The organism is Pedobacter frigoris (genome assembly GCF_005116445.1).
Taxonomy (GTDB): Bacteria; Bacteroidota; Bacteroidia; order Sphingobacteriales; family Sphingobacteriaceae; genus Pedobacter; species Pedobacter frigoris.
This window is the reverse complement of sequence record NZ_SWBQ01000003.1, coordinates 288,358-346,028: the sequence shown is the minus strand read 5'-3', so window position 1 is coordinate 346,028 and position 57,671 is coordinate 288,358. Positions and strand designations below refer to the sequence as shown.

Below are 57,671 nucleotides of genomic sequence, written 5' to 3'. Positions count from 1 at the left end.
ATATAGTCCATAAAATATAGGGGACGGATATGTTCAGCCTTCTGGAAGACTCGATGGAGGGGCCTCGCGCAAGATAGCAGCGTTGCTGGACAACTGCCTACCGGAACGGATTCCGGTTCTTCCGATTCGTAGAAAAATGATCTGCCGTGACTTTGATATTGGGGATTTTGTCTGAAAAGAAAGAGAGGAAAAATATATGATAGTGAATTGGATATCTATGGTAAAGTTCGTAAACTTATAGGAGAAAGGCTTGAATGCAATATCGGTAATAAAAAATGAATACAAAACTTCTTCAAATATTAAAACTGGTTAATAATGAACTAGATAAAGATACGAACAGTATTATTTTCGCCCAATTAAAGCCTGGGATTAAGATCGACGATATGGCGATTGAAAAAATAGGCGCTTATTCCGAATTTCTGGAATTTACAAATGGAGCACGATTTGGTATATGTTAAAAAACAGGAACAATGATGCATAAAGAAATTAAGATTGTTTGTGCTGCCTTGCTTTGTACAGCAGGCTTTTCATTTAAATCTCCGGTAAAGGATCGTCCGCCAAATATTATTTTTATTATGGCAGATGACCTAACCATGGGAGATATAGGTCCTTATGGGAGTACACAGGTTTATACACCCAATCTTACCCGGCTCGCGAAGGAAGGGGTTTGTCTCGACAATATGTTCAATATGGTACCAGTCTGTTCGCCGACCAGACAGTCCTTACTTACAGGACTTGGGCCGGTGAGAAACGGTGCGTATCCCAATCACACGATGATTTATGATGGGATTAAGACCCTACCTGTTTATTTGAAGGAGCTGGGTTATAGAGCGGCACTGATAGGTAAAAAACACTACGCGCCTGAGTCTGCCTTTCCGTTTGAATATCTGGGAGGGAGAGATGGCGATATGGGATACGGGAAAGATGTGGAATTGAGTAAAGCGGAGGACTATATCCGCAAATCTAAAGGTAAGCCTTATTTTCTGATGTTTACCAGCAACCAGCCACATGAACCCTGGAACAGGGGTAACCAAAAGGCTTATGATCCAGCAAAAATTAAACTAAACCCAAATATGGTGGATACGCGGACTACGCGCAGCCGAATGGCGAAGTATTTTGCTGAAATCACTTATTTAGATAGTTTGGTAGGGGTTTGCCTGGACATGGTAGACCGCTCTGGAGAAAAAGATAATACAGTGGTTATTTTTGCCACAGAACAGGGCAATTCCTTTCCATTTTCAAAATGGACGTTATATGACCAGGGATTGCGATCTGGCATCATTGCGCGGTGGCCTGGAAAGATCAAGCCTGGTACCCGGAATGCGGCCATGCTCCAATATTCAGATATCACGCCAACACTAATCGATATTGCAGGAGCTGACCCTTTGAAAGTAAACACTGGTTCGAAAGACGGCATGGAGAATATGGGTTTTGATGGGAGGAGTTTTAAAAATATCCTGACAGGATCAGGCAGCCATGTCAGGGATTATGTGTTTGCTGAAATGACTACCAGGGGACTCATCAGGGGCAGTGAAGCCTATGGAATCCGATCCGCGAGGAGCAATAAGTTCCTGTACATTCATAATTTGAATTATAAAAGCGAGTTTCAAAACACACTAACCAATTCCGTTTTATTCAGGGAATGGATGACGACTAATTACGAGCGGGCTAATTTTTATTTAAAACGACCGGAAGAGGAGTTTTATGATGTGATCAAGGATCCTTTCAATTTGTATAACCTTGCAGCCGATCCTGAATATGCTGTTGCTAAAAAAGAGCTGCAGGAAAAGCTATCCGACTTCATGAAACAACAAAATGATAAGGGCCTTGCAACTGAAATGGATGCCCTGAGCCGTCAACCTAAGAATCAAACTAAACACTGATATGAACATCATAAAATTTGTAATTCCGGTAATGTTCTTTACGACATACTTATTCCAGGGCTATGCGCAAAGCAGGAAACCCAATGTTATTATTATCCTTACAGATGATATGGGTTTTAGCGACATCAGTACTTTTGGAGGAAATTTTGTTCCGACACCCAATATCGACCGACTTGCCGAGAATGGATTGAAGTTAAATCAGTATTATAGTGGTGCGCCAATCTGTTCGCCATCTAGGGTAAGTATGTTAACTGGTATGTATCCTGGAAGATGGAATTTTAGTACCTATCTGGATAATAAAAAACATAATAAAGATGCGGAACAGGCAGACTTTTTGTCGCCTGAAGCCCCCTCCATGGCCAGGTTTTTCCAAACTGCAGGTTATGCAACAGGGCACTTCGGTAAATGGCATATGGGTGGCGGAAGAGATGTTAAGAATGCTCCCGGCTTTGAAAAGTATGGCTTCGACGAACATGCAAGCACTTATGAAAGTCCGGATCCGGATTCGCTGCTGACAGCCACTAACTGGATCTGGTCAGAAAAGGACAGCATTAAACGCTGGGACAGAACCAGGTATTTTGTTGACCGCAGTTTGGCATTTATAGAAAAGCATAAAGGTCAGCCTTGTTTTGTTAATCTTTGGCCAGACGATGTGCATACCCCTTGGGTGCCTTATTTGGGTGACGGTTATACCGGAAAATTCCCCTTAGGACATGAAGATGAAGAGGCATTTAAAAGGGTCTTGAAAGAATTGGATGTACAGATTGGGCGACTGGTTGAGGGATTACAGAAAATGGGAGAACTGGACAATACCATTATCTTATTTACAAGTGACAATGGCGCGCTTCCCAGTTTCAGAGGGAGCAGAAACGGAGGTTTGAGAGGCTCCAAGCTTTCCCTGTATGAAGGTGGGACACGAATGCCTTTTATTATCAGCTGGCCTGGCAAAATACCTAATGGTAAGTCAGATGATCGTTCAGAGGTAAACTCGGTAGATTTATTGCCCTCATTAGCTAAAATGGCCGGAGTGAATGTTACATCGGACTACGAAGGTGATGGAATAGATCGCAGTACTGTTTTCACAGGAAAACCTTCACTTCGTAAAAAGGCGATGTTCTGGGAATATGGACGTAACAAGATCGCCTACAAGTATCCAAAACCTGTTGATAAAAGTCCCAATCTTGCAGTACGCTCAGGTGAATGGAAACTGTTGATGAACAGTGATGGCACCGATGTTCAGCTTTACAATATTGTAAAAGACAAAAAAGAGACCACCAATTTAAGTAACGATAATCTCGCCATTACCAACAAGCTTAAACGAGAGCTGAATGACTGGTGGAAAAGCTTACCACGTTTAAAATAATCGGGTTCAAATAGCATTGATGATATGAAAACACTTCCATTAAAAACTTGCTGGCTTCTATTTTTTGTCGGATGTATTTTTAGCGCATTCGCTCAAGTTCGATTAGATAAGCCCAATATTATCATCATACTGGCAGATGACTTAGGCTGGGGAGATCTTGGCTTCCATGGCAGCGAAATAAAAACGCCTAATCTTGATCAGTTGGCTAAGGAAGGTGTAATCTTAAGTCGCTTTTATACGGCTCCGGTTTGCTCCCCTACGAGAGCCGGACTAATGACCGGAAGATATCCCAACCGGTTTGGTTTGCGCGAAACGGTAATACCTCCCTGGAGTGAATTCGGTGTAGATACCGCTGAGCGGTTTTTACCGGTTTTCTTAAAAGATGCAGGGTATCAAAATCGCGTAGCATTGGGTAAGTGGCATCTTGGTCATGCCCAGCGTGTTTATCTTCCTCTTCAGCGTGGGTTTACCAAATTTTACGGGCATTATAATGGGGCTATAGATTACTTTACCCATTTGCGCGAGGGGGAGTTAGATTGGCATGATAATGAAAAAACAAGCACCGACAAAGGTTACAGTACAGATTTGGTGAGCGATAAGGCAGTTGAAGTGATACAAAACGCCGGCGACAAACCTTTTTTTATGTATGTGGCTTATAATGCACCCCATACTCCTTTACAGGCAAAACCTGAAGATCTTAAGGCTTATGGATATTCTACTGAAAAGCCCACGGATCGACAAATTTATGCTACAATGGTAACTAGCATGGACCGTGGAATTGGTCGTATTTTGAGTTCATTGAAAGCGATGAAAAAAGATCAGAATACTATTGTTCTGTTTTTCAGTGATAATGGAGCAAATGTTTCCGGAGGAGGATCAAGTGGTGAGTTGAAGGGCCATAAGTTTCAGGAATGGGATGGAGGGGTTAGGGCAGCAGCTATTGTGAAATGGCCTGCCAAATTAAAAGGTGGTACAAAGACAGAACAGGTAATGGGTTATGTAGACATATTGCCCACGCTTATAGGCATTACCGGAGCCCCATCTAAAAACCATAAACCTTTTGACGGAGTCGATATGTCACCGGTGCTACTTGGGAAACAAAGCCAAATTAACAGAAGTCTGTATTTGGGCTATGGTAGTCTCATCAGTAGTCCCTGGAAAATTGTTTTGGCGAACAATGGTAATCCTGCGATGAAGTTGACCGAACCGGCCCTGTTTAACATCATTGAAGATCCTGCAGAAAAACATAATATCAAAAAAAGCAAGCCGGAGGTTTTTAAACAATTGTTAAACCTCACTAAAAGTTTTGATTCCATCAAGCCGGAGATGGCAGTAGCCCCTTACGATAAAGGGCGAAAAGGGTTCAAAGCACCGAAAGACTGGCTCATTAAAAATTAATACATCATTTAAAATTACTCTTTATGAAATTTCATATTCTTACATTTTTAATGTTAACACTAGGTTTAACAGATTCTTTTGCTCAGCAAATAGACTACAGTCAGCCGGTAAAAGGCAGGTGGCCTGCAGAAAAAGCCACAAAATGGTATGCCGCACAGCCTTGGTTGGTTGGTGCCAATTACCTGCCTGCAACTGCAATCAATCAAATAGAAATGTGGCAGGCTTTGCACTTCTGGTATGTTCCTGACATCCTGTAAAATCTGTTCTTCGGTGATGGGTGCTACAAATGGTTTTCCTTTGATAGGTCTGAATTGCGACATGCGGTTTGCGGCGAATTTGCTGTCGTTGTCACCAGCTTGGACGAGCGTGTCGGTAAACCATTTGACTTCGAATAACTTGTTTTTAAAACTGTCGGCGATCATACTGTCGGTTACCAGGGTAATGGTATCTTTTGAGGAATTGAGGAATATGCAGGACCAATAATCGAAATTTCCTTCAAAGTAGATGAACTGCAAGGTGTCGGTATGGATTTGAGCTTTAGGTTGAAGGTGCTGATTTTTCGTTACCGCGGTTGCTTGCCCTAACTGATCAGCAGCCTTTTTGTTTTTGCAGGCACCGATTAATAAAATGACGGTAATCAACAGGTGAATATTTTCATCGGCTTTGAGTTTGATGCATGCTCAATTTTCAGCAATAATAACGAATTGAGGTGCTGAAATCAATTTCTTCTGCTGAGATGATCAGTTGCATCTGTATCAATATAATTTTTGATTACCTGTTGTTGACTTCAAAGCCACCATAACTGAGCATTTCTGCATTGTGCTGAATGATGAGTTTAAGCCCTAATTTTTCTATCAGGTTCTTGGCCTGGGTGATGGTGTTGTGCATGTTGTTGATGCCTCTGACTTCTATGCCGCGGGCCATCAGTTTAAATTTGTTGGGTTGGAAGGTGTCTATAAACTGTTGTAAATCCGGGGTGATGCTTGTTGCTTGTTTTTCCATTGTAGTTATATTTTTCTGCTTGCAAAGCAATGTTCTGCATTTTAAGTTATCTGGCTAGGTAGGTTATGCTTGGGCTATTCTTAAGATCAATTCAATCGTTTTGGTTGTTGCCTGTTTGCTTTTGGGTAATATCTTTCCATAATGCCCTGTAACCACGCTACAATTTTTGGGCCGATGCGTTTTCCGATTTTCTTTGCTGTCAGCGCCATAATTATTTTGGTCAGGAAGCCCGAGCGTTTGAATAATGTTCTGTTTATAATTTGCGGAAGCAGGTAGGAAAACACTTTGGCGGGCAGATTGATCTTTCCGTTAACTTTGAGCATTTTAAAAGGATCAGCGGGCTTTAATAAACTTTTCATTGGCAGGCTAATTAGCGCGCTTTTTCCTTGGCTAACAATTTCCTTCTGCAGGATGACCTGTTCTGCTTTCAGGTTGGCTTGCATGGCTTTGAGTTCGTCCAGGTTTTTGAGCCTGAGGGTTGTTTTCATTTGTTCGCTATTTAGGCGTTTGGAGTATAGTTTTGGTTCTTCTGGAATTCTTCAGCCTGACCGGTGAATTTTCCGACTAGGTCTTCCTTCATGGAGGCGAGTTTTTCAATTTCTGCTGCTGCTTTGTCTTTAATGGATTCGCCCAAGTCGTTTAGTGACCGGCTTAATTTGTCCCTGGTCTCTGTTCCGCTTTCAGGCGCGATGAGTAGTCCAAGGGCTGCACCTGCGGCTAAGCCTGCCAGCAAACCAATGAGTATGTTTGATGAATTTTTCATATTGCTCTATTATTTGAATCTCCCATGAAAGGTGTAAGAAATGTTATCAGTTGATAACCAACAGCTGGGCGTTTTGTTTTAGGAATAGACATTTAAGCCCGTAATATGAATTTTTGACATTCGATCCTGAAATTTTTTCATTTTTTCTGCAAAATTTTCAGCTCATTCGGCTTGAAACAGCTTTGGCATTTCATTGGATATATCTGGTACGAACACGAAGTTCTGAGTTTAATTAATTTATAAGTTTTAATCATTAAAAAACAGATAAGGAGGACAGACCTATGACACTGGTTAAATTAATCCTAATGGCAATGTGAAGAAAAATGGCCTGATGACTGGCTTTGATGGCGTTTTGTTTTATAGTGTTTTATAATTTGTGTATTGTTAAACATAGTTAGTATAATCATCAATTCTTAAATTAGAACATTATTTTGCAAAATGAATTCAAACACCTATCTTTAGGTCAACAAGGAAGTGTTTCTTTATAATTTACTATGGGACAATAGTTAAACAATTAATGAAATAGATTGTGCTGACTTGATTTGAAATGATTTATACCCTAATCTATATCCTGATCTTTTAAGAGGTTGTAAATGGTTAGAAATAAGATGCTTATGTTGTAGGTTCGGCGTACTGCCACCCCGACAATTACGCTAACTATAAATTAGCTGAATCCCTTTAATTATAAAATTAAAGGGATTTTTTGTTTTTTAGTTTTCTCCCCACAGCTAATTTAGCGCTGTCTGAATAAGTCTCCAGTATTCTTCCTTCCAGGTAAAAAAGCTTCTAAAAAGAATTCATTCTATTGTATTTTCAAAAAACTAGTTTATATTAGTGATATGTTCGAACATATTAAAGATGTACAATTACTAGATCATGGTAGTAAAATACCCTTAAATAGACAGGTGGAGGATATATTAAGGATGTTGATCCGACGTTCTGATTTTAGCAATGGCGCGTTGTTTCCAAAAGAAACTGACCTGGCGCAGTATTGGAGCATCTCGAGAAATACTTTACGACAAGCGATTAACAACCTGGTTAAAGAAGGTTTGCTGGAACGAAAGAAAAGATCAGGAACGCGGGTTACAAGACAAAAAATATCAACTAACCTTAATAACTGGATGAGCTTTACGCATGAGATGGAGAGTATGGGGCTCTCTTTTAAGAATCTCTTGTTGAAGGTCGAGAACAAGCCGGTTAATGAAGAAGTGAGTCAAAATCTGCAAATCCAGGCTGAAACCGAAGTGATATGTTTAAAGCGGGTTCGTAGTATTGATGAAAATCCTATGGTCTATTTCGAATCCTATTTTCATCCACGGATAGGTGTTTCGGCAGATGAAACCTTTGAAAAGCCACTGTATGAGCTATTGGATGAAAAATATAACGTCATACCGGTATATTCTCAGGAAGAAATTAAGGCGACTGCTGCAACAAAGGCTTTGGCCGAAGTGCTAAAAATAAAAGAGGGGGAACCTGTTTTAGAAAGAAAAAGACGGGTACTTGATGCGGACAAGAGGCTGATAGAATACAATATATGCTATTACAGAAGCGATTGGTTCACTTACAGTATAGAAATTAAACGTGACGCTTAAACATCAATCATCTATGGAATCTATCGAATCTGTGCGAAGCAGTACACAAACATTATTACCGCTTACTAATGCTGACCTCAGCTGTCAGCGCTATAATATAATTCCTACGTTTAAGTCAGGACATGAGGTGCAAACGGGCCACGATAGGCTCGCGCAATCCATCCTGGATAAGTCGGCCGCGAACAAAACAGTAATGATTGATGGGTTTGGTGGAGTGTTATGGGAATCGTTTCGTGCCAACATGGAACAACATTTTGTCAGATCCGGTAAAAAAATACAATGGCTTGCTATAGATTCCTGCTTAAAGGGATCTGACGAAATCAAGGAAATGATTGCTGCCAGTGTAAATGGCGATGATCGGGTTTTTGGAAAAAAATATACAGGCAGCCTGGCTGATTTCTTTGATGAGGAGAAAATACAGCAATTGGTGCCCGATGATAGTGCTGATTTGTGCATTGTTTACGGAACAGGTGCAGCGCTGGTTAAATGGCAGGCTCCGCTTGTTTATTTAGATGTTCCGAAAAATGAAATCCAGTATCGGATGCGTGCGAAAAGCATTAAGAATCTTGGGTCGGACGAAGAGCTTGAGAATTACCAGTTATACAAGCGGTTTTATTTTGTGGACTGGCCGGTATTAAATAAGCACAAAGAAATGTTGCTGCCGGAGATTGACTATATCGTAGATGAACAGCGCGTTAATGAAATTACCTGGATGAAGGGTGATGAGTTCAGGAATACACTCGATGCCATGTACGAACAGCCATTTAGGGCCAGACCCTGGTTTGAAGCAGGTATATGGGGCGGTAACTGGATGAAGCAAAAATTGGAAGGATTGCCTCCAGAGGAAATAAATTATGCCTGGTCATTCGAATTAATAACGCCGGAAAATGGGGTAGTAGTGGAAGGAAACCATAATTTGTTAGAGGTCTCATTTGATTTTCTGTTATTCCGAAATAACGACAAGCTGTTGGGTAAAGCAGCCGATAGGTTTGGCCATGAATTTCCAATTCGTTTCGATTTTCTTGATACCTATGACGGAGGCAATCTTTCTATCCAATGCCATCCAAGACCTCAATATATCCAGGAACATTTCGGAGAAACGTTTACCCAGGATGAGACGTATTACATTTTAGATTGCGAACCGGACGCCGATGTGTACCTGGGTTTTCAGGATGATATTAACCCGGATGAGTTTAAACAAGCTTTGCTTGATGCACAAAATGAAGGGATAGAAATGCCGGCAGAAAAATATGTACGGAAGTTTAAGGCACGTAAACACGATTTATTCCTTATTCCTAATGGAACTGTTCATGCTTCCGGAAAAAACAACATGGTGCTGGAAATCAGCAGTACACCATACATTTTTACCTTTAAGATGTACGATTGGCTTCGCCTGGATCTCAACGGAAACCCGCGACCGATCAATATAGATCATGCATTTAATAATCTTTATTTCGACCGAAAAGGCGACTATGTTCCGGAAAAACTGATTTCGAAACAGGAAGTTGCAGACGAATGGGATGGCGGAAGAAGAATATCACTTTCTACACATGAGGAACATTTTTATGCTGTTGACCGGTATGAATTTGATAGAGAGGTGATTATTACTACAAAAGGGCAATGTCAGATCTGTATGCTGGTTGAGGGAGAGTCTGTTGAAGTAACAGCTGGAAACTTTCCCAGTGTATTTAACTATGCTGAAACATTTGTGATCCCTGCTGCGGTGGAACAGTATATAGTTCGCAATAGGGGTGCAGGAAAAGCCTTTTTGGTAGTTGCTTATGTAAAAGACGAGTACTGTTGAAGTTGATCTAAACCAAACTTAAAATCTAACCAAAAAAAGAACCAAATCTAAAACTAAAACTATGACGGAAAGAAAAGGAACCACCCATTTTATTTTTCTCATCACGCTCATTGCGGCGTTGGGAGGCTTTTTATTCGGTTTTGATATGGCCGTAGTGAGCGGCATTATCGAGCCTCTAAAATTGCAATACGGATTATCATCTGCGCAGGAGGGATTGTTTGTGTCCTGTGCTCTGTTGGGCTGTATTGTTGGAGTCGCCTTTTCGGGTTACTTGAGTGATAAAATTGGCCGGAGAAAGGTATTGTTTATTGCTGCTGTTTTGTTTTTAATCAGTGCTATTGGCTTTTCGGTTTCAACAGCCTATTCGATGTTGATTTTCTTCCGTGTCCTGGCGGGTGTCGCTGTGGGTGTCGCTTCTAATGTTTCTCCGCTTTATATTTCAGAGGTAGCACCTTCTAAAAAGCGGGGTCAATTGGTTGTCTTTTATCAACTTGCCATTACGATAGGGATTTTGGCAGCTTACATCAGCAATTTGTTTTTACAGCGCTACGCTACAGCGAATGCAGGGGCCGGCGATGGTTTGCTACATTGGTTGCTGGTTGAAAATGTTTGGCGGGGCATGTTTATCGTAGGAGTTATCCCAGCCGTTGCATTTTGTTTGTTGCTGCTCGTCGTGCCCGAAAGTCCACGCTGGCTGGTACAATATGGAAAGAATGAGGAAGCTTTAAGTATCCTGACGAAGATAAACGGAGCAGAAACAGGGCGATCGGAGCTGGATGCCATTAAAGAAATGGCCAGTCAAAAATCAGGTGGCTACAAAGAATTGATGCGCTTGCCATTAAGTAAACTGTTGACATTGGCGATGGTGCTCACGGCATTGTCTCAATTCAGCGGGATTAACGGGGTAATTTTTTACGGGCCTACCATTTTAAAATCGGCGGGTATTGTGACCAGTGATGCCTTATTTTATCAGGTAATACTGGGATCGGCCAATGTGCTTTTTACATTCATCGCCATTTCAAAAGTCGATACCTGGGGGCGCAGACCACTGTATATTATTGGTTCACTATGCGCAGCCTTTGCTTTGGCACTAACAGGATTTTGTTTCTTGATAGGCATAACCGGCTGGTTTATGCTGGCCAGTATCATATTGTTTCTTTTATTTTTTGCATTCTCTCTGGGCCCATTGAAGTTCGTGATTTCAACAGAAATATTTCCTACACACATCAGAGGGACAGCCTTGTCTATGTGTATCATGACCATGTGGGTCTCAGACTGGGTGGTGAACCTGTTATTTCCGATAATGAGGGATGGTCTGGGGATCGCAACTACATTCTTCATATTTGCCTTCTTCTGTGTGCTGTCCTTTATTTACGCAAAAAAGAAATTGTTTGAGACGAAGGGAAAAAGCCTGGAGGAGATTGAAAAGTCTTGGAATTCAGTAGCAAAATAGATCATGGATGTACAATGAATGAGAGTATGGTGATGTTATAAATAGAAGAACAAAGTAAAAAAATAACCAAATGAAAAAATATTACGCATCGTTGCTAGCTATGTTATTTGCTTTTGCAAGTACAGCACAGGTAAAGAACGGAGATGATACAATCCAGGCAGCGAAAGAAAAAAGTGAGGCTTATTTTCCTTTTGTGAAAAGCAGAGCCTTGGAAGTGATGAAAACAGGGGTCTACCATGGTGAAACGGGTGAAGGACAATAATGGTTTTTACGAGTGGTATTCCGTAGATAACAAACCAAAAGGATCGGGTACTTTTAGAGGAGAGGCCGGTGTGTTTATACGGCCATTACCATGTTTGAAAAATTGAAATAATCATTTAGCAATGGAGGTTAGATATATGAAACCGAATTTTTTTATCAAGATAAGAAGGATAGTAATTGCGCTGATGGTATTTCCATGTGTCTTATTTGCGCAATCAGCCAATTCGTTATTGCAATACGTTAACCCTAATATCGGCACAGCACATTGCCGTTGGTTTCATTATGCACCCGGCGCTTTTCCTTTTGGGATGGCTAAGCCTGGCCCTTCAACCAATGGCAGTTTGAGCAATGCCAATGGCTGGGAAGCTACGGGTTATGATTATCGGGATGAATCGATAGAAGGTTTCCCTAATTTTCATGAATTTCAGGTGGGAGGGATTGTGTTTGCACCGATTACCGGACAATTGCAAACCGTTCCAGGTAAAGCCGAAAACCCTAATGAAGGCTATCGCTCGAGGTTTGACAAGAAAGATGAAGTAGCCACTGCAGGTTATTACGGCGTTTTGTTGAAAGATTACGGTATAAAGGCTGAAGTAACAGCAACACCCCGGGTAGCTTTTCATCGTTATATATTTCCTGAAAATAAGCAATCGCATATACTTTTTGATATTGGAAATAAGCAGGGGGAAAGTGGTGAGGTAAAAGACGCAAAAGTGGTTCTTACAGCTGATGGCCGCATTGAAGGTTTTGTCGTTACGCTACCAGTATATGTGCAAAAATATCAGCCAGGTGCTGAAGTAACGATGTTCTTTTCGGCAGTTTTGGATAAAAATCCAAAATCATTTGGTGTGTTTAGAGGAAAAGAGATTACAGCAGGTAAAAATGAATTGTCAGGCAAGGGGGCAGGGCTATACCTCACATTTGATACCAAAGCAGGCGAAAGCATCACTATAAAGGCAGGTCTTTCTTATACCTCTATTGAAAATGCGAGGTTAAATCTAACTGCAGAAGCTGAGCAATTAAAGTTTGACGATGCAAAAGAACAATCGGCAAAGGCATGGAACAATTCCCTCAATAGAATACAAGTTGAAACACCTGTCTATAATGATAAAGTGAAATTTTATACCGGTCTCTATCATGCTTTACTGGGTCGTGGACTGGCCAGTGATGTAAATGGTGCTTACCCAAAAAATGATGGTTCAGTCGGACAAATACCACTGGATAAAAACGGCAAGCCGCTTCATCATCACTACAACACAGACGCAATATGGGGAGCCTTCTGGAATCTGACTCAATTATGGGCCCTGGCTTATCCGGAATATTATTCTGATTGGGTAAAAAGCCAACTATTGGTCTACAAGGATACCGGCTGGCTAGGGGATGGTATTGCCAACAGCAAATTTGTTTCTGGTGTGGGCACTAATTTTGTAAGCCTTGCCATTGCCAATGCTTACGTCTCCGGTATCCGTGATTTCGATATTAATTTAGGCTATGAAGCTGCAGTAAAAAATGAACTGGATGGAAAAAACCGCCCTTTTGGAGCTGGTAAATCAGATGTTGCCCAATTTGTAAAAAATGGATATGTTGGCCATTTAGATAAGGGAATTGGAGGGAGTGAAACATGGCAGTTCTCAGCTTCTCATACGCTAGAATATTCTTTTAGCAGTTATGCCGTGGCACAATGGGCAAAATTATTAGGCAAGAAAAGAGATTATCAGCAATTGATTCAACTATCGAAAGGGTGGCAACACTTGTTCAATCCGGAACTTAAATTGATACAGCCCAAGTTGGAAAACGGAGCGTTTATTGCCAACTTCAATCCCTCTAAACCCTGGAGAGGTTTTCAGGAAGGAAATTCATGGCAGTACACTTTTTATGTTCCGCATGATCCTTTGACGCTCATCGCTAAGATCGGGCGCAATACATTTAATTCACGCCTTGACAGTGTTTTTCGTACCGCACAAAAAAATGCTTTTGGTGGGGGTAAGGTAATCGACGCATTTTCGGGACTGGAAAGTTTATATAATCATGGCAATCAACCTAGCCTGCACACTTCATGGCTATTTAATTTTTCCCAAAAGCCTTCGTTGACCCAAAAATGGGTAAGGGCAATTTGCAATGAATTTTATGGTGTAGAAGGTATTCATGGATACGGCTATGGGCAAGACGAAGATCAAGGCCAGTTGGGTGCATGGTATGTGATATCAAGTATGGGATTGTTTGATGTGGCCGGGTTAACGGATAGTAAGCCACAACTAGGTTTAGGCAGTCCGCTGTTTACTAAAATTAAAATCAAAGGCAATAAAAAATATTACAGCGGAAAGGATTTTGAAATTGAAGTGAAAAATAATAATGCCGAAAATATGTATGTGCAATCTTTTACATTAAATGGAAACACATTACACAAACCTTTCATTCCATTAAGCGCTGTACAAAAGGGCGGCAAGTTGGTCATTGAAATGGGAAAAGAACCTAAGGACCAATATTAGAATGACTGTTTTAATAAAATAACAGTGATGGAGTGAACGGCCTATTTTAATGTTGAGTTTCGGATGATTAATTCCGGACGAATGGAGACAATCTGATTTTCAGAGATGGAGATACCGGAATCCGGCTCGTTGAAATAAAGCTGAGCGATGGTTTTGCCCATTAAAATACTGTGCTGATCTATGGTTGTAATTGAAGGATTGGCAATTGTTCCGAATGATTCATTAGAATAACCGCAAATCCCCAGTTGTTGTGGTACCTGAATATTCATTTCGGTCGCTACTTCCAATGCACCCAAAGCTGCAAAGTCAGAAGTGGAGGCAAAGATGGCATCCGGTGGTTCAGCCAGTTTTAAGAGCGTTCTGGTCGCGGTGGCCCCCAATTCTTTAGTCCAGGCATTTTCCATGATCAGCTCTGGAATGACCGGAAGGTTGTGCTTTTTCATTGCCTTCAGGTAACCTGCTTTGCGCTGCCTGAAAATATTCAGATTCTGAGGTCCTTCGAGCAATGCTATGCGTTTATAACCTTGTGCTATCATATGAGAAACGGCTTCCATGGCGGCACTTTCATTGTCATTGAGGACCTTCATCGTATCCAATTCATCAGCTACACGGTCAAACTGAATCAGTGGGATGCCCTGTTTCTGTATGTTTTCCAAATGACTGCTGTCTTTAAAATCTGCACTTACAGATATAATGATACAGCTTACGTGTTGATTGGTCAGGGTATCGACGCATTTTATCTCTCTTTCGGCTGATTCATTGGATTGACAAATTACAAGGCTATAGCCTTTTTGATAAGTCACTTCCTCAATACCAGCAATTACATTTGAGAAGAAATTTTGGTTGATATGAGGGACGATGACGCCGATGGTCTGGTTATTACCGGTACGAAGATTAGCAGCAACGCTGTTCACCTTATAGTTCATTTCCTCAGCAGTTTTCAGGATCAGCTGCTTTGTGGCGATGCTGACATTACCGCCATTGTTTAAAGCCCTTGATACCGAAGAGGGGTTTAAATTCAGCTTTTTTGCAATGTCGTAGATCGTAACCCTTTTTGGTTGTTTCATGGTATATATTTTACTAATGTCGAAGAGACACAACAAGATGTAAATATGCAAATATTATTTTAGGCAATCGATTGCTTTTATTGATTATTTCCTTAACTTCATTTTACCAAACAACCAAATAAATGTTATTACTAGGTATCGATTTAGGTACATCCTCAATTAAAATATCCGTGGTAGACGCCTCTTCAGGTGCTATTATTGGTACATCGAGTTATCCGCCCGTGGAGTCGGAGATCATCAGTATACAAAGTGGCTGGGCCGAGCAATCACCGGAAATATGGTGGAATCATGTACAGCAAGCCATTCTTATTTGTAATAGGCAATATTCTTACAATCCCACAGATATTGCAGCCATAGGAATTGCTTATCAGATGCATGGACTAGTCATTGTAGATAAAGACCGGCGTAGTTTAAGGAATAGCATCATATGGTGCGATAGCCGTGCAGTTGAAATAGGAGAGGAAGCAGTCGCTGTACTTGGTGAAAGCTGTTTGCAGGAGCAGTTACTCAATTCGCCCGGAAATTTTACAGCTTCCAAGCTGGCCTGGGTGAAAAAAAATGAACCTGAGTTGTACGCCAAAATTGATAAGGCTATGCTGCCAGGTGATTTTATTGCGATGAAACTTACCGGCGAAATTACGACAAGTAGTTCAGCTTTATCAGAAGGCATCTTCTGGGATTTTAAAAAGAATGGCCTTTCGGAAGATGTGATGGACTATTTTGGTTTTGATCATTCACTGATCCCTCAGGTCAGGCCTGTGTTTTCATCACATGGCGCACTGTTGAAATCTGCAGCAGATTTGCTGGGATTAAAAGCCGGGATCCCTGTATCTTATAAATCTGGAGATCAACCCAATAATGCTTTGTCACTAAACGTAACAAGACCAGGTGAAGTTGCAGCTACGGCCGGAACATCCGGGGTAATCTATGGCGTTACAGACCAGCTGGTTTGCGATAGAGGCTCCCGAGTTAATACTTTCGCGCATGTCAACCATAGCGCTGATGAACAGCGACTTGGAGTGCTGCTTTGTATAAATGGAGCCGGAAGTATGAACAGATGGGCCAAAGCCCGTTTTGGCGATTCGCTTAGTTATGAGCAGATGAATGGCGCTGCTGCGGGCGTTCCGGCAGGGAGCAATGGGCTGCGTATATTACCTTTTGGAAACGGAGCAGAAAGAATGCTTCACAATAGAATTGTCGGGGCTCAGTTGCATGGCATCGATTTAAATACCCATACCAATGCCCACGTTTTTCGTGCAGTACAAGAAGGGATTGCATTTTCTTTTCGGTACGGACTGGACATTTTAAGAGAAAACGACATGGAGCCATCGGTGATCAGGGCGGGAAAATCGAATCTCTTTTTAAGCGATGTTTTCACACAAACATTTGTAAACATCACAGGAATCCCGGTTGAACTTTATGAAAATGATGGCAGTTACGGTGCTGCGGTAGGGGCAGGAATAGGAGCGGGATTATTTAAATCAGCAGCAGAGGCATTTGTCAACAGTAAGCCGGTGAAACTGGTGGAGCCAGATGGTGTAAAGCTTGAAGGAGATTACCTGGATTGGAAAGACCTGCTTGAAAAACAACTATAACATACCTAAACCACAACAATACGAACTAAACTAAAAACCAAATATATGCCTAATATTCAAACCTCTAAGCTATTCTGGGCCAGTTGTCTGGCCTTATTGGTCACCTCACTTTCCTTTGGTATCCGTGCCGGAATTATGGGACAACTGGGTACCGACTTTCAATTGAGTGCTACCCAGTTGGGTACCATTACTGCCACAGCCTTTTGGGGCTTTCCGCTTGCTGTAATCATCGGCGGTTTTATTGTTGACGTTATAGGAATGAAGCGGTTGCTGGTCATGGCGTTCGTATTCCACCTGGCTGGTATTGCACTGACGATCTTCGCAACGGGATACTGGACTTTGTTTTTCTCTACTTTACTGATCGGTATCGCTAACGGTACAGTTGAAGCAGCGTGTAATCCACTTGTGGCTACTTTATATCCAGATGATAAAACCACCAGACTTAACTATTTTCACCTTTGGTTTCCGGGCGGTATTGTAATAGGAACTTTATTGGTCACCCTACTGATACACCTGGGGATTGGCTGGCAGGTGCAGGTGGCATTGATGCTTATCCCGACGCTGATCTATGGTTTTCTTTTTTCAAAACTGGAATTTCCGGTTACCGAAAGGGTTTCATCGGGTTTCTCCAGCGGGGACATGTATAAAGCAGTAGTATCCCCATTGTTCCTGTTTATGGTACTGTGTATGTTCATGACCGGGATCACAGAATTATTTACCGGTCAGTGGATCAGTTTGCTGTTGAAAAACGTGACTGAAAATGCCATTTTACTAGTTACACTTACAGCTGGTATGCAGGTTTTGGGCCGTGCTTTTGCAAAACCAATTGTAAAAAAGCTGGCACCGGCAGGAGTGCTGCTGTTTTCGGCTATATTCTCTGCCGCCGGTTTGTACATGCTCAGTACATTTACAGGCAATTCTATCTTCTTTGCCGCAGTCATTTTTGGTATTGGCGTTTGTTATTTCTGGCCTACGATGATTGGGTTTGTGGCTGAAAATATTCCGCAGTCGGGCGCACTGGGCTTAAACCTGATGGGTGGCGCGGGTATGTTTGCGGTATCTGTTTTTACCATGTTTATGGGAGGATATTATGACGGACTGATCGTTAAGCACCTGCCCGCAGGGGCTGATCTGGGAGCCTATACTGCTTCGGCAGGAGGATCTGCCGAAGCCACAGCTTTAGATGCAGCCAAAAATCTCGCCGGTCCGGAAGTCTTACAAGTGACATTAATTTTGCCATTGATATTAATCGCTGCTTTCGGCGGATTGGTGGTCTATATGCGCTCGAGAAAAGCCAAACAAGTTATTAACTAATCTATTGAACAAAAAATACCACATCAGATGACAAAAATTACTGCTGAAAAAGAATATTTTAAAGGGATCGGAGAGATTAAATTTGAAGGTCTGGGAACCGACAATCCATTGGCATTTAGATGGTATGATCCTGAAAGGGTAATCGGAGGAAAGACTTTAAAAGACCACCTGCGTTTTGCCGGTGCATACTGGCATTCCTTCTGTGGAAATGGGGGAGATCCATTTGGCGGTGCGACACATATTTTTCCATGGGATGTCAAAGATGATCCTATAGGACGCGCAAAGGACAAGATGGATGCAGCGTTTGAATTCCTGACTAAGATGGACATTCCTTATTACTGCTTTCATGATACCGATGTAGTAGACCATGGCAATGACATTAAGGAGAATGAGCGAAGGATGCAGGCTATGGTGGATTATGCTAAGGCAAAACAGCAGGAGACAGGTGTAAAGTTGTTGTGGGGCACAGCCAATTTGTTTTCGCACAGACGATATATGAATGGTGCCGCGACAAACCCTGATTTTCATGTACTGACACATGGTGCCGCACAGGTAAAGACAGCTCTGGATGCAACGATCCAACTTGGAGGAGAGAATTATGTTTTCTGGGGCGGGAGAGAAGGCTATATGTCGCTGCTAAATACCGACATGAAACGTGAACAAGAGCACTTGGCCAGATTTCTGCATACAGCGAAAGATTATGCCCGTAAGAATGGTTTCAAAGGAATGTTTTTTATCGAGCCTAAACCTTGTGAGCCTACAAAACATCAGTATGATTATGATTCGGCAACGGTACTTGGTTTTCTTCAGAAATACGACCTGCTGAATGATTTTAAACTGAATCTGGAAGTAAACCATGCTACACTTGCAGGGCATACTTTCCAGCATGAGCTTCAGGTGGCGGCAGATGCCGGAATGCTGGGCTCTATAGATGCAAACAGGGGCGATTATCAAAATGGATGGGATACCGATCAATTTCCAAACAACATCAATGAGATTGTAGAGTCTATGCTGATCATTCACGGAAGTGGTGGTTTGCAGGGAGGCGGGATTAATTTTGATGCGAAGATACGCAGAAATTCTACTGATCCGGCTGATCTGTTCTACGCCCACATAGGCGGGATGGATATGTTTGCACGTGCGCTGATCATAGCCCATCAAATTCTTGAGGATTCTGAATATAAAAAGGTAAGGACGGAAAGGTATGCATCTTATGACAGCGGCAAAGGAAAGGAATTTGAAGAAGGAAAGCTGAGTCTGGAAGACCTTCGTGAATATGCGGTACAGCATGGCGAACCTGAGACAAGAAGCGGAAGACAGGAATATTTAGAAAACCTGATCAACAGATATATTTAATTGGACACTCAATAGGGTTTTATGAAAACACTTGGAACACTTGATTACGCAGTATTTCTGATTTATTTCCTGATCGTTGCTTTTTATGGCTGGTGGGTATACCGCCAAAAAAGAGCACATAAGGAGAATTCTAAAGATTTCTTTCTGGCGAAAGATTCGCTTACCTGGTGGGCAATTGGCGCATCTTTAATTGCCTCCAATATTTCTGCTGAGCAATTTATCGGCATGAGTGGTTCGGGTTTTAAAATGGGACTGGCCATTGCTACCTATGAATGGATGGCTGCGGCCACATTGCTTATTGTGGCTATATTCTTTATTCCGGTATATCTGAAGAATAAGATCTATACGATGCCACAGTTTTTGCATCAGAGGTACAACAGTACCGTGGCCATGATCATGGCGGTATTCTGGTTGTTGCTGTATGTGGTAGTAAACCTGACCTCAATCCTTTACCTCGGTGCGTTGGCGATACACAGCATATCAGGAATTAATTTGACTGCATGTATGTATATACTGGCCATTTTTGCCATCATTATTACACTTGGGGGAATGAAGGTGATTGGGTATACAGATGTGATACAAGTGTTTTTCTTGATATTGGGTGGATTGGCGACCACTTACCTGGCATTAGACCTGGTTGCTACGCATTTTGGTTCGAGCGGGGTATTGAAAGGTTTTAAACTATTGACTACGCAAGCAGAAGAACATTTTCACATGATCTTAAAGAAAGACAATGAGAATTACCTGGATTTGCCCGGACTTACAGTATTGATAGGTGGAATGTGGATTGTGAACCTGAATTATTGGGGCTGTAATCAGTACATTACCCAAAGAGCACTGGGAGCAGATCTTAAAACTGCCCGTTCGGGAATTCTTTTTGCAGCCTTTCTTAAATTATTAATGCCAGTTATTGTTGTCTTGCCCGGTATTGCAGCTTATGTACTCTATAAGGAAGGTTATGGTGATTTCAAGACCAGCATGAGTCAGGGTGGTGAAGTAGTGCCGGATACAGCTTATCCCGTATTACTGAACCTTTTGCCAACCGGTTTAAAAGGATTGTCTTTTGCGGCACTTACGGCGGCAGTCGTGGCTTCACTTGCCGGTAAAGCAAATAGTATTGCAACGATATTTACGCTCGATATTTACAAGAAGGTCATCAACAAAGATGCACATGAAGACAAACAGGTGTTTATAGGGAGATGGGCTGTTGTGTTGTCTATGCTGATCGCCATTTTGATTGCTCCATTGCTGGGTATTGATAAAAAAGGAGGGTTTCAGTTTATACAGGAATATACCGGCTTTTTCTCACCGGGTATCTTCGCGATGTTTATACTAGGCTTCTTCTGGAAGAAAACGACCTCTAATGCAGCTTTATTTGCGACTGTAGGAGGCTTTGCACTCTCAGTTCTATTAAAGTTCATGCCTTTTGTTGTCGATCTCCAATTCCTGAGCGCCTCCGGATTTTCAAAGCTGGTTGAGCAAAAAGATGGCTCCATGCTATATGAAATTCCTTTTCTGGACCGTATGGGATTTGTTTTTCTGATATGTATGGTGGTTATGTACCTGATTAGTGTTTTTGAAACCAAAAGGGGGGTTGTTGCAAAAGGGCTGGATATTGATAGCGGAATGTTTAAAACGAACAGAAGCTTTACAGTAGGGGCACTCATTATATGTGGATTGCTGATCGCTTTATACACTATTTATTGGTAGGCAAGAGATTCGTTGAGATAAAAAGCCTTTAGATCATTTGATTTAAAGGCTTTTTACTTTTGCGCGGTGTTAAGTATCAAATCTTTCCTAATTTTGGGAGAAAGAGATATTATCTATTATGCTTGGATTGAAATTATTGACAGACCCGAGGTGGGCAAACATTGCTGAATCAAATTTGGAAGAGATACTGACTGATCATGCGTGGTGTGAACAAAAGGCAGCAACGAATGCGATCACCATTATTGCCAATAATTCAGAGCATATGGAATTGGTGGAATCACTAACGGTTATTGCACTTGAGGAAATGCAGCACTTTCAGATGGTGGTAGACATTATTAAGAAAAGAGGATATACACTCGGGCGGGAGCGAAAAGATGATTACGTTGGGCAGCTGGTAAAATTTAGTAAAAGAGACGGAAGCAGAAATTCTGCATTTATAGACCGTCTTTTATTTGCCGCAATGATTGAAGCAAGAAGTTGTGAGCGTTTTCGTGTGTTGTCGCAAAATATTAAAGACCAGGAGCTGGCTAAGTTTTATCACGACCTGATGATTTCTGAAGCTGGACATTATACGGTATTTCTAAATTTTGCCAGAAAATACACAATAGATATTGATGTTGATAAGAGGTGGAAAGAGTGGCTTGAATTTGAAGGAGAGCTGATTCAGAGTTTTGGGAATAAGGAAGCTATTCATGGATAATAAGGTAAATGAAATTTAATTTGTTGATTCTGTGAGGTTAACTGAATATGACGAAGATTTATTTATGAGGTAATGAAGATTTTTATATCTTTGCACCATCAAAAAAGAAGATACCAGTTCGGGGTGTAGCGTAGCCCGGTATCGCGCCTGCTTTGGGAGCAGGAGGTCGTAGGTTCGAATCCTGCCACCCCGACACCTCCCAGTTCATCTGGATGCAAAAGCCCCTAAATATCACTATTTAGGGGCTTTTTAGCTTTTAAGCAATCCTTTTCAGTACATACTATTCCTCCTGTCATGCGAACAATAAGGCGAACAGATTTAATATTTATATTTGTTCATCATAAAGAGTTTAACTAATTGATATTCAAAGATTTGAACTAATATTATTTGAATTCATTTGTGTCAAAATGAATTACTTTTTTAGTTATCTGGCAAACTGTTTTGATTAATTGATTTATATCAATTCATGTAAGTATTTAAATCATGAAAGATGAGATCAACAAACACTTTCGGGATTCATTTTGTGTAAGGATGAATCGGGGCAAAAATGGCAAGGCTGCAATCTATGTTCGTATTGTGGTTAACAAGAGCCGTTGCGAAGTAGCACTTAAAAGAATGTTAGACCTAAGCGATTGGAAGCAATCTAAAGGGTTAGCTAAACCCAGAAACGAAACGCTCAAATCACTTAACAGCTATCTAGAACAATGTAGATGCTTATTAGCTTCCCACTATCAAGATTTCATTATTAACAAACAGTTGGTAACCGCTAAAGCAATGCCGTTTAAAGCAACAGAGCCAGCGCTTGCGCCATCTAAACCCGCACATAAACCGAGCAATGTGGTTTTGCCGCTACCTGAGGGACCTGTAATGGCTACGGTTTCACCTTTGGTTATGGCTAAATTAATATCTTCTAATACGGTAAGGGTGTTGTTAGCGCTTCGGTAGGTTTTGCTAACTTGCTTTATCTCGAGTATGTTTTTCAATGGCTTTGCGTATTTAAGTTTTAGCTATATTTGAAATCAAAATAAATGTATTCTTGTTTCTGTTAAAGAAAATTTATTTTGAGTTTTAGAGTTTAAAAAAATGGAGATGTTACGAAAACATGTGTTTTATATGATGGTTTTGGCCGTAAATATGGGTAATCCGTATGCAAGCGATTTCAAAAATATGTTTCCGGCATTGGCCGAAAAGAATAACATGATGCTAATTCCTCTTCTATTGGATAAAGTGGGGGGAGTGCCAAGTTTAAATCAGCCAGATGGGATCTATCCGACAGCGGCAGGGGATAAGATTTTGGCTGAGACTGTTTGGGTTTACTTGCAGCCTCAACTTACAGAACGATAATAAAAGCAAATGAGTCTGGATGAACGCTCATATCGGGGATTTTCAGACACTGATCTTATTAAAATGATCGGTTCAGGAGATCATACGGCTTTTTCAGAATTATTTAGACGTTATAAGGAACCCCTATATTTTCACGCCAAACGGATGCTTGGCGATCAGGATGAGGCAAGGGACATTGTTCAGGATGTATTTACAGCTATCTGGTCTAAACGTGAAATACTGGTTATTCCTGCGGCGGTCGACAATTACCTGTACGGATCGATCCGCAATAAAATACTGGACTACATTGCCCATCAAAAGGTCATTATCAAATATGCGGATTCATTTGACAGGTTGCTAGAGACGGGCATTTCCTCTACCGATGATCTCGTTAGCGAAAAGGAATTGGCGCGTATTATCCAAACCGAAATTTCTCGCCTCCCTGAAAAGATGCGAGAAGTCTTTGAACTGAGCAGAAATGGTGAGCTTTCCTACAAGGAAATCGCCGAAAAACTCCATTTATCCGAACATACCGTAAAAAAACAGGCGCAGCGAGCTATTAAAATCCTTCGGTTAAAAATAAAATTAACTATATTTTTCTTTTTTTAAAGTACCCCTAAGGCTGAGTTGCCCGTCTGACGTTTTATAAGGGAAGATTATGAAAAAGTCAACGTTAAAAGAGCTATTAATTAAACGACGGGATGGCACCATTACTTCAGAGGAACGCCTACTGCTGGAAACGTGGTATAATCATTATGCAGACCAGGCGGTGCCATTCGAAAATACGAGCCGTTATTTAACCGATATGCAGGCATTAGATCAAGCATTTGCAACAAAAGAAAAATCTAAATCCGTAAAGCTTTGGCCTCGTTTGGTGGCAGCGGCGGTTATTATTTTAATAGCCGGTGCAGGATTGTTCTATTACGATCTAAAAACGAAGGAAATAAATAATCAGGTAGTAGTTACTAACGACATACCTCCCGGTGCACTTAGTGCTACCTTAACTTTAGCTAGCGGCAAAAAGATCAGGTTATCTGATGAGGCCAACGTTGAACTGGCAAATGAAGCCGGGATCAGCATCTCTAAAACCGCAGATGGCCAGCTAATTTACGAGCTAAAAGAAGGCGCAGGCAGTTCGGATAAAATCAATACTTTGTCTACCGAAAAAGGAGAAACCTACATTTTAACCTTGCCAGACAAAAGTAAAGTCTGGCTTAACGCGGCTTCTAAATTAACGTATTCGGCTTCATTATTAAAGAATGGAAAACGCAGTATAAAGCTTGAGGGAGAAGCTTATTTCGAGATCGCAAAAGACAGGGCGCACCCTTTTGTGGTAGAAAGCAAGGGACAGGAAGTTGAGGTACTGGGCACGCATTTTAACATCAATAGCTATTCGGATGAAGGAGCAACAAAGACCACCTTATTAGAAGGATCTGTTCGAGTTTCATCACCTGCAAAACGAGCTAGCCGGACTGGAGGAAACACTGATAAAGTAACTTTAAAACCCGGACAGCAGGCCTCAAATAACGGAACAGCCCTTCAAGTAGGTGAGGCAGATATAGAAAGTGTTACTGATTGGAAAAACGGCGACTTTTTCCTTAACCGCGTAGATTTCCGGACGGCCATGCGTAAGATTGCCAGGTGGTATGACGTAGAACTAATTTATGATAGCTCCATTCCCGACGATATCCAGTCCAGCGGTTACATTTCAAGAGGCAAAAAACTGTCTTCCGTACTCAAATTGATCGAAAGATCGGGTCAGGTTAAATTCAGAGTTCAAGGCAGAAAAGTTTACATCTATAAATAACAGAATTATTCACCTTTCAAAATCAGAACATGATCAAACATTTACAAACAGAGTAGTTCGAACAATAAAATAACGAACCAGATCCCGATGGCAATCGGAACCTGGTTGCAGTTCGGAACAATCAATTAATCAACTGTTAAACCGCAGTAGGCCACAAGTTTTTCGAGGACAAAGGCCGCTGCTTAACCGAAACTAAACAAATGTATAAAATTTTAATGCGAATTATGCGATTAACCACCGTTATATTGCTAGTCTCCCTCATGCAGGTCAGTGCGGCTACGTTTGGCCAGCGCATCACCATAAACCAGCGCAACGCGAACCTTGAAACCATACTCATAGAAATTAGAAAACAAAGTGGCTATGACTATTACTATGACAGCAAGATCGTGTCCAAAAATCAACGGGTAAACATTTTTGTAACCAATGCCAATATAGAGGACGCCCTAGAAAGCCTTTTTAAAGACCTTGCGCTAAGCTATGAGATCGAAGACAAGACGGTGGTGATCAGAAAGAAAACGATTTTTCCCAGCAACCAGCCATTGCGCCCTGCCAATATCGACGTCATTGGTCGCGTGGTTGATGAAAACAATATGCCTTTATCTGGAGCTACCATTGCGGTTGTACTAAATGAAGAAGGCAATACAACCGTAGTAAGAGTTAGTGGTGCAGTAATGAGCAATGCTGCCGGAGAGTTTTCATTAAAAAATGTTAATGAAAATGCCACGCTAATTGTAAACTATCTAGGCTACAAACCCCAACGTTTAAAGATTTTAAGAAACATGGGTACCATTAAAATGGTGCCCAATGCAAGTGAGTTGGACGAAGTAATGGTGACGATAAATACAGGTTATCAAAGCCTGTCGAAGGAAAGAAGTGCAGGTTCTTTTGGCAAGCCTGATATGGCCATTATCGAAAACCGTACAGGTAGCATGAATATATTGCAACGTTTGGATGGGTTAGTAGCAGGCCTCACCGTCAACAACTCACCCAGTGCCAGTCAGAACCCATTATTAGTACGCGGATTGGCTACGGTAGGCATTCCAGATCAGCTGGGCGTTTATTCGGGTACCAATAGAAATCCATTATTTGTGGTCGACGGTATTCCGATGGAAGATGTATCTACCCTTAATCCGCAAGATGTAGAAGATATTACCGTATTAAAAGATGCCTCAGCGGCTTCTATCTGGGGTGCTCGGGCGTCTAATGGGGTAATTGTGATAGTAACCAGAAAGGGCTCACGCGGCGAAAAATTAAACATCAATTACGATGCCTTTTACAATTTTCAGGGACGGCCTGATCTGGATTACTACAGAACGTTAAATAGTCAGCAGTTTATTCAGGCAGCTACCGAAGTTTTTGATCCCGTAATAAACCCTTGGGCTACTGTTTCAGGTTTTGTTAATACGGGTGGTTCTGGTGTAGCCCCACATGAAAGAATTCAATACAATTTATCAAGAGGTCTTGTTACACAAGCACAAGCGAAAGCAAGTCTGGACAGCCTTGCTAATCAAAACAACAGGCAACAAATTAGAGACCTTTGGTATCGAAATGCCTCCTTAATGAACCATACCCTGTCGTTTTCTACCGGCAGTAGCAAGTATGCAGTTTACGGTTCTGGTGCCTATACCAATACGATGAGCAACCGTCCGGGTGAAAAAAACAATGCGTATAAAATTAATTTAAGGCAGGATCTTTCTCTTGGAAAAGCCGTTCAGCTTAACCTCATTACAGATCTTACGAATAATATTTCGAGTAGTAAACGTACCGTACAAATCGATAACTTTTATTACCCTTATCAGTTGTTTAGAGATGGCGCAGGTGCTAACATTTCGATGCCTTATATGGGCTATTTGAGCGATGAAAATCGTATAGATTATGAGAACCGCAGTCGCGTTAGTTTAAATTATAATCCGCTAGATGAGTTTGATTATGGATACACTAACGATAATACTATACTTAGCCGTAACGTATTAGGCGTAAATGTAAAGTTAATAGATGGACTTAAATTTGAAGGAACCTATGGCTTTGTAAAAGGAAGCGGAAAGCGTGAAAATTACGAAGACACCAAAAGCTATAAAGTAAGAAGCGAACTGGTACAGTTTACCGTTGCGCCCACGCTCACACACCGGTTTATTCCCTCCCGAATAATGGCGGTAAGTATAGTATTAGTAATGTTAACCAGCAAAATTGGACCATTAGAAATCAACTTAGTTATAATCGCAACTGGAACACGGATTTGCATCAGTTAAGCCTTTTGGTAGGGCAGGAAGCTCAAGAACAACGAGAAACTACGAACGGCAGTTTGGTGAGGGGCTATAACGACCTGTTGCAAAGCTTTGGTGCGGTAGATTATGCAACATTAGGTGTTACCGGCGTAACCGGGCCTGTTATGCCAAACAACGCAGGCAGAAGTATTCTGACTAACGATATATTTAATCAGGCAGATCGCCAAACCCGTTTTACTTCCTATTACGCTAATACGGGTTACACTTTCGACAGGAAATATGTGCTGAATGGAAGTTTCCGTGTAGACCAGAGTAACTTATTCGGGCTTGATAAATCTGCGCAAAATAAACCCATATGGAGTGTGGGTGGAAAATGGATACTTAGTTCAGAACGTTTCATGAAAGATCTGATGTGGTTAAATCACCTAGCAACCAGAGCTACTTACGGTTTAACCGGTAATTCGCCGGCTCCAGGTACTGCGGCATCATACGATATCCTTGCTACCCAGCGAAGTAGCTTCTTGCCTGGCGGCGTAGGATTACGTGTAGCTACTCCATCTAATGCCAAACTGACCTGGGAAAGTACAAGTACCGTTAACTTGGGACTAGACTTTGCCTTGCTAAACAACCAGATTAGCGGTTCAGTTGATGTTTATCGGAAAAAGACCGATAATCTGTTGGGCTACCTGCCTACGAACACATTTACGGGCTATGCCAGCATTGTAGGTAATTTGGGCGACCTTGAAAATAAAGGGATTGAGTTGAGCTTAAATACCTTGAATATCCGCAAAGGCGACTTTAAATGGAATACTATTTTTAACGTAGCCTATAATAAAAATACCATCACCAAATTAAATCTGGGTGCTCCTGTAACTACCGGAAGGGATAGAGTAAACCAACAATATGTAGCTGGTTATCCTGCCTTTGCTGTATTTGCATACGAATATGCGGGACTAGACAACATGGGCGACCCGCAGATTAAATTAGCCGATGGTACCGTTACCAAAACACCTAATGTATCAAAGGTAAACGATGCCAAGTATATGGGTACCTACCAACCGGTGTGGAGCGGCGGTGTAGCCAATGTATTTAATTACAAAAGCTTTAGTTTAAGTGCAAATGCGGTCTTTAATCTGGGCCATGTGATGCGAAGAGATGTAAATGGTTTTTATTATGGCCGCATCTTGCATGGAAATATAGAGAATTTAAGTACGGGAGCTGGTTTTAAAGGCGGAAACCTACACGCGGATTTTGCAGCGCGCTGGAGACAGCCTGGAGACGAATCGCACACCAACATTCCGTCTTATGTGGCGAATCCCGCTATAAGTACGGCACGTAGAGATGTTACCCATTATACCAGAGGCGACATCAATGTGGTGAGCGCATCTTTTGTTAAGCTAAGAGATATTACGTTGGGGTACAGTCTGCCTGCTTTATTGCTAGATAATTTGAAGGCAGATCAAGTCACTTTCAGGCTTCAATTATCTAATGTAATGCTCTGGAAAGCCAATAAGGATGGCATTGATCCAGAATTTATCAGTGCCACCTTCGGTAACAGAAGTATGCTAGCCAATCAAAATGCAGTATCATTCGGACTGAATGTCAAATTTTAACTGAAACAGAAATGAAAACGATATATAAACTTACCCTTACTATCGCAATCGCTACGTTGTGCGCTTGCAAAAAATCTTTTCTGGAAGTAACTCCCAAAGGAAAGCTGATTGCCCAGAAAACGGCTGATTATGATCTGCTGCTCAGTAATCTGGATTTTGTAAATATAGGTGCGAGTGCCCAGGCGCCTATGGGCGATGAAGTTGCCGCTGTTGAACCTTATTTTAGCGGTTCAGCGCTGAAAACCCAACGGCTTTTCCGCTGGGAAGACGTAGTATATGAACCAACCGAGGATGCTGCGGAGATGAAAGTGCCGCTTCAGAACATCTATATGTACAATAAGGTGATTACGGAAGTACCCGAATCAACAGACGGTACCGAACAGCAAAAACTATCGATAGCTGCTGAGGCTATGGCCGGAAGGGCCTGGACCTATTTCCTATTAATTAATTATTTTGGCAAGCCCTATGATCCCACTTCTTCAGCCACAGATCCTGGCTTCCCTATTGTAAAAGAGGCCGACGTAACCCAAATTAAGTTTACCAGAGCAAGTGTAAAAGAAGTGTATGACTTTATCGTAAGTGATTTAACTACAGCAATTCCAAATTTACCTGCGAGAACAACGCATCGTTTACGGATGTCTAAAGCCGCAGGTGAAGGATTGTTGGCTAAGGTATATATGTTTATGGGTAAATATAACGAAGCCTTGCCGCTTTTAAATGCTGCCTTTATCAATATCGGCAATTCGGCAATTCCCGTGCGTTTGTACGATTATAACGTAACGTTTGCTACAGGTGGTGCCTTTTTACCCATTGGTCTATTCGGTCCCGCTTATCCAACCATACCCAACAATGAAGAAAATGTGTTTGGAAAGCAAGCCTCCAGTAATTGGACTTTAACGAACAATGAAATTGTAATCACCAAACAAACGGCAGATTTATATGCACCGACGGATTTACGTTTGAAATTTTACACGCCCAACGCCTATTCAGGCTCAGCCTATCCCAACGGTATGCTACGCAGGTTTGGACCAACCACTATTCAATTTGGTGTAACCGTGTCCGATTTATATCTGCTCAGGGCAGAATGCAAGGCGCGTCTAAACGACCTTTCAGGCGCTGTTGCCGATCTTGAAGCTTTTCGTAATAAAAGAATGCCAGCAGGCAGTGTGGCCATACTTACAGGTATTGCCAGCCAACAATTGCCCTTGCTAAAATTCATTATGGAAGAACGTATCCGTGAATTTGCGGTATTGGGTTATCGCTGGTTTGATATGAGAAGGCTTTCTGTCGATCCTCTTTTTAGCAACACTACGTACACACACACTTTGTTTTCATCAACGGGTACGGTTGTAAGCACCTATATGCTTAAACCTGAGCGTTTGGTATTGCGCCTTCCACAAAAAGCAATAGATGAAAACCCAAGCATGCAAAACAATCCATAACCAATCAGATATGTTAAAAATTCTTATAAGTGCGGTATTTAGTCTGTTGGCTATTGCTGCAAATGCGCAAAATGGTTTCCTGATTAAAGGGAAAATTACTGGTCAACACGAAGGACAAAAAGTGATGTTGAATTACAGTTTAGGTAGTCAGCGACTAAAAGATTCAGCCGTCATAAAGAATGGTAGTTTTTTACTGAAAGGCAAAGTAACCGAGGCTGTAAAAGCACAACTTACGCTAAAACCCCTTATGGAAGACAAAGGGCCTATGACGATGGAAAAAATGAATGCAGCAGATATGCAAGAATTTTTTCTGGAAAACAACACATTTAACGTGGAAGGCAGCAGTATTAAAACTGCTAAGATCACTGGGGGTGCCGCACAGGCAGACTATCTTTTATTGCAATCGCAGCTAAAGCCCCTGCAAGACAAAATGAGGCCGCTTAGTCAAAAAATGCAACAGTACCTCCAAGAAAAGAATGATAAGGCCGGAGATGAGCTATTCCCTCAGCTTCGGGCCATTCGCCTGGATATGAATAAAGTGGAGGAGACATTTATGCATAAGCATCCAGACTCATATGTTACGCTCGACTTGCTAGATAGCAGAAGCGGTGTAATTGATGTAGAAAAAATAAGTCCATTGTATCAGGCGTTGAGCGCTAGAATTAAAGCTTCGCTAAAAGGCAAGGCGTTAGGCGACAGGCTAAAGGTAGCTATGAAAACCGATGTCGGCAGACCAGCAATCAATTTCGTACAGAACGATACTGAAGGCAAACCCGTATCGCTAGACTCCCTAAAAGGAAAATATGTATTGCTTGATTTCTGGGCAAGCTGGTGCGGACCCTGCAGGGCTGAAAATCCAAATGTGGTAAAGGCCTATAACAAGTTTAAGGACAAAAACTTTGAGATCATAGCAGTTTCCCTCGACGATAAAAAAGAACCTTGGCTAAAGGCAATTGAAACAGATGGACTTCCGTGGATTCATGTTAGCGATTTAAAAGGTTGGAAAAATACAGTGGCCGATTTATATGATGTAAGGGCTGTGCCCCAAAACTTTCTTATCAGTCCGGATGGCATTATACTCGCCAAGAACCTGCGCGGGGAAGAGCTTGAAAAAAAGCTGGGCGAATTGATTGTGCAAGAGAGCTACACCCTAAAAGTTAAACTAAGTGATGTAAAAAGCAACTATACACCTTACATTGCCTACGCTAAAAAGGGAGGGGGGTATGTTGTAGACACCGCTTATACCAAAGTTGATGGCTGGATGGTGTTTAAAGGAAAGGTAGCTGAGCCTACATTGGCCAACTTTGGTTTGCGTAAAAACCCTGCATTAGCTATCGTTTCGGGGAGGGGTATTATTCCTGGTCCGTCATTACAGCTTTTTTTAACTAATGAAGAGATTAAGGTAGAAGGGAACGCCGATCAGGTATACATGGCTAAGGTAGATGGTGGAATGGCCAATGCAGAGTGGCAACGGATAAAGTCAAGGCTAAATGAACTAGAGCATCAAGGTTGGATAGCCATGAAAAGTGCACATGACACCTTTAAAGTCGGACAAGATTCTCTGGTTTTTAAAGAACTTTCCGTACTGCGAGAGAAAAACGCCGCCACCGATAAACAGTTAAAACTAGATTTTATAGCCCAATATCCAGGTTCGCTCGTCAGCATGTATTTTTTATTGGGAATGCAAAATACACTAAATTTTGAAGAGCTGAAAGCCGCATATAACAAATTAGGCGATGCACACAAAAAGAGCGGTTTTGCCCAAGGTATTACCACTAAAATTTCAAATATGGAAGCGACAGCGATAGGCAAGCAAGCCATTCCTATTCACAAAAAAGATATAAATGGTAAGCTTGTTAACCTAGAAACCCTAAAAGGAGAATACGTATTGGTCGATTTCTGGGGCAGCTGGTGCGGACCATGCCGATCTTCCCACCCACATCTAAAATCACTATACGCAAAATACAAATCAGCCGGGTTTGAAATACTCGGGATTGCTCAAGAGCAAGCACAATCACTGGAGGCTAGTCGTAAAGCCTGGCTTAAGGCCATTCAGGAAGATGGAATAAACTGGATGCAAGTATTAAATAATGAAGGCATTGATCAATTTGATGCAGTTAAAGCCTACGGCGTTACGGCATTTCCAACTAAAATATTGTTGGATAAAGAGGGGAGAATTATAGCCCGCTATGTAGGCGATGGGAATGAGCTAGATGTTAAATTGAAAGAAATTTTTGGTAAATAGAAATGAAAAGATATATTTTATTGGCCTTTATGGCTCTATTAACGGGCAATTTGTTAGCCCAAGGTATTGATTTTAGTCATGGTACATGGAAAGAAGTTTTGGCTAAAGCAAAAAAGGAAGACAAACTGGTATTTGTAGATGTATATACGAGCTGGTGTGGTCCATGTAAAAAAATGGTCGCCGAAGTTTTTCCTCTAAAAGAAGTGGGCGATGTATTTAATCCTGCCTTTGTAAACTACAAAATTGATGCAGAAAAAGGAGAAGGAATTGAGATAGCCAAACAATTTAGTGTAAAGTCATATCCCACCTATTTATTTGTAAATGGCGATGGAGAGCTGATTTACCGGTCAGGGGGTTATAATATTCCAAAGATATTCTTAAATGAAGCTACGATTGCCATCAAAGAAAAACACGATCCTAAACCCATGGCCAAATGGGAAGATGAATATCTGGCGGGGAAAAGGGATAAAGATTTTCTAATGGGATATATTAAAAAGAGAGCAGTAGTTAAAGCACCAAATGGCACCCTGCTCGAAGAAGTGTTTCCGTTACTAAATGCCGCCGATTTATCGGACAAGGAATTTATGAGCGACATCTTTGCCTTTGATCCCAACATGACCTTTGTGCCTGCTGGAAAATTTTACCAATATGTAATCGCTCATCACAAAGCGATAGACCAACTGATTGGAAAGAGAGAAGGCTATTCGTTAAGTGCAATGGAAGCAGGTACAGACCAGCACTTTAATGCCGAGATCATTAAAAACAAAAACGAGCAAATGCTTGCCGTAGTGGTGTCTGTAAAAAGGCAGCTGATGGAGCTACTTAAAAAAGAGGATATAGATGTGGCATTGAAAGGAGCGGTAATGCGGTATTATAAAGGAACAAAGCAAGCAAAGAAACTGATACCCGCTGCTCAAGATTATGTAAACAATGGTTTGTTAAAGCTAGATCTTGCGGCGAAGACTGCAGCTGATAAAACCAGTTATCTTAAACAGCGTGAACCTTACGTAAGCGGAAAACAAGATTCAACAAAAGTAGAAACCTGGGCCACGATGCAACGAATAATGGCCAACCAGAAAATGCTTGATATCTCTTATAAACTACGAGAGGCTGCGGAAGCCATTTGCATAAATGTTGATGATCCAAGAGTGCTTGCACAGGCTATAGAATGGATTAAAAAGGCAGAGGGTTATTTCCCCCACTTTTCCATTGAAGCAGTGTATGCAGGACTATTGTTAAAGTCTGGAAAAAAAGCCGAGGCCTTCGAAATGATGATGAAAGCCAGTAGGGATAGTTTTATTCAAGGAAACGACAAGCAGAAACTTTTACTGGAAAATGCCGCCAAGATAAAAAATGGCGAACTGCCAGAAATGCTCTGGTAACCTAAAATAAGAATCCCACTGGTTACACTGCAGTGGGATTCTTTCGTGTGTGGGCCCGGCATGAACGACAAGTAAATTCAGGACTGGACACAAATGGTATCCATCTGAATAGTTTAGTATGTTTGCCATTCTATTTTAACTACAGAACTTAAGAATATGTTACATAGAATTTTTGAACCGCACGTGCCAAAAAGGGGTAAGAAAATTATGAAAACGCAGCACACCTTTAGTCTTTACCAAAACAACAGTGGAATTCTTTAAATTTCGAAGAAAAAAAGAAACGGAAGGTTTAACGAAGTAAAAGAAAATATAGGACCCTGCCCGAAAGTAAAGTTCTATACTGCTCAGTTTGATACTTTCATTGTTTTATGTTTCACTTTCGAATAGCTTTGAAAATCTTCGTTTCTTTTGGTTCTAATTAATTATATCCTATTTTTATTAATAAATAATTTATCATGATAGATTAAGTGTAGTTTAACTTAATATTAATGTTATTTTAACTCAAGGGTAATTAGGCTTGATTAAAATTGGAGTGAGAAAAATCGAAGTCATATTATGAATAACCAGTTTAATTCGCAAGTACTGTTACAAAGGATAAGAGAAGGAGATCAAACTGCATTTGCCCAGATTGTTTATCATCTCTCACCCGATTTAACCATAAAAGCCTTCAAGTTTACAAAAAGCAAAGTCGACGCTGAAGATTTGGTGCAGGATATTTTTACTGATCTATGGGAAAAGAGGCATCAGTTAATAAATATCGAATCCTTCTCTTCTTATATGTATGTTTGTTTAAAGCATAAATTTTTACGCAAGGTAATGCGTTCGAACTTAGAAACTAAAGCGCTCGATTATTTAGGTAAGCGGCTAAGTCAAATACAGTCAACAGTTTTAGAACTAATGGAAGCTTCCGAAGTTCAAGCAACCATCTCGCAAGTTGTAAACTCACTTCCCCCACACATGCAACAAATTTTCTATTTGAGGGGCGAGGATCATTCTATCAGAGAGATAGCGCAGGCACTTGGCCTTGCGGAACAGACGGTTAAAACTTATAATATGCAATTAAAACGACGAGTTAAAGAAGCTATTTTAACAAGGCATCCCGAACTTAGCCATTCCCTAAACCTAGCTATCTTAGCGGCTTTATCGCTATCCTAATTTTATTTTTAAAAAGTAATATACTTTTCAGTAGTTCATGTCTCTTAGTAGTATAAAAGAGAAAAATTGAACGATAACAAATTAAAAATTCTAATCGAAAAGTATCTAGCTGATACTGCTACCAAAGCCGAGCGCTTTATAGTAGAGAGTTGGCTTGAATCTTTTCAGCTTGATAGCGACGATATTTCGCAGCTTGAAGCCAGGGATAATAGCCAAAAACTAGCACAGCGAATTATCGATCGGGTGAATAATCCTAAAACTGAACCCTACCATATTCCGCTATGGAAAAAGCTAGGAGGAATTGCCGCAGGAATAACTGCATTTTCGATCCTAGCGTTGTTTCTTTTAAAGCCTTTTCCACCTAAAAATGAAGCTATATCTACGCTCTATAGCGAATACCGCACCGGTGTGAATGAATTTAAAGAATTGCGGCTTCCTGATAGCACCCTCGTTTACTTAAATGCAAATTCGACATTATCAGTTCAAAAAAGTTTCATCAAACACAACGAAAGAAGGGTAAAATTAGATGGAGAGGCTTTTTTCGAAGTAAGAAAAGATAAAAAGCATCCGTTTAAAATCCAAGTTGGCGAATTGCAGGTAAAAGTATTAGGTACATCATTTAACATCCAAGGCCATAAAAGTATAAATGAAATAAGAGTGGCGGTTAAAAGTGGTAAAGTTCAAGTGAATAATGGGGTGCCTTTGATAGCGAACCAGCTGCTGGTTTATAATAAAAGAGGTAAAACCTTTCAAACTTTAATACGAGAGGCCATCCCAGAGGCGCTTTGGCGTAAAGGGATTTCTGTTTTAGATAGAGCATCTTTTGATGAACTAGTTACAGTGATGTTTAATGTGTATGGAGTTAATTTAACAACTACAAGTAAGAGAGTGATCAACGAACGCTATAACTTTACTATTCGTTCGTCTCGAACGCTCAAGCAATCCCTAAATCAATTTTGTGAACTCACAAAGAAAAAGTATAGAAAGGAGGGGAATACAATCGTTATTTACTAAAAACTAGGGCTTGTATTTTACCTGCCATTAATATGCTCCATACACGAAATGAAATCATGTAGTCCAAGCACTTTAACAAACAAACTATTATTAAACACCACTTCAAAGATAGCTAAAATAGCTGTTTAAAAAGTTAATCTATTAAATTATGAACGTTTTACCGCAATTAAAGTGGTATAAGAATATTACCTGTGTACTCTATGTCTTGTTAGTTATGACGGTTCCAATGCTTTATGCAACTGATAGTAAAGCACAGATATTAGAGAAAAAAGTTACAACTGTGTATAAAAACCGAAGCTTACACGAGGTAGTGCTCGACTTACAAGCAAAGACTAAAGTCGACTTTGGCTTTACTAGAGATTTAGGCTTGGATAGAGTTAATATTGAGAATGAGAAGTTTGAAAATCAATCGCTTAATTCTGTTCTTAAAAAATTATTAAATCCAAACTCGTATGAATTTAAAGAGAGAGATGGTTTAATCATCATTTCTAGAATGCAAGAGCAGGTAAAAGTATCTGGAAAAGTATTCGACGGAGAGGGGCAGCCCTTATCAAGTGCGAATGTCAGGCTAATTGAGCTTAACAGGACACTTAATACGGATAAAGATGGCGCATATTCAATGAGTGTACGCCCAGGCACCTTCACCCTTGAAGCGAGCTATATTTCGTATCAATCCCAAAGCAAAAAAATTATTGTCCAGAGTGGAAAGGATATGACCGCAAACTTTACCCTAGTTCAATCACAAAATAAACTTAATGAAGTGGTGGTGGTTGGTTATGGCGAAGTAAAACGCAAAGATCTTACGGGTGCTGTTTCTACCGTAAATATTAGTGATATACAAGATATTCCGGTACAACGTGTTGACCAGATGTTGCAAGGTAGAATTGCTGGTGCAGAGGTGGTTTCAACTTCAGGAGAACCTGGTGCAGGTACATCTATCCGTATTCGTGGTACGCGGTCTATTTCTGCTACCAATGAGCCGTTATATGTAGTAGATGGTGTTATGGATGCAGTAAGTAGTATGAATGATATTAACCCTGCCGATATTGAAACGCTTCAGGTTTTAAAAGATGCTTCTTCTACAGCCATTTATGGTTCGAGAGGTAGTAATGGTGTAGTATTAATTACCACCAAACGCGGAAAAGATGGTCAGCAAGAAATTGTGTACAGAGCTGACGGAGGAATTTCTCAGTTACCTCGCTTTTTAGATTTAATGAATGCGCAGGAATGGTCTGAGCTTATGAATGATCGTTTCTATTTTTCTGCAGCTGCCAATCAGACTAGACCTTTGGAAGATTACCCATTCCCAAATCCTGCCTCGCTTGGAGATGGGACAAATTGGACAAAAGAAATTACGCGTACATCCCCTTATCAAAACCACACCATTACCGCTAGTGGTGGAAGTAAATCTACCCGTTATTATTTTTCTGGAAATTACAGTAATAATCAAGGTATTATTCTTGCAAGTGGTATGAAACGTTACCAGTTACGTTTAAATTTGGATCAAACCTTTAGCAAATTTGTAAAAGGTGGACTAAGAATTAACTATTCTTATATTGATCATGAAATAAACAAAGCCGACGTAGGTACGCAAACTTTATGGTACAAGTCTACAATCTTTTTATCGCCAACTATTCCAGCATACAAGCCAGATGGTAGTTTTAACGATTGGAATTCGCAATGGTATTCTGGAACCTTATTCGATTCGCCATTGGCCGTTTCTAAACTAACTAGAAAAGATCAATTAAAGAAGACCCTATCGCCTATGGGATTTTTAGAAGTAACACCGTTTAAAGGCTTAACGATTAAAAGCAGTGTTTCTTTATACGATTATAACCGTTTTGATGATAATTTTTCACCATCTACGCTGCCTACTAGAGCAAATAAGGCAACAGGGGCTTATGCTTATAAGCGCGCGTATCGGTCCAATAATATCTTAAACGAAAATACAATTTCATACAGTACACTTTTAAATCGCAAACATAAAATCGATGCATTATATGGCTTTACCGTACAAAACAACTGGATCTCAGACTTGTCTGCTAGCGGTGATGGTTATTTTATCGATGACGTGAATACAAATGATTTAGCGGCAGTACCTTCAAAAGAAACCTTAAATGCGGCTTCGAGTTTAGAAGATAGAAGCAGGGTTTCGCACTTAGGACGATTAAATTATAACTTAAGCAGTAAATATTATTTAACATTAACTGGAAGGTTCGATGCAGGTTCTAATTTCGCTGCAAGTCATAAATGGGGCTTTTTTCCATCGGCAGCAGTTAAATGGAATTTAAAAAGTGAAAAATTCCTTAAAAGTGTAAAAGCCATTGATGATTTATCTCTTCGTTTTAGTGCCGGTTTAGCGGGTAATGATGCGGTTGGAGTTTATCAATCCTTAGCGATGCTAAATTCAATTGCAAGTGGTTATATATTCGATGGTGCAATTCCAGTGTCGTATGTTCCGAGTCGAATTGCTAATGAAGGTTTAACTTGGGAGAAAACAAAATCGGCTAACCTAGGTATTGATGCATCCTTTTTTAAAGGAAAGCTCGACTTAAGCTTTGAACTTTATCAATCGCGCACTAATGATTTATTGTTAACGGTACAATTACCTAACCAAGGTGGATTTACTAGCCGTTTAACAAATATCGGTGAAACGTCTAATAATGGGGCAGAGTTAACGGTAGGCACTAAAAATATAACTAAGAAAAACTTTTATTGGAATTCGACCATTACCATTGGCCACAATAAGCAAATGGTAGATGATATTGGTGGTTTAGAGCGTGTTTCGGCCTATATTAATCCTTACGGCGGCAATTATATGATGTATGGCTATGTTGCTGGACGCCCTTTAAATGCATTATGGGGTATGCAATATGCAGGTGTTTGGAAAAATCAAGCAGAGATTACTCAGAATGAAATTGACAAGAAATATGTGTCATCATCTACACCTTTTTATTCTCCAGGTCGCCAACGCTATATTGACCAGAATAATGATGGGGTATTGAATAATGACGATTTAATATACATGGGCAATGCAGATCCGAAAGTTTATGGCGGATTGCAAAACAGCTTCAGGTATAAAAAATTCTATGTCAACGTGTATTTCAATTATTCGTTAGGTGGAAAAATTTACAATCCCACAGAATTGTTCATGGGTACAGGAACTTATCTTTCTAACCAATACAGGTATATGGCTAATGCATGGCATCCGGTCAGAAACCCTACATCCGATATTCCACGTGCTGAGTCGAAAGATGATATTCCGAACGATCGATTCATTTACGACGCTTCATTCTTGAGGTTAAAGAATGCTTCAGTAAGTTATGTATGGGATCTAGCAAAAACAAGCAATAATAAATTAAAGTCTGTGGTATTCACAATAGCAGGAAATAATATTTTCTTATTAAAGAAATACAATGGCTACGATCCAGAGGTTTCTACAGAAAGTGGAAGTTCTACCATTAGAAGAATGGATAATGGCGCTTACCCTAATGCCAGAACAGTAACCTTTAGTGTTCAAGTTAAGTTTTAAATTAAATTAAGATGAGAAATAAATTTTATTATATCGTATTAATTGCTATGGCGGTGCTAAGCACTTCTTGTAAAAAGATGCTTGATGAGCAGGCACTGGATTTTGTCTCGCCAGAACAATTTTTCAAAAGTGAAGCGCAATGTATTGCGGCTTTAAATGGATGCTATAATCCGCTAACTAGCATTTTTAATCAAGGACTAATGTTGGCTAATGAGGGAATTACCGATTTAGCATTCTTAGGTAACCAAAATAACGAAACGCGCTTCGAATTGTCGCCTTCTAACCCAGGAATGGGAAAGGGCTTGTGGACGTCGAGTTATCAAGGTGTGATGTATTGTAATTCTGCTATCGATGGCATTACCAAATCGCCAATTGCAGAAGATAAAAAACCGGCTTTAATTGCAGAAGCTGTAGCGCTTAGGGCCTTATATTATTATGTATTAACATCTACTTTCGGTGACGTGCCTTTTTATAAAGATCACGTAGCGAATTTAGTAACTATGGAAAAGGTAAATGCATTGGGTAGAATGAGTGCAAGTGACACTAGGAAAGAATTAATTACAGAGCTTCAAAAGTATGCACCTGATTTACCAAATCTTAAAACCTCCGATGTGCCTGGCAATCGTATTTCCTCATCAATGGCCTACATGCTTATTGCAAAAATGGCAATGTGGGAGAAGGAATACCAAACAGCTTTAACTGCGTTAGAAGAAATTAGAACCATTTATGGCTCATTGGCGCAATATTCATTAGAGGATACCTATTTTAGAAATAAGAATACACCAGAGTCAATTTTTGAAGTGCAATTTTCCTGGTCGGCTACAGGGCTAAAAAAGGTCACATCGGTAGCATGTTACTTTACGCCATCGCGTACTGCTAATACAAGTACTTATAATGGTATTAATATTCCGGAATTGGGAAGTAAAGCAAATCCTTTTACTTCAGTTACCCCATCTGCTTATTATATGAGCTTATATGATGTTTGGGATCCACGTAGAAATATCATTTTAGCTTACAGCTACAATGGACAAAGCTTTGCGCGCCCGCTATCGGCAAATGGAACTGGTAAACCTTGGATGGGACCAAAATTTTGGTGCCCTGGGATGGACAACCTTTCTGATGGCAATAACCAAAAAGTATTTAGATATGCCGATGCTTTATTGATGATTGCAGAATGTGCAAATGAATTAGGTCAGTCTTCAGTTGCACTAGATGCGATTAATCAAGTGAAACGAAGAGCTTCAGTAGGTGCATCAACTCCTATTAATCTAGAGCTGCCAGCATACCCAGGTAAAGCCGAGTTTTTTGAGGAAGTTAAAGCAGAACGTGCGCGAGAAGTTATGGGCGAATACGGCCGTAAATGGGACTTAGTAAGGTGGGGAATTTGGTACGATTCTATTATAAATACGGTTGCCAACGAATTTATTGATATTAAGCAAAACGTGCGCCCGTATCACCAATATTATCCTATTCCAGATAACGAAATCTTACGCTCTGATGGAAAATTACATAATAACACTTATAAATAGAAATGATGAAAATGATAAAAAAAACATTGATACTATTTACAGCCTTGTTTTCAGTGGGCTGGTCGGCCTTTGCCCAGGACCCATTAAGGGTACTGAGTTATAATATTCTAGAAGGCATGAAAACCGACGTTACTCCGGGCAAACAACAATTTGTACAATGGGTAAAAGACCAAGATCCTGATATTCTAGCACTACAGGAGGCCAATAAATTTACTTCCGAAACTTTAGCCGCATTAGCTAAAAGCTATGGACATGATTATAGCATGATTGTAAAAGCGACAGGGTATCCTGTAGCCTTAACTTCGCGGTTTCCAATTACCGATGTTCAGAAAATAAATGAGAACATTACCCATGGCTTTATTACCGCAACCGTAAATGGATACAACATAGTAGTATTGCATTTAAATCCGCATAAATACGATGTACGCAGACAAGAAATTACAACAATTTTAGCGAAGATTAAAGCTAATAATACTACTAAAAAGCTGATTGTAATGGGCGATTTTAATTCGTACTCACCACTGGATCAAGCAAGCCATGCTGATGGACAATTGGTGCAACGCTTTAAAGATGCAAAGCTTAAAAATGCGGCCCATAATAACCTTGTTAACGGCGAAGGAATAGATTATGAAGTGCAAGAGAAAATTTTAGATTTTGGCTTGATTGATATCTTGAAACATTTGGCTGATGAAGAGCCTGCAAATGCGAAAGAAATTATTCCAGGAAAATATCGAATAGATTACATCTATGTATCTAAAGATCTTAAAAAGAAATTAGTTAGAGGGAAGTTTATACGTGATGACTTTACTAAAAAGTATTCGGACCACTTACCCTTGATTATCGAATTAAAACAAAATTAAATGATGAAACGCTTTTTGAATTCAAGAAAATCATACGTCCAAATGACGTTGTGCGTATCTGTAGCCCTCCTAACCTTATGGGGCTGTAAAAAACAGAATTTGATAGAGTTTAGTGCCGATCTAGCATTAAACGCAAATATTGTAAGATTGGCAGACTCTGCCGCCAGTACCCGCATTCAGGTATTTGCCGATGATAGATGGGAGTTAAGTGCAGAGAATAACGACTGGGTAAAATTGGATAAAACTGGTGGAAGTGGTAAATCTGAATTTTTAGCCACTGTTACCGCTAATAAAGGTCAGCTGCCTCGCGCGGTTAAAATTTTTGTTAAAGCAGGTGCTAAAGTAGATACTGTTCTTTTACAGCAAAGAGGATTAACGCCTACTTTAAATCTTGTGGATGTTAATATGAACGCCATTGCAGCAAATAGCAAGATGAAAAGCTTACTGTCAACAAATGTTCCTTTTGAGAAAATCACCAAGGAGGTCGTCTTTCGAACAACAGGTCAAGAAAACTGGGTGTCTAATGTTACTTATGATGGAACTTATCTTTTTGTAAATGTAGCCTCTAGTGCATCTTCTATTGCAAGGCAAGCAGTTTTGCGTCTTTCTTACCTAGATGCTTTAGGCACTACGGTTAAAGACTCGATTATAATTACTCAAAGTCCTCGTGCTGGCTATGATAATGCCGTATTAAAAGATTTTAGTTATATCAAATCATTGCCTGCAGGAGTCGTTAACGAAGATGTGTATTTAGAAGGTGTTGTATTGGTTGATAAGGGAAATCCAAATGTGACGCTGAATCCAAATGCAGCTAGCAATAAGCATATTATTGATAAAACAGAAAGTACAATAACTGTATATGTGCAAAGCTTAGATGGGAAATCGGGATTAAAGCTGAAAATGAAAACGGCTGGAGATCACATTTTTAGTAAAAACGAAAGAATTAAGCTTTGGTTAAAAAATACAACTATAGTTAAAACAACGAGCCCTAATACGACCACCATTTCTGATGTTCCGTCGCTTAACGTAATGGAAAAGGTAGAGCAAACCACACCATTGGTTGTACGCGAGCTTTACATGAAGGATGTAGTGGATGATGATGTTTATACTTATGTTAAACTAAAGGATGTAGAAATTTCAATTTCTGCAGGATCATATTACAACATTAACGAAGGATACGAATTTAGAGTAGATACCTACCCAACCAATATCAGAGACATTAATGGCAATAGCATGTATATGATGTTAAATAGTGCCGTGCCTTATCGCCGTAATGGTGTGCAAGTTCCACAGGGTTCAGGAACCATTAGCGGAGTGCTTGTACATGAAACTAATGCTCGTTATGGTGGTAACATCGGTAAATATGGAATTAGACCTATGGCGCAGTCTGACATCGAACTAAAAGCCGATAGAAGTCAGGGTTTTTCAAATGTGCTTGTAGAGTGGGACAGATTTAGAGCTGAACTGCAAACTGGTGCTACGGCTGCTAGTAATCCACTTACGCCAAGCATTGGTACTGGAAAGTTGAGCCATACTGATTTTGCCGACCTTAACTATACCACAGCTTCAGGTATTTATGCAACTACAGATTATAACGGCCTTATCCCAGAATCAACTACGGTGAAAGGAGCAATTATTAATGGTGGAATTGCTACAAGAGGCTTATGGAATACAACCAAAAACCGTGGTGGTGGTGTGGTGATTCAAGTTTCGACTGCTAATATCACCAAACCGCTTTCTTTGCAAATTGATGGAGTGATGGCTGCCGGTGCACCAAGAGAATGGACTATCGAATGGTCTAACCAAGGCAATATGGATGCAGGTACATGGCAAGCTGTTGCCGATTTTACTCTCCAAGATATTGTGAATTTTACAAGTACATTGCTTACTCAAGTGCCAGGATTTAAAGTGATTAATGTAAACTTACCAACAGCTACCTTAGGCTTAAGCAATTTATATATCCGTATAAAGGCTAAGAATCGTAATGTTGGTAGTGCTACCAGCGATGTAGGCGGTACATTTAGTACTGCAGCGCCAATTCATTTTGGACACATCTCTTTAAAGTACAACAAGTAAAACAAATTAATGAAGAATTCTAATCTTATACTTTTAGCACTATTTACGCTTTTTAGCGTAGATAGTGCTTTTTCTCAGACCGCTCTCTTAACGTGTATAAACGCGAAATCAGTGGATACTTTCGCTGAAATACCCACTTAGATTGCTTGTGAAGGTTTATAGTTTCAGATTTAATGATTTTTGTCAGGTTGATGTCGGATAGCAGCATGCGTTAATTTATTTTTTGCAGGAAAACTTAAAAATTTCTCACACCAGTTTCGAATTCCATTCAAATGTTCATTTGTGTGTTAGTCATTTTTGCTCAATCAAACTAATCAAAAAGGACTTCCTGGTTTATGGATTCCAGTATTCGAATTAAAATTTATAATTTTTCTGGAAGCATCAAATTCGCTAATAACCTCAAATCATGCAGGAAAAGGTTCGAAATTTGTACAGGCAGGACGACGAAAGAAGCCTTTAGATCGCAAGATTTAAAGGCTTCTTTGTGGCATATACGTCTTTACTGCACTCAAATACGTATTACTAACTTCTTTTTTATTTCAATTGAAATATTTGTAATATAGTGTTACTATATTTGATTATTCAAATTTTGAATAAGTTTAGATAATGGGATCTAGCAAATAAAATTACCACCATGGGAGTTTCTTCAGTTGTTGACCGCCTTTTAAAAAATATGGGAAATATGCATGAATTAGGACGTCAGAGGGCGTTTGAATTAGGCAATCCATTTTATGCTCAGTTTGCTGAAGATGGCGGTTTATGGCGTAAAGAATTACCAAGTGGTGAAAAATTCCTTGTCTCACTTGAAGTTATTACTGATGAAAATGATATGCCTGTGGAGGTTAAGGATACTATTATTAAGAAATTGGACTAGTATATGCCAGAGCTAATCTTCGTAGCTGGTTGCAATGCCGCTGGTAAATCAACATTTATTAGAACCCGGTTAAATGAGCTTGAAAGTTTTGAGATTTTGATGACCGATGTTTATAAGTCTCGAACAAAGGATTTAGCCAAACAAGCGATTGATAGTGGGAAAGATGAAGCACTTACTGAGTATTTAGTAGCCTTAGACTTTCCTTAAGAAACAACCATTCCTTGAGTGGAAAGGTTCGATAAAATGCGTTTTACCGTTGCATAGGCTACTTTTTCGCTCAATGCATCATAAATTGCTTTGGACGAACTTAATGGATGATTTTTTAAGTAATCAAGTATTAGGTTAGTATTTTTTCCTTGCATAATATTTAAATGATAAATTGTAGCTCACTGTTTATACAAATGTAGCTCATTTTTAATTATTAATGAGCTACAAGTAGGGGTGTAATGAGCTACAATTATAATCATACAAAATGCGTACTAGTTATGATCATTATTTAAGTGGATCTGAGTCGTCTTATAAGTTCATCTCGATCTAAAGTTTCACCCAAAAAAAGAAAATACTACATCAAGAACTGTTAATGTATATGAACTATCAGTCAAATGATAGCTATAGAGTTTCTGTCGTTGAAAAATATATTTATACGCCGGCAGGTTATAGGATATTGTTAAAAAGGACTAAAAATAGTTTGTAATTTCCCTCGGAGTAAAAAGCATAAAAAGTTTTTTACTTATCTTGTCGTCAATTACTCATGGCTTGGAGCCACTTGTTAGCTAAGAGCATAAGACACAAATGATTTCAAATTAAAAACATTTATGCGTAAAAGAATTCTTGTATTTGGTATGAGCTGCCTGTTGATGGCCGGTTCTGCCGAAAGTATGTTTGCCGCGACGGGCAACGGATTTTCGATAACACAATCATCAGCTGAACCTAAAGACCTGATCGGTCGCTGGGATATTACTGTTGATGTAAATGGTAAATCTGCCCCTTCATGGCTTGAAGTAAAACTATCGGGTTTTAAAACACTGGTGGGTTATTTCGTATCTACCGCAGGTAGTGCGCGTCCGGTATCGGAAGTGAAGTTCGATAACGGTAAGTTCAGGTTTGAAGTTCCGCCTCAATGGGAGAGCGGAGCTCAGAATTTGGTGATAGAAGGAGAACTGACTGCAGGAGGAATGCAGGGAACTATGACCGACTGCGATGGCAAAAAATATAGCTGGAAGGGTGTAAAAGCTCCTTATTTAAAAAGAACATCAGCACCTGTATGGGGCAAGCCGATCAATTTGTTTAACGGCAAGGATCTGGCAGGATGGAAAGCCAGCGGCAAAAACCAATGGGTAGTGAAAAATGGCATTTTGACCAGCCCTACGGCAGGCTCAAACCTGATTACCGAACAGAAATTTAATGACTTTAAACTGCATGTGGAATTTAAATATCCTGAAGGGGGAAATAGTGGTGTGTACTTAAGGGGCAGGTATGAAACCCAGATAGAAGATAGTAAGAAAGATGCACATCCTAACAGTGTATTATTTGGAGGTATCTATGGCTTTTTAACGGCCAATGAAATGGTAACACTAGGGCCTGGTCAGTGGCAAACTTACGACATTACCCTTGTAGGCCGTCTGGTTACTGTAGTAGCAAATGGCAAAACTATTATCAGTAATCAGGAGATTCCTGGTATTACCGGTGGTGCGCTGGATAGTAATGAGGGCGAACCTGGGCCTATATATCTGCAGGGAGATCACATGCCGGTTGAATTCAGAAAAATTGTAATCACACCAGCTAAATAATTATCCCATTTGATGATTTACAAAAGGCTCGGGTTAATCCGGGCTTTTTTGCTATAAATGAATTGTCAATACTGCTTACAGCTATGTAAATACTAATCTCCTTCAAATGCATACTGCTTGTATATTTTTATCTATAAATGAATTGCTGAGTTTTAAATCATTAATTATAAACAAATGAAGAAAATCATCAATTTATTAGTGCTCTTTTTGCTCGCCCTGTCTGGTTTGGCCCAGCAAAAAACAAAAATCAGCGGAAAGTTACTCAACTGTAAAAACAAGGTACTTGAACTCTCGCCAAGTACGGGCAATTTTAAGGATAGTATTATGGTTAATGCAGATGGAAGCTTTAACTATAAAACCGATAAAATTAAACCATTGGAGACTCCGTCGTAGCTGGATATTACCTCGTTATTACCTAGTGCGTACCTCCTTCGCTAATAAGTACCGTTTTGAGAGCGAGGTAATACCTAGGTACGAACAAGGTACGCACGAAGTGGAAGGTTGCTCTTTAGTACGCGTGAAGTTTGAGTTTTAAAATAAAAAACACTAATTTGGTATTGCTAAAACAGTTTATCAAAATATTTAGTCTAACCATTTAAAAACCATATTAAATAAATGAACGCATTAAAATTATCCGTTGCAGCTGCATTGTTATGCTCTTTTGCTGCCTGTAATCAAGGTACACATACAAATACAACAGGAGGTACATCTGACAGTTCAAGTGTCGCCCATGCTTTAGACAGTACGAAGTTTCAAAAAGAAATTGACGGTAAGAAAACCAATTTATATGTGCTGAAGAATAAAAATAATATGGAGGCTGCCTTCACAAACTATGGCGGCCGTTTAGTGAGTTTGCTGGTTCCGGACAGATCCGGAAAACTGGTTGATGTAGTAGTTGGATTTGATAGTGTAGAAGGATTTGAAAAGTCGACAGAACCCTATTTTGGCGCCACTATAGGCAGGTACGGCAACAGGATTGCCAAAGGTAAGTTTAGTTTAGATGGCAAAGAATATACTTTGTTCACCAATAATGGGGCGAATACATTGCATGGCGGGAAAAAAGGATATCAGTATGTGGTTTGGGATGCCAGTCGGCCTGATGCACAAACGCTGGTACTCTCTTATTTATCGAAGGATATGGAAGAGGGATTTCCCGGCAATCTGAATGTGAAAGTTACTTATACGCTTACGGATGATAACGAACTGAAAATGGATTACGAGGCAACTACAGATAAAAAGACAGTTGTCAATTTGACCAATCATGCTTTCTTTAACCTGAATGGAGAGGGCAGCGGAACAATATTGAATCACAATTTACAGATTTTTGCAGACCAGTATACTCCGGTAGACACGACATTGATTCCGTTAGGGAAAAATATAAGTGTAAAGGCTACGCCATTTGATTTTACTACAGCGACTACTATTGGAAAAAGAATTGAAGAGGCTAATGATCAACTGAAAGCTGGAAAAGGATATGACCACAATTTTGTACTGAATGGTACTAAGGGAATGGGAATGACGCATGCAGGAACTGTAAAAGGGGATAAATCAGGAATTGTAATGGATATTTATACGCAGGAGCCAGGTTTGCAGTTTTATAGCGGCAACTTCATGCAAAGTAAAAACGTATTTAAAGGTGGCACTAAAGATGACTTCAGAACTGCTCTTGCATTGGAAACACAGCACTTTCCTGATTCACCAAACCAGGTGGCTTTTCCTTCGACAGTTTTAAGTCCGGGACAAACTTATAAAACTTCATCCATATATAAATTTGCAAGCAAATAGTTTTAAATAGTTACAAAAAGGCCCGGGTCAATTGCTGATCCGGGCCTTTTTTGTTAAGCGTATGCTTAGCGGTTAATGTTTGCCTTTACCATTGCCATGACCTTTTCCATTCCCGTTATTGCCTTTTACTTTAACTTTTCCATAGGCTTTACCGTTATTTCCCGGATGTCCCTGTACCACATAGTACTTTTCACTCTTACTGTTGCGAATGATCGGCTGGGAATGGTGTGATTTGTATTTTTTGTACTTTACTTTATGATCACTAAAATAACGATATGGGGTAGGTGAGTTGATCACTACCTTATATCCATTATACAGGTTATAGCTACTATATCTTGATGGTAAACCGGATGCAAAAACCCATTTTCCATTACTCAAGTAAATAAATTCCCTGGTAGGTACATAATAATAACTTTCTACGTCTGGCAGATAATAATAATCTACATGATCATAACCGACAGGCCCCCATAAAGGTTGAGAACCGATATTAACATTAACGTTGATCTGTGCCGTTGTGCTGTTAGAAACCAGACCCAGGGTTCCTAAAAGCGCTAAAAAAAATAACTTTTTCATGTTGGTTGCATTTTATAAGTGTGTGATGATATTAATTGTTTTTCAATGTAATGGTGCCCAGATTGTTGATCTGTCCGTTGGTCACCCCCACATTGGTAATGGTGCTCTCTTGATAACCTGTAACGGGAACAAACTTTACACTATAATTTCCTGTGCTAAGACCGCCAATAGTGAATTTTCCAGTGATTGCATCAGGTACAGTACCTACAGTATCTGTTCCCGCGATTACCAGTATTTCCGGATGACTTTCAATTGGTAAAACCGTGCCAGTGATCATTCCTGAAGTAGCTTCAGTAATTCCTCTAACAACGGGTTTTAAGAGGAATTTTCCATTTCCTGTACTTACGATTGATTTGGCTGCATCAAAATCAAGTAAAAGAGAATAGGTGATGCCAGGTGTCAATTGAGGGTTGCTTTTCAGTTTCACTTTCCATCCCGAGCTTTGTGCACTTGGTGTTTTAAGCTCCTGTTGAACGCCGTTTACAACAATTGTATTTCCGCTGTCATTGAGGATCAATCTGATCTCTGTGATTTCACCAGAAGGCATTTCTCCGTCTGCGATAAGAATGTCAGGTCTGGCCGTTCCGATTCTAAAATCCAGGATGTTAAATATCCCACGATCTACTTCGAAGGAATAAGGTTTTCCAGCAGAAACCAGTACAACCTCTTTTACACTTAGATTGATGGCGTCAAAGTCACCAGGCGCATCGGTCATTTTAATTTCTACTTTGGTTGTGCCTGCGGTGCTGTTTTCCTTTTTACAGCCGATGAATGTTCCAATAGCTAATAGTACAACTATTGAGGTTAAAATAGCAAATTTCGTTTTCATGGTATGATGTTTTACTTTAAAATAATGGTCAAAGCTGGGGCACGAACATGAAAACAACATGAAATTCAAAAATTATTTTAATTATCTTAAAATTTCATCTGAATTTCATGTTGGCAAATGATCTTTGATACCAATTAGATAGTCGTGGCGACGATGAAACATGTTAGTGTTTTAAGGAGAGGGATGAAAGTTTGCCTTGCAAGAGGCAAACTTTCTTTATATTTACCATAATGAGTATTTCAAATCATTTTAGTTCTGTAATAAGGTGCATTTTAATTGCTGGTATGGTGATGTGTTTCTCTTCCAGTGTAATTGCGCAGGAGAAAAAACAAGAGAAAACGAAGGAAAAAAAAGGGGAAGTGGTAGAAACGAAGGAAACACAAAAACCTGATATTAAAGAAGTCCCTAAATCAAGAAAGCAGCCAAAACCCTCAGTGGTAAAGCCCAATGTTAAAGTCAAACCTGTAAAAATTGTAAAACCAAAAATCAGGAAACCATAATTAATTCTTGGGTATGAGATTATTCGCTTTCTGTATCTTTTTTCTGAGTGCATTGACCTTATCGGCACAAACTGACTCTATAAAAAAAATAAACGTTACTGTCGCCGCCATGTACAGCAGTAATGCAAGTTATTATGGCCAGACAACAGCTGAAAAACTACCCTATGTATTGGCGAACGCAACAGTAAGATTCCCGGTTGGGTTATACTTATCCGCAGGATCATATAAGTTGCTGAACATAGGAAGCGGACTATCGGAAACCGATCTGGGAATTGGTTTTGAACATGATTTCAGTGAGCGTTTATCAGCAGATATTGGTTATACCAAATCCTTCTTTCCTGCAAATTCTCCTTTACTCCAAGCCGCTAATGACAATAACTTAGATCTTTCTGTTAGCTGGCAATGGCCATGGTTTAAAAGTAAACTGGAAATGAATTATGCTTTTGGGTCAGAAAATGATGTTTTTCTCGGATTTGAAAATTCCAGATCCATTGAATTAGGTAGGTTATTCAATGAAAAGGATGCACTTTCAATTGAGCCAACTATAGAAATAGTGGCGGGTACACAGCATTTTTTTAACACCTATCAGCAGCAGAAGGTTAAGAACAACAACGGGAATGGCAAAGGGAACAGTAATGGCAATGGCAACGTTGTAACAATTACTGAAGCAGCAACCAGCTTCAACCTGCTTTCTTATAATTTTAAACTGCCTTTGTATTATAGTCGGGCAAATTATATGGCCGAACTGAGCTATCAGTTCTCGGTTTTAGGTGCGGGAACGATAACAGAAGCAAAGCGCAGCCAGTCCTTTGTCGGTCTGGGGTTTTATTACCAGTTTTAATGTAAATGGCATCATGAAAGTACTGATTGTAGAAGATGAAAAACTGCTGGCTGCTGAAGTGGAAACCTTTTTAAAAAAGGCATTTTATGTATGCGATCTTGCACATACCATCGCTGAGGCGACTGAGCAGATAGAGATCAATACTTACGATTTTATATTGATTGATCTTGGATTGCCGGATGGTGATGGATTGAATTTGTTGAGCAAGGCTAAAAAATACAATTCCGAGGCAGCCTACATCATTCTTACAGCCAGGGGGAATCTGGAAGACAGGATCACAGGATTAGATCTCGGTGCTGATGATTACCTTGCAAAGCCATTTTCCCTGCTGGAATTACAGTCGCGGATGCAGGCCATAGCCAGGAGGAAATTCAACTTGAATGAGGACCTGGTTCAACTGGGTGTTTTTATGATTGATCTCCAGAAGCGCTTTGTATTATTTAATGAGCAGCAAATCGAACTGTCCAGAAAAGAGTTTGATCTTTTCAGCTACCTGCTTTTGCATAAAAACCGGGTCCTCACCAGGATGCAGCTTAGCGAACACATCTGGGGCACTTTTGCAGATGATGATTATGACTCAAATTACATAGATGCACACATTAAGAACATCAGGAAGAAGTTAAATGTCTGGGGCCCTACAGAATGGCTGGAGACAGTCAGGGGAGTAGGTTACCGTATAAGAAAATAATATGAAGTTATCCAGCAAGCTCGTTTATTTTATTACAGGCTCCAAGCTCATTGTGGTTTTGCTGTTTGTGCTGTCGCTGCCATTTTTGGTTCAGCAAATTGCTTCTGAATATACGAACTATTCATTGCGTGAGCAGCGAAAAGAGGTCATCAGCGTCATTCAAAAGAAGGGGATAGACTATTATCTTCAGGGGGATGACAGCTACGGGAGCTATACTTTGCTTAAAGAAGAATACATTGCACTGGAACCCGATACCAATGGTCAGCGACTGGATACGATAAAAAACGCACAGCGGATCATAGAGCAGGATACCTTAAACTATAGGGTTTTGAACTATAGTTTTAAAATGAACGGCAAACCTTATTTGCTGGAAATAGGTAAAGCTACGGCAAGCATCAACCAGTATAACAAGCCCCTGCAGCGGATAGCGCTGTATGTATTAATGGGACTGATTGCCATTACCATCCTGATCGATCTGGTATTTACCAGAATATTGATCCGTCCGCTCGGAAAAATCATAGCCAGCAAACTGATCAACAGAAAATTCCCATTTAAAGACCACGCAAAGCCTGTAAAGACTTCTACAGATGATTTTAAATATCTTGATGAATCTTTAATTGTTTTGATGGATCAGATCAATGAAGATTTTGAGAAAGAAAGGGAATTTACGGCCAATGCATCACATGAGCTGATGACCCCGATCAGTATCCTGCAAAATAAAATGGAAAATATGCTTGCAGAAGATCAGTTGACAGACGAGCTCGCCTTACGCATCGTAGAAATGATGAAGACTTTAGATCGTCTGAAAAAAATCTCAGCTTCTTTGCTGTTCATTTCAAGAATAGAAAACGAACAATTCGCCAAAACTGCAGGTGTCGTACCGCGGGAAGTCATCGCTGAAGTGATCAAGGAAATCAGTCACCGGCTGGAAGATAAAAACATAAAGCTGGAGGTCAGATTTTCCGATGGGATATTCTCATTTAAAGCTAATTATGATCTGATCTTCCAGTTGTTTTACAACGTCATCAATAATGCGATCAAGTACAATAAGGAAAACGGAAGCATTGTAATTTCAGATGAATCTGATGCTAAAGGAAATTATAAAGTGTTGATCAAAGATACCGGGATAGGTATTGAGCAATCAGAATTAGGATTTATTTTCGACCGCTTTAGAAAAACAAACCTGACCGAAAATGTAGGTTATGGATTGGGTTTGTCTATTGTAAAGAGCATTGCGGAGTACCATGGAATAAAAATGCAAGTCACTTCAGTGATCAGAGAAGGGACTTGCTTTACAATAGTTTTTTCTAAATAACAGGTATCAATGCTATTGATCATCCAGTGCTTTCAGAAATGCAATGATGCTCTTTGTTTCTTTGGGCGTCAGCTGCAGTGGATCTGCTGAAAGGGTTTGGTTATCTAGCTGAATACCGATGCCAGTACCACCTCCACGATTGTAAAAATCAAGAACTTCCTCGAGTGTTTTATAAACGCCATTGTGCATGTAAGGAGCTGTTTTTGCAATGTTTCTTAAGCTCGTTGTTTTGAAAGCATATTTGTACTGAGGATAAGGATTCAGATCATAACGGCCTAAATCTTTGTCAATAACAGCATTTGAGGTATCCGGTTTTCCTGGTACACCCAGTACCTCCGCCTCACTTTTCTGGAATAAGGGGGCTTGTGTTCCGTTGAATAATGGTGCAAAATGGCAGGTGCCACATTTGGCTTTGCCCATAAAGAGATTGAACCCTTCTTTTTCCTGTGCATTCAGCTGTTTTTTGTCGCCTTGCATGTATTTGTCTACACGGGATGAAAAAGGGGATAGCGACCTGATATAAGCGGCAAGTACATGCTGGATTCTCCATGGGCTGGCCATCCCTTTTGGGTCTTTAAATGCTTTAGATAATGCGGTGTTGTAGGATTTAGAATTGTTGATCCTTACTGCTGCCTGCTCCAGCGAACCATCCATTTCCTCCTTGTGGTGCACAACGTCGAGTGCCTGATCTTCCAATGAACCAGCTTTGAGGTCATAAAAGAAAGCACGTTGCAGACCAGAATACATCAGGGTGGGTGTATTCCTTAATAGCGCTTTATTGTTGACGATTCCCTGAGCAGTTACAAGCCCGTCGGTAAATGCTTTGTTTTCATGGTGACAACTTGCACAACTCCTGTTGCCACCATTAGAAAGCACATTGCTGTTGAAAAGCTGTTTTCCCAGAGCTATTTTATCATTGCTGATGTATTCGGTATGGTTGCTGACAAATTTATCGATGTTGAAGGCATTCTTTTGGAAAAGACTTGTGGTATTGTCATTTAGCGCTGAACCGCTGGACGCTGTTGGTATTTTCAACTGTGTGCGCAAATGATCAAGCTGGACAGCTATGGGTTGTAGATGATTGGTCATGAAATCAAGACGGTTGAAGGAGTTGAAATCACTATTGTCGTGAAGAAAGCCCACTGCATCTTTTAAACTATTCACTAGTTTTTCATCATCATAATTTGTGATGACATTCTTAATACCCTCTAGTGCTGCGGCAGCTTCAGGAAGAGATTGCAATGCTGTGGGAGTATCAAAGCCAGTAATACCCAGACTGGTAATGCGGAATAATTCGAGCCTCATGGCATCAAAAAGCTGTGCATTTGTAATGGTATATTGCTCGTTATACCTGGCTACGCGCTGCAGGTTGAGCTGCATTTTTTTTACCTCATTGAGCAATTCATTGCGATTTTCAGCTGTTGGGATATCATAAATCAGCTCTTCCATCACCTGAAAACCCGTTGGATTTTCTATCAGATTCTCCCCAAGTTCTATTTCATCTATTGGCGCTCCATTGATTAGTACAGCAGTAGTTGGGAAGAAGTATTCCATGTAATACTCCAGTCTTTTATATTGAGCCCTTGATTCAAGAAAAGCAGTCTTTATTTGTGCTTCGTTCTTTTTGGTTACTGCTTTCAGGAGTTTATCATCGACAGTAGACTGCAGTTTCAGGAGTTCCTGGTCAAAAGATGCTTTTACCCTTTCTTCTGATGATTTGTTGTTCATCGTACAGAATAGAGTCAGAGAGGTAGTAATGATGATGATGCAGAAAAGAGCAATGGTTTTTTTTATGCTGTTCATTGATAGGAAATAAGAGTTTAATTATACACCACGTCATCCTGAATTTATTTCAGGATCCCGGACATGTTATTCAAAACCTGCTCAAACGGGATCCTGAAATAAATTCAGGATGACGAACGTACCTTTCAGACAGTTGCTTAAGGAAGATTGGAATAATTATCTCGCTACACCCCTTACAATTACAACCTGTCCACCTTCGCTGTTGTTGACTAAACGAGTAGTGCCGCCATCTGCGTTTTTATATTTATCGCTTGTCCAGCTATGCGGGTGAAGGTTGATTATAAAAGTATCAGGTATGCCGGTAAGGTCGGAGACGTCATGCATGGCGCCATATTCCCAGGAGCTTAACAATTGGCTGTTAGAAGGATTGTATTTTGTGTTAAATGCCGTTTCGGTCCTGCGGTGGTTCATTTGCAGCATAGGTTTGAGTGCTTTGCTGCCCATAGCGAACTGCCAGATGGTTCCATCATGATCATTGTTTTTATAGAATGAATCGCCATCTTCCTGTATGTACACATAGTTTTCAGTAACGCAAATGTTGTCTGGATTTACAATGCTCTTTCCCGGATTATCATTTCCATCTACAGCTACTTCTAATTTTCCTCTTAGTGGATTTGATGCGTCAAGGACCAATTTATATACACGGCCCCACATTGTTTTTCCACTTACCGGAGTTAGTTTGTCGGCCTGACTTACGCCTGTAGCTGTGAAATAAATCTCACGGCCATTTTCGGCACTTCCTTTTCTGTAGTCAATATCCTCTACACGTGCCAGCATCAATGCTTTTTTATCTATGGTCTGTTGCTGCAACTGTGCACCCGTACTGCTTTTTACGTTATCAAGTTCTACAAATTCTACGTCATAGCTCTGGCCTTTTGACATGTTGGTCTCAACAGGATCATTGTTTGTTCTCTTCAATGCATATAGTTTTCCATTGTTGAGGTCTCCTTGTGTGTTGGAAAGGTACATGGCAAGCTGCCCATCAGACTCGTCTTCTCCAATAATGATGACGGTTTTCCCAGGAAAGGAACCTTTTGGAAGCGGCACTGCATTTTCTGCACTCCATCTACCTAATGCTGCAAGCGTACGTTGTTTGTTTTTCTTATCGGCCGGAGCCAGAGGGTCAATGGCGTGGATCATAGATTCAGCGCCACTTTCACCGGCGGTAAGGAATACAGGCTTTGAGAAACCATGTTCTTCAGGAGTAGCCATTGTTGCAGAGCATAAACGGGTCATTCCTCCATCAGAATCAACGATGTATTCACCTTTGACAGGTTTGAAGTTTTTATCAAGATAAACTCTGGAAACTGACTGAAGTATTTCATGGTTGTTGATCATTACGAAACCTTCTCCCGAAGGGTTTTTGATGATACCCAAGCCGTCAGGTTGCGCGCCAAATATAAATGAAGGTGATTCGGGCAATACATCATCACTACTGATCAATGTCGTGATTTTTAATCCTTCAAAACCAGCAAGAGATTTCACTAGGGAAGGGTTTACAGAATAGTCCTGAAGTTGGGCAGGAGTGACAATGCCTGTTGAATTAGGTCTGTCTTTTCTGCATGCAGTTATTGCCACAGCAGAGGCGGCAAAAGCTGCAATAGCAAAAGTTAAAGTTTTTGTTCTAAATAGATTTTTAGTCATGATTTGTTTTTCGTTTGTCTGACGCAAACTTACCGTGCCAATGTTGCCTGAAATTTAAATGTGTGTTAAGTAAAAAAGGCAGTATCTATTTAGAATTAATCTATAGACGTGGGTTTTAATGTGGCAATTTATCTTTAATGATTCCGTAGATGTAGGTGCCGGCCAGGGCTCCGATAATTACAATTAGCATAGCTAAATAACCATATCCTACATTGACAAACATGGGACCTGGACAAGCTCCTGTTAAGGCCCAGCCTAATCCGAAGATGGTTCCGCCTATGATGTATCTGTAGAACGTCTTTTCCTTATGCTGAAAAGTAATCTGTTGTCCTTCGCTGGATTTTAATTTGAGCTTTTTAATCAGAAAAACGGCAATTATACCAAGGGTAACGGCCGTTCCAATGATTCCATACATATGAAAAGACTGGAAGCGAAACATTTCCTGAATTCTGAACCAGGAGATGGCTTCTGATTTAGTCATGATGATTCCAAAAAGAACGCCTGCCAGTATAAATTTAAGTGCTTTCATAAAGTTAAAATAAGTAAGGCATAATTAAAAAAGTCATGACCAGTCCGCCGATAAAGAAGCCAATTACTGCAATCAGGGAAGGAAGCTGCAAGTTAGATAACCCGGAAATTGCATGTCCGGAGGTACAGCCTCCTGCATATCTGGAGCCAAAGCCAACCAGGATTCCACCAAAGAGCAATATCAGTATCACTTTGGGTTCTTTCAGTGAAGCGACGGAGAACAATTCGTCAGGATTTATTCCGCCTTTGAATGAGATGCCTATTTTTTGCAGGTCGCTGATGGTAGCTGCGGATAATTTCAGGTCTTCGGGATCACTTAAGTAGTGCGAGGAAATGAAGCCACCAATAACAGCTCCTACAAGAAATAAAAGGTTCCAGCGCTGTGCTTTCCAGTCGAAGTTAAAGAATTTGACTTTCTTGCCAGCACCAGCAATGGTACATAAGGTTCTGAGGTTTGAAGAGAAGCCAAAAGACTTGCCCCAAAAGACTAATAACAACATGATGATTAAGATCATGAAGCCGGAGAAATACCAGGGCCAGGGTTGTTT

The 57,671-nt window shown here is 40.3% G+C and carries 48 protein-coding genes, 1 tRNA gene and 2 pseudogenes (1 of these 51 running past the window's edge); 39 read left to right on the top strand and 12 right to left on the bottom strand.

Annotation, left to right across the window (positions count from 1 at the left end):
• Nucleotides 1–275: 275 nt before the first annotated feature.
• From FA047_RS12235 to FA047_RS12220, 4 genes are read left to right on the top strand one after another with little or no spacing between them, the layout of a single operon-like run.
• Nucleotides 276–458, top strand: a complete 183-nt coding sequence (locus FA047_RS12235) for a hypothetical protein (RefSeq protein WP_136836351.1) — start codon at nucleotides 276–278, stop codon at nucleotides 456–458.
• 12 nt (nucleotides 459–470) lie between these two features.
• Nucleotides 471–1,883 (top strand): sulfatase family protein, encoded by a 1,413-nt coding sequence (locus tag FA047_RS12230; protein WP_136836350.1) that lies wholly within the window; start codon nucleotides 471–473, stop codon nucleotides 1,881–1,883.
• A gap of 1 nt (nucleotide 1,884) precedes the next feature.
• Nucleotides 1,885–3,246, top strand: a complete 1,362-nt coding sequence (locus FA047_RS12225) for a sulfatase family protein (protein ID WP_136836349.1) — start codon at nucleotides 1,885–1,887, stop codon at nucleotides 3,244–3,246.
• Nucleotides 3,247–3,270: 24 nt separating this feature from the next.
• A complete protein-coding gene (locus FA047_RS12220; protein WP_136836348.1) occupies nucleotides 3,271–4,644 on the top strand; it encodes an arylsulfatase B in 1,374 nt (457 codons plus the stop codon).
• Nucleotides 4,645–4,709: 65 nt separating this feature from the next.
• On the opposite strand, the gene FA047_RS20675 is transcribed toward FA047_RS12220, so the two are convergent.
• The 4 genes from FA047_RS20675 to FA047_RS12200 form a co-directional block, all read right to left on the bottom strand.
• The gene (locus FA047_RS20675) at nucleotides 4,710–5,285 is read right to left on the bottom strand and encodes a hypothetical protein (RefSeq protein ID WP_205943304.1); all 576 of its coding nucleotides are present in this window, start codon (nucleotides 5,283–5,285) and stop codon (nucleotides 4,710–4,712) included.
• Between the two features lie 130 nt (nucleotides 5,286–5,415).
• On the bottom strand, nucleotides 5,416–5,646 hold the full coding sequence (locus tag FA047_RS12210) for a hypothetical protein (RefSeq protein WP_136836347.1): 231 nt from the start codon (nucleotides 5,644–5,646) through the stop codon (nucleotides 5,416–5,418).
• Between the two features lie 86 nt (nucleotides 5,647–5,732).
• Complete coding sequence (locus FA047_RS12205; protein WP_136836346.1) at nucleotides 5,733–6,134, bottom strand: hypothetical protein; 402 nt, start codon at nucleotides 6,132–6,134, stop codon at nucleotides 5,733–5,735.
• An 11-nt stretch (nucleotides 6,135–6,145) separates the two neighbouring features.
• Nucleotides 6,146–6,409 carry a YtxH domain-containing protein gene (locus tag FA047_RS12200; protein ID WP_136836345.1) on the bottom strand — a complete coding sequence of 88 codons (264 nt, stop codon included), beginning with the start codon at nucleotides 6,407–6,409 and terminating at the stop codon, nucleotides 6,146–6,148.
• A gap of 839 nt (nucleotides 6,410–7,248) precedes the next feature.
• Here FA047_RS12200 and FA047_RS12195 point away from each other — a divergent pair.
• The 5 genes and pseudogenes from FA047_RS12195 (at nucleotide 7,249) to FA047_RS12175 (ending at nucleotide 14,008) form a co-directional block, all read left to right on the top strand.
• On the top strand, nucleotides 7,249–8,001 hold the full coding sequence (locus tag FA047_RS12195) for a GntR family transcriptional regulator (protein WP_225872715.1): 753 nt from the start codon (nucleotides 7,249–7,251) through the stop codon (nucleotides 7,999–8,001).
• Nucleotides 8,002–8,014: 13 nt separating this feature from the next.
• Nucleotides 8,015–9,805, top strand: a complete 1,791-nt coding sequence (locus tag FA047_RS12190) for a class I mannose-6-phosphate isomerase (protein WP_225872714.1) — start codon at nucleotides 8,015–8,017, stop codon at nucleotides 9,803–9,805.
• 58 nt (nucleotides 9,806–9,863) lie between these two features.
• Nucleotides 9,864–11,258: pseudogene (locus tag FA047_RS12185) on the top strand (sugar porter family MFS transporter); the annotation flags it as partial.
• A gap of 70 nt (nucleotides 11,259–11,328) precedes the next feature.
• Nucleotides 11,329–11,520 carry a hypothetical protein gene (locus tag FA047_RS12180; protein ID WP_136836343.1) on the top strand — a complete coding sequence of 64 codons (192 nt, stop codon included), beginning with the start codon at nucleotides 11,329–11,331 and terminating at the stop codon, nucleotides 11,518–11,520.
• Between the two features lie 136 nt (nucleotides 11,521–11,656).
• Nucleotides 11,657–14,008: a GH92 family glycosyl hydrolase gene (locus tag FA047_RS12175; RefSeq protein ID WP_136836342.1), complete on the top strand. Its 2,352-nt coding sequence runs from the start codon at nucleotides 11,657–11,659 to the stop codon at nucleotides 14,006–14,008.
• Nucleotides 14,009–14,049: 41 nt separating this feature from the next.
• On the opposite strand, the gene FA047_RS12170 is transcribed toward FA047_RS12175, so the two are convergent.
• Entirely contained in the window at nucleotides 14,050–15,075 is a 1,026-nt protein-coding gene (locus FA047_RS12170) for a LacI family DNA-binding transcriptional regulator (protein WP_136836341.1), read from the bottom strand.
• A gap of 122 nt (nucleotides 15,076–15,197) precedes the next feature.
• Between FA047_RS12170 and FA047_RS12165 the strand changes: the two genes are divergently transcribed.
• The 7 genes and pseudogenes from FA047_RS12165 to FA047_RS20995 form a co-directional block, all read left to right on the top strand.
• Nucleotides 15,198–16,670, top strand: a complete 1,473-nt coding sequence (locus FA047_RS12165; RefSeq protein ID WP_136836340.1) for a xylulokinase — start codon at nucleotides 15,198–15,200, stop codon at nucleotides 16,668–16,670.
• Nucleotides 16,671–16,715: 45 nt separating this feature from the next.
• Nucleotides 16,716–17,984: an MFS transporter gene (locus FA047_RS12160; protein WP_136836339.1), complete on the top strand. Its 1,269-nt coding sequence runs from the start codon at nucleotides 16,716–16,718 to the stop codon at nucleotides 17,982–17,984.
• A 27-nt stretch (nucleotides 17,985–18,011) separates the two neighbouring features.
• Nucleotides 18,012–19,340 (top strand): xylose isomerase, encoded by a 1,329-nt coding sequence (gene xylA / locus FA047_RS12155; RefSeq protein ID WP_136836338.1) that lies wholly within the window; start codon nucleotides 18,012–18,014, stop codon nucleotides 19,338–19,340.
• Between the two features lie 21 nt (nucleotides 19,341–19,361).
• Complete coding sequence (locus tag FA047_RS12150) at nucleotides 19,362–21,050, top strand: sodium/sugar symporter (protein ID WP_136836337.1); 1,689 nt, start codon at nucleotides 19,362–19,364, stop codon at nucleotides 21,048–21,050.
• Nucleotides 21,051–21,168: 118 nt separating this feature from the next.
• Entirely contained in the window at nucleotides 21,169–21,750 is a 582-nt protein-coding gene (gene miaE / locus FA047_RS12145; protein ID WP_136836336.1) for a tRNA-(ms[2]io[6]A)-hydroxylase, read from the top strand.
• A 119-nt stretch (nucleotides 21,751–21,869) separates the two neighbouring features.
• Nucleotides 21,870–21,943, top strand: a tRNA-Pro gene (locus tag FA047_RS12140).
• A 290-nt stretch (nucleotides 21,944–22,233) separates the two neighbouring features.
• Nucleotides 22,234–22,464: pseudogene (locus tag FA047_RS20995) on the top strand (Arm DNA-binding domain-containing protein); the annotation flags it as partial.
• A gap of 17 nt (nucleotides 22,465–22,481) precedes the next feature.
• Here FA047_RS20995 and FA047_RS20520 read toward each other — a convergent pair.
• The gene (locus tag FA047_RS20520) at nucleotides 22,482–22,733 is read right to left on the bottom strand and encodes an ATP-binding cassette domain-containing protein (protein WP_169304409.1); all 252 of its coding nucleotides are present in this window, start codon (nucleotides 22,731–22,733) and stop codon (nucleotides 22,482–22,484) included.
• Nucleotides 22,734–22,839: 106 nt separating this feature from the next.
• Here FA047_RS20520 and FA047_RS12130 point away from each other — a divergent pair, with 106 nt between their 5' ends.
• The 19 genes from FA047_RS12130 (at nucleotide 22,840) to FA047_RS12040 (ending at nucleotide 48,402) form a co-directional block, all read left to right on the top strand.
• A complete protein-coding gene (locus tag FA047_RS12130; RefSeq protein WP_205943303.1) occupies nucleotides 22,840–23,094 on the top strand; it encodes an SGNH/GDSL hydrolase family protein in 255 nt (84 codons plus the stop codon).
• Nucleotides 23,095–23,103: 9 nt separating this feature from the next.
• On the top strand, nucleotides 23,104–23,682 hold the full coding sequence (locus FA047_RS12125; RefSeq protein ID WP_136836334.1) for an RNA polymerase sigma factor: 579 nt from the start codon (nucleotides 23,104–23,106) through the stop codon (nucleotides 23,680–23,682).
• Nucleotides 23,683–23,731: 49 nt separating this feature from the next.
• Complete coding sequence (locus FA047_RS12120; protein ID WP_136836333.1) at nucleotides 23,732–24,880, top strand: FecR family protein; 1,149 nt, start codon at nucleotides 23,732–23,734, stop codon at nucleotides 24,878–24,880.
• 200 nt (nucleotides 24,881–25,080) lie between these two features.
• On the top strand, nucleotides 25,081–27,129 hold the full coding sequence (locus FA047_RS12115; protein ID WP_136836332.1) for a SusC/RagA family TonB-linked outer membrane protein: 2,049 nt from the start codon (nucleotides 25,081–25,083) through the stop codon (nucleotides 27,127–27,129).
• Complete coding sequence (locus tag FA047_RS12110; RefSeq protein ID WP_394347574.1) at nucleotides 27,117–28,718, top strand: SusC/RagA family TonB-linked outer membrane protein; 1,602 nt, start codon at nucleotides 27,117–27,119, stop codon at nucleotides 28,716–28,718. Before FA047_RS12115 ends, FA047_RS12110 begins: the two co-directional genes overlap by 13 nt.
• An 11-nt stretch (nucleotides 28,719–28,729) precedes the next feature.
• On the top strand, nucleotides 28,730–30,160 hold the full coding sequence (locus FA047_RS12105; protein WP_136836330.1) for a RagB/SusD family nutrient uptake outer membrane protein: 1,431 nt from the start codon (nucleotides 28,730–28,732) through the stop codon (nucleotides 30,158–30,160).
• Between the two features lie 10 nt (nucleotides 30,161–30,170).
• On the top strand, nucleotides 30,171–32,405 hold the full coding sequence (locus FA047_RS12100) for a redoxin domain-containing protein (RefSeq protein ID WP_169304396.1): 2,235 nt from the start codon (nucleotides 30,171–30,173) through the stop codon (nucleotides 32,403–32,405).
• 2 nt (nucleotides 32,406–32,407) lie between these two features.
• A complete protein-coding gene (locus FA047_RS12095; protein ID WP_136836328.1) occupies nucleotides 32,408–33,787 on the top strand; it encodes a thioredoxin family protein in 1,380 nt (459 codons plus the stop codon).
• 555 nt (nucleotides 33,788–34,342) lie between these two features.
• Nucleotides 34,343–34,942, top strand: a complete 600-nt coding sequence (locus FA047_RS12090; RefSeq protein ID WP_136836327.1) for an RNA polymerase sigma factor — start codon at nucleotides 34,343–34,345, stop codon at nucleotides 34,940–34,942.
• A gap of 66 nt (nucleotides 34,943–35,008) precedes the next feature.
• Complete coding sequence (locus FA047_RS12085) at nucleotides 35,009–35,956, top strand: FecR family protein (protein WP_136836326.1); 948 nt, start codon at nucleotides 35,009–35,011, stop codon at nucleotides 35,954–35,956.
• A 148-nt stretch (nucleotides 35,957–36,104) separates the two neighbouring features.
• The gene (locus FA047_RS12080; protein ID WP_136836325.1) at nucleotides 36,105–39,488 is read left to right on the top strand and encodes a SusC/RagA family TonB-linked outer membrane protein; all 3,384 of its coding nucleotides are present in this window, start codon (nucleotides 36,105–36,107) and stop codon (nucleotides 39,486–39,488) included.
• An 11-nt stretch (nucleotides 39,489–39,499) separates the two neighbouring features.
• Complete coding sequence (locus tag FA047_RS12075; protein ID WP_136836324.1) at nucleotides 39,500–41,017, top strand: RagB/SusD family nutrient uptake outer membrane protein; 1,518 nt, start codon at nucleotides 39,500–39,502, stop codon at nucleotides 41,015–41,017.
• Nucleotides 41,018–41,019: 2 nt separating this feature from the next.
• Nucleotides 41,020–41,877: an endonuclease/exonuclease/phosphatase family protein gene (locus FA047_RS12070; protein ID WP_136836323.1), complete on the top strand. Its 858-nt coding sequence runs from the start codon at nucleotides 41,020–41,022 to the stop codon at nucleotides 41,875–41,877.
• A gap of 42 nt (nucleotides 41,878–41,919) precedes the next feature.
• Nucleotides 41,920–43,953 (top strand): DUF5689 domain-containing protein, encoded by a 2,034-nt coding sequence (locus tag FA047_RS12065; RefSeq protein ID WP_136836322.1) that lies wholly within the window; start codon nucleotides 41,920–41,922, stop codon nucleotides 43,951–43,953.
• A 634-nt stretch (nucleotides 43,954–44,587) separates the two neighbouring features.
• The gene (locus tag FA047_RS12060) at nucleotides 44,588–44,827 is read left to right on the top strand and encodes a hypothetical protein (RefSeq protein WP_131607084.1); all 240 of its coding nucleotides are present in this window, start codon (nucleotides 44,588–44,590) and stop codon (nucleotides 44,825–44,827) included.
• Between the two features lie 3 nt (nucleotides 44,828–44,830).
• Nucleotides 44,831–45,034 (top strand): hypothetical protein, encoded by a 204-nt coding sequence (locus FA047_RS12055; protein ID WP_136836321.1) that lies wholly within the window; start codon nucleotides 44,831–44,833, stop codon nucleotides 45,032–45,034.
• A gap of 608 nt (nucleotides 45,035–45,642) precedes the next feature.
• Nucleotides 45,643–46,617, top strand: coding sequence for a 3-keto-disaccharide hydrolase (locus FA047_RS12050; RefSeq protein WP_136836320.1), 975 nt, complete (start codon nucleotides 45,643–45,645; stop codon nucleotides 46,615–46,617).
• 174 nt (nucleotides 46,618–46,791) lie between these two features.
• Entirely contained in the window at nucleotides 46,792–47,010 is a 219-nt protein-coding gene (locus FA047_RS12045) for a hypothetical protein (RefSeq protein ID WP_136836319.1), read from the top strand.
• Nucleotides 47,011–47,232: 222 nt separating this feature from the next.
• On the top strand, nucleotides 47,233–48,402 hold the full coding sequence (locus FA047_RS12040) for an aldose epimerase family protein (RefSeq protein ID WP_136836318.1): 1,170 nt from the start codon (nucleotides 47,233–47,235) through the stop codon (nucleotides 48,400–48,402).
• Nucleotides 48,403–48,474: 72 nt separating this feature from the next.
• Here the strand turns inward: FA047_RS12040 and FA047_RS12035 are convergent, their stop codons facing one another.
• Nucleotides 48,475–48,975 (bottom strand): hypothetical protein, encoded by a 501-nt coding sequence (locus FA047_RS12035; protein WP_136836317.1) that lies wholly within the window; start codon nucleotides 48,973–48,975, stop codon nucleotides 48,475–48,477.
• A 31-nt stretch (nucleotides 48,976–49,006) separates the two neighbouring features.
• The gene (locus tag FA047_RS12030; RefSeq protein WP_136836316.1) at nucleotides 49,007–49,804 is read right to left on the bottom strand and encodes a DUF4382 domain-containing protein; all 798 of its coding nucleotides are present in this window, start codon (nucleotides 49,802–49,804) and stop codon (nucleotides 49,007–49,009) included.
• Between the two features lie 230 nt (nucleotides 49,805–50,034).
• On the opposite strand from FA047_RS12030, the gene FA047_RS12025 reads away from it, so the two are divergent.
• Genes FA047_RS12025 through FA047_RS12010 form a run of 4 tightly spaced genes read left to right on the top strand, consistent with a single transcriptional unit; the run spans nucleotide 50,035 to nucleotide 53,148 of the window.
• Nucleotides 50,035–50,304: a hypothetical protein gene (locus FA047_RS12025; protein ID WP_136836315.1), complete on the top strand. Its 270-nt coding sequence runs from the start codon at nucleotides 50,035–50,037 to the stop codon at nucleotides 50,302–50,304.
• Between the two features lie 13 nt (nucleotides 50,305–50,317).
• Nucleotides 50,318–51,145, top strand: coding sequence for a hypothetical protein (locus FA047_RS12020; RefSeq protein WP_136836314.1), 828 nt, complete (start codon nucleotides 50,318–50,320; stop codon nucleotides 51,143–51,145).
• Nucleotides 51,146–51,158: 13 nt separating this feature from the next.
• Entirely contained in the window at nucleotides 51,159–51,833 is a 675-nt protein-coding gene (locus FA047_RS12015) for a response regulator transcription factor (RefSeq protein ID WP_136836313.1), read from the top strand.
• Nucleotide 51,834: 1 nt separating this feature from the next.
• Nucleotides 51,835–53,148, top strand: a complete 1,314-nt coding sequence (locus FA047_RS12010) for a sensor histidine kinase (RefSeq protein ID WP_136836312.1) — start codon at nucleotides 51,835–51,837, stop codon at nucleotides 53,146–53,148.
• 12 nt (nucleotides 53,149–53,160) lie between these two features.
• Here FA047_RS12010 and FA047_RS12005 read toward each other — a convergent pair whose 3' ends face one another.
• The 4 genes from FA047_RS12005 to FA047_RS11990 all read right to left on the bottom strand — a co-directional run.
• Nucleotides 53,161–54,951, bottom strand: a complete 1,791-nt coding sequence (locus FA047_RS12005; RefSeq protein WP_136836311.1) for a cytochrome-c peroxidase — start codon at nucleotides 54,949–54,951, stop codon at nucleotides 53,161–53,163.
• A 156-nt stretch (nucleotides 54,952–55,107) separates the two neighbouring features.
• On the bottom strand, nucleotides 55,108–56,595 hold the full coding sequence (locus FA047_RS12000) for an alkaline phosphatase PhoX (RefSeq protein WP_136836310.1): 1,488 nt from the start codon (nucleotides 56,593–56,595) through the stop codon (nucleotides 55,108–55,110).
• Between the two features lie 115 nt (nucleotides 56,596–56,710).
• The gene (locus FA047_RS11995; RefSeq protein ID WP_136836309.1) at nucleotides 56,711–57,124 is read right to left on the bottom strand and encodes a DUF6691 family protein; all 414 of its coding nucleotides are present in this window, start codon (nucleotides 57,122–57,124) and stop codon (nucleotides 56,711–56,713) included.
• A gap of 4 nt (nucleotides 57,125–57,128) precedes the next feature.
• On the bottom strand, nucleotides 57,129–57,671 hold the 3' portion of the coding sequence (locus tag FA047_RS11990) for a YeeE/YedE family protein (RefSeq protein WP_136836308.1). 15 nt of this gene lie beyond the right edge of the window; only the last 543 of its 558 coding nucleotides appear in the window; its start codon lies beyond the right edge, outside the window; its stop codon occupies nucleotides 57,129–57,131.

What these genes read in the sequence shown, in the direction of transcription:
- FA047_RS12235 (WP_136836351.1), top strand. Translation starts at nt 276, where the DNA reads ATGAATACAAAACTTCTTCAAATATTAAAACTGGTTAATAATGAACTA.
- FA047_RS12230 (WP_136836350.1), top strand. Translation starts at nt 471, where the DNA reads ATGATGCATAAAGAAATTAAGATTGTTTGTGCTGCCTTGCTTTGTACA.
- FA047_RS12225 (WP_136836349.1), top strand. Translation starts at nt 1,885, where the DNA reads ATGAACATCATAAAATTTGTAATTCCGGTAATGTTCTTTACGACATAC.
- FA047_RS12220 (WP_136836348.1), top strand. Translation starts at nt 3,271, where the DNA reads ATGAAAACACTTCCATTAAAAACTTGCTGGCTTCTATTTTTTGTCGGA.
- FA047_RS12210 (WP_136836347.1), bottom strand. Translation starts at nt 5,646, where the DNA reads ATGGAAAAACAAGCAACAAGCATCACCCCGGATTTACAACAGTTTATA.
- FA047_RS12205 (WP_136836346.1), bottom strand. Translation starts at nt 6,134, where the DNA reads ATGAAAACAACCCTCAGGCTCAAAAACCTGGACGAACTCAAAGCCATG.
- FA047_RS12200 (WP_136836345.1), bottom strand. Translation starts at nt 6,409, where the DNA reads ATGAAAAATTCATCAAACATACTCATTGGTTTGCTGGCAGGCTTAGCC.
- FA047_RS12195 (WP_225872715.1), top strand. Translation starts at nt 7,249, where the DNA reads ATGTTCGAACATATTAAAGATGTACAATTACTAGATCATGGTAGTAAA.
- FA047_RS12190 (WP_225872714.1), top strand. Translation starts at nt 8,015, where the DNA reads ATGGAATCTATCGAATCTGTGCGAAGCAGTACACAAACATTATTACCG.
- FA047_RS12180 (WP_136836343.1), top strand. Translation starts at nt 11,329, where the DNA reads ATGAAAAAATATTACGCATCGTTGCTAGCTATGTTATTTGCTTTTGCA.
- FA047_RS12175 (WP_136836342.1), top strand. Translation starts at nt 11,657, where the DNA reads ATGAAACCGAATTTTTTTATCAAGATAAGAAGGATAGTAATTGCGCTG.
- FA047_RS12170 (WP_136836341.1), bottom strand. Translation starts at nt 15,075, where the DNA reads ATGAAACAACCAAAAAGGGTTACGATCTACGACATTGCAAAAAAGCTG.
- FA047_RS12165 (WP_136836340.1), top strand. Translation starts at nt 15,198, where the DNA reads ATGTTATTACTAGGTATCGATTTAGGTACATCCTCAATTAAAATATCC.
- FA047_RS12160 (WP_136836339.1), top strand. Translation starts at nt 16,716, where the DNA reads ATGCCTAATATTCAAACCTCTAAGCTATTCTGGGCCAGTTGTCTGGCC.
- xylA (WP_136836338.1), top strand. Translation starts at nt 18,012, where the DNA reads ATGACAAAAATTACTGCTGAAAAAGAATATTTTAAAGGGATCGGAGAG.
- FA047_RS12150 (WP_136836337.1), top strand. Translation starts at nt 19,362, where the DNA reads ATGAAAACACTTGGAACACTTGATTACGCAGTATTTCTGATTTATTTC.
- miaE (WP_136836336.1), top strand. Translation starts at nt 21,169, where the DNA reads ATGCTTGGATTGAAATTATTGACAGACCCGAGGTGGGCAAACATTGCT.
- FA047_RS12130 (WP_205943303.1), top strand. Translation starts at nt 22,840, where the DNA reads ATGTTACGAAAACATGTGTTTTATATGATGGTTTTGGCCGTAAATATG.
- FA047_RS12125 (WP_136836334.1), top strand. Translation starts at nt 23,104, where the DNA reads ATGAGTCTGGATGAACGCTCATATCGGGGATTTTCAGACACTGATCTT.
- FA047_RS12120 (WP_136836333.1), top strand. Translation starts at nt 23,732, where the DNA reads ATGAAAAAGTCAACGTTAAAAGAGCTATTAATTAAACGACGGGATGGC.
- FA047_RS12115 (WP_136836332.1), top strand. Translation starts at nt 25,081, where the DNA reads ATGTATAAAATTTTAATGCGAATTATGCGATTAACCACCGTTATATTG.
- FA047_RS12105 (WP_136836330.1), top strand. Translation starts at nt 28,730, where the DNA reads ATGAAAACGATATATAAACTTACCCTTACTATCGCAATCGCTACGTTG.
- FA047_RS12100 (WP_169304396.1), top strand. Translation starts at nt 30,171, where the DNA reads ATGTTAAAAATTCTTATAAGTGCGGTATTTAGTCTGTTGGCTATTGCT.
- FA047_RS12095 (WP_136836328.1), top strand. Translation starts at nt 32,408, where the DNA reads ATGAAAAGATATATTTTATTGGCCTTTATGGCTCTATTAACGGGCAAT.
- FA047_RS12090 (WP_136836327.1), top strand. Translation starts at nt 34,343, where the DNA reads ATGAATAACCAGTTTAATTCGCAAGTACTGTTACAAAGGATAAGAGAA.
- FA047_RS12080 (WP_136836325.1), top strand. Translation starts at nt 36,105, where the DNA reads ATGAACGTTTTACCGCAATTAAAGTGGTATAAGAATATTACCTGTGTA.
- FA047_RS12075 (WP_136836324.1), top strand. Translation starts at nt 39,500, where the DNA reads ATGAGAAATAAATTTTATTATATCGTATTAATTGCTATGGCGGTGCTA.
- FA047_RS12070 (WP_136836323.1), top strand. Translation starts at nt 41,020, where the DNA reads ATGATGAAAATGATAAAAAAAACATTGATACTATTTACAGCCTTGTTT.
- FA047_RS12065 (WP_136836322.1), top strand. Translation starts at nt 41,920, where the DNA reads ATGACGTTGTGCGTATCTGTAGCCCTCCTAACCTTATGGGGCTGTAAA.
- FA047_RS12060 (WP_131607084.1), top strand. Translation starts at nt 44,588, where the DNA reads ATGGGAGTTTCTTCAGTTGTTGACCGCCTTTTAAAAAATATGGGAAAT.
- FA047_RS12055 (WP_136836321.1), top strand. Translation starts at nt 44,831, where the DNA reads ATGCCAGAGCTAATCTTCGTAGCTGGTTGCAATGCCGCTGGTAAATCA.
- FA047_RS12050 (WP_136836320.1), top strand. Translation starts at nt 45,643, where the DNA reads ATGCGTAAAAGAATTCTTGTATTTGGTATGAGCTGCCTGTTGATGGCC.
- FA047_RS12045 (WP_136836319.1), top strand. Translation starts at nt 46,792, where the DNA reads ATGAAGAAAATCATCAATTTATTAGTGCTCTTTTTGCTCGCCCTGTCT.
- FA047_RS12040 (WP_136836318.1), top strand. Translation starts at nt 47,233, where the DNA reads ATGAACGCATTAAAATTATCCGTTGCAGCTGCATTGTTATGCTCTTTT.
- FA047_RS12035 (WP_136836317.1), bottom strand. Translation starts at nt 48,975, where the DNA reads ATGAAAAAGTTATTTTTTTTAGCGCTTTTAGGAACCCTGGGTCTGGTT.
- FA047_RS12030 (WP_136836316.1), bottom strand. Translation starts at nt 49,804, where the DNA reads ATGAAAACGAAATTTGCTATTTTAACCTCAATAGTTGTACTATTAGCT.
- FA047_RS12025 (WP_136836315.1), top strand. Translation starts at nt 50,035, where the DNA reads ATGAGTATTTCAAATCATTTTAGTTCTGTAATAAGGTGCATTTTAATT.
- FA047_RS12020 (WP_136836314.1), top strand. Translation starts at nt 50,318, where the DNA reads ATGAGATTATTCGCTTTCTGTATCTTTTTTCTGAGTGCATTGACCTTA.
- FA047_RS12015 (WP_136836313.1), top strand. Translation starts at nt 51,159, where the DNA reads ATGAAAGTACTGATTGTAGAAGATGAAAAACTGCTGGCTGCTGAAGTG.
- FA047_RS12010 (WP_136836312.1), top strand. Translation starts at nt 51,835, where the DNA reads ATGAAGTTATCCAGCAAGCTCGTTTATTTTATTACAGGCTCCAAGCTC.
- FA047_RS12005 (WP_136836311.1), bottom strand. Translation starts at nt 54,951, where the DNA reads ATGAACAGCATAAAAAAAACCATTGCTCTTTTCTGCATCATCATCATT.
- FA047_RS12000 (WP_136836310.1), bottom strand. Translation starts at nt 56,595, where the DNA reads ATGACTAAAAATCTATTTAGAACAAAAACTTTAACTTTTGCTATTGCA.
- FA047_RS11995 (WP_136836309.1), bottom strand. Translation starts at nt 57,124, where the DNA reads ATGAAAGCACTTAAATTTATACTGGCAGGCGTTCTTTTTGGAATCATC.